67 protein-coding genes, 1 tRNA gene and 1 pseudogene (2 of these 69 cut by a window edge) are annotated in these 57,031 nt (G+C 27.2%); 33 read left to right on the forward strand and 36 right to left on the reverse strand.

What is annotated here, in order from left to right:
* The 4 genes in view from D9T19_RS01980 to D9T19_RS01995 are tightly spaced (at most 46 nt apart) and all read right to left on the reverse strand, a layout consistent with a single transcriptional unit that may run on beyond the window.
* Positions 1-832, reverse strand: the 5' portion of a protein-coding gene (locus D9T19_RS01980; protein ID WP_121626515.1) for an L-lactate MFS transporter. The gene continues 410 nt to the left of window position 1, outside the view; only the first 832 of its 1,242 coding nucleotides appear in the window; its start codon is at positions 830-832; its stop codon lies off the left edge, out of view.
* 46 nt (positions 833-878) lie between these two features.
* Entirely contained in the window at positions 879-1,109 is a 231-nt protein-coding gene (locus tag D9T19_RS14780; protein ID WP_121626516.1) for a cysteine-rich CWC family protein, read from the reverse strand.
* Positions 1,110-1,111: 2 nt separating this feature from the next.
* Positions 1,112-2,026 (reverse strand): class I SAM-dependent methyltransferase, encoded by a 915-nt coding sequence (locus tag D9T19_RS01990; protein ID WP_121626517.1) that lies wholly within the window; start codon positions 2,024-2,026, stop codon positions 1,112-1,114.
* Complete coding sequence (locus D9T19_RS01995; RefSeq protein ID WP_121626518.1) at positions 2,023-2,511, reverse strand: GreA/GreB family elongation factor; 489 nt, start codon at positions 2,509-2,511, stop codon at positions 2,023-2,025. The genes D9T19_RS01990 and D9T19_RS01995 overlap by 4 nt, the downstream gene beginning before the upstream one ends.
* Before the next feature lie 93 nt (positions 2,512-2,604).
* Between D9T19_RS01995 and D9T19_RS02000 the strand changes: the two genes are divergently transcribed.
* Positions 2,605-3,486, forward strand: coding sequence for an RluA family pseudouridine synthase (locus D9T19_RS02000; protein WP_121626519.1), 882 nt, complete (start codon positions 2,605-2,607; stop codon positions 3,484-3,486).
* Here the strand turns inward: D9T19_RS02000 and D9T19_RS02005 are convergent.
* The gene (locus tag D9T19_RS02005; RefSeq protein ID WP_121626520.1) at positions 3,476-5,035 is read right to left on the reverse strand and encodes an FMN-binding glutamate synthase family protein; all 1,560 of its coding nucleotides are present in this window, start codon (positions 5,033-5,035) and stop codon (positions 3,476-3,478) included. The two genes, D9T19_RS02000 and D9T19_RS02005, sit on opposite strands and share 11 nt — an antisense overlap.
* Before the next feature lie 158 nt (positions 5,036-5,193).
* On the opposite strand from D9T19_RS02005, the gene D9T19_RS02010 reads away from it, so the two are divergent.
* Positions 5,194-6,561 carry a dihydrolipoyl dehydrogenase family protein gene (locus D9T19_RS02010; RefSeq protein WP_121626521.1) on the forward strand — a complete coding sequence of 456 codons (1,368 nt, stop codon included), beginning with the start codon at positions 5,194-5,196 and terminating at the stop codon, positions 6,559-6,561.
* 60 nt (positions 6,562-6,621) lie between these two features.
* Here D9T19_RS02010 and D9T19_RS02015 read toward each other — a convergent pair.
* Positions 6,622-6,698, reverse strand: a tRNA-Met gene (locus D9T19_RS02015).
* A gap of 67 nt (positions 6,699-6,765) precedes the next feature.
* Positions 6,766-7,053, reverse strand: coding sequence for a hypothetical protein (locus tag D9T19_RS02020; RefSeq protein ID WP_121626522.1), 288 nt, complete (start codon positions 7,051-7,053; stop codon positions 6,766-6,768).
* Positions 7,054-7,143: 90 nt separating this feature from the next.
* Between D9T19_RS02020 and D9T19_RS02025 the strand changes: the two genes are divergently transcribed.
* A complete protein-coding gene (locus tag D9T19_RS02025) occupies positions 7,144-7,428 on the forward strand; it encodes a peptidylprolyl isomerase (protein WP_121626523.1) in 285 nt (94 codons plus the stop codon).
* Between the two features lie 13 nt (positions 7,429-7,441).
* On the opposite strand, the gene D9T19_RS02030 is transcribed toward D9T19_RS02025, so the two are convergent.
* From D9T19_RS02030 to D9T19_RS02045, 4 genes are read right to left on the reverse strand one after another with little or no spacing between them, the layout of a single operon-like run.
* Positions 7,442-8,671 carry a DEAD/DEAH box helicase gene (locus tag D9T19_RS02030; RefSeq protein WP_121626524.1) on the reverse strand — a complete coding sequence of 410 codons (1,230 nt, stop codon included), beginning with the start codon at positions 8,669-8,671 and terminating at the stop codon, positions 7,442-7,444.
* Complete coding sequence (locus D9T19_RS02035; protein WP_121626525.1) at positions 8,668-8,856, reverse strand: hypothetical protein; 189 nt, start codon at positions 8,854-8,856, stop codon at positions 8,668-8,670. Before D9T19_RS02035 ends, D9T19_RS02030 begins: the two co-directional genes overlap by 4 nt.
* An 18-nt stretch (positions 8,857-8,874) precedes the next feature.
* Positions 8,875-10,146 (reverse strand): glycosyltransferase, encoded by a 1,272-nt coding sequence (locus D9T19_RS02040; protein WP_121626526.1) that lies wholly within the window; start codon positions 10,144-10,146, stop codon positions 8,875-8,877.
* Positions 10,131-10,826, reverse strand: coding sequence for an alpha/beta fold hydrolase (locus tag D9T19_RS02045; RefSeq protein ID WP_121626527.1), 696 nt, complete (start codon positions 10,824-10,826; stop codon positions 10,131-10,133). The genes D9T19_RS02040 and D9T19_RS02045 overlap by 16 nt, the downstream gene beginning before the upstream one ends.
* A gap of 94 nt (positions 10,827-10,920) precedes the next feature.
* On the opposite strand from D9T19_RS02045, the gene D9T19_RS02050 reads away from it, so the two are divergent.
* Both D9T19_RS02050 and D9T19_RS02055 read left to right on the forward strand, forming a co-directional pair.
* A complete protein-coding gene (locus D9T19_RS02050) occupies positions 10,921-12,498 on the forward strand; it encodes a SagB family peptide dehydrogenase (RefSeq protein ID WP_121626528.1) in 1,578 nt (525 codons plus the stop codon).
* Positions 12,498-12,896: a hypothetical protein gene (locus D9T19_RS02055; protein ID WP_121626529.1), complete on the forward strand. Its 399-nt coding sequence runs from the start codon at positions 12,498-12,500 to the stop codon at positions 12,894-12,896. The genes D9T19_RS02050 and D9T19_RS02055 overlap by 1 nt, the downstream gene beginning before the upstream one ends.
* Positions 12,897-12,932: 36 nt before the next feature.
* On the opposite strand, the gene D9T19_RS02060 is transcribed toward D9T19_RS02055, so the two are convergent.
* On the reverse strand, positions 12,933-13,991 hold the full coding sequence (locus D9T19_RS02060; RefSeq protein WP_121626530.1) for a PQQ-dependent sugar dehydrogenase: 1,059 nt from the start codon (positions 13,989-13,991) through the stop codon (positions 12,933-12,935).
* A gap of 70 nt (positions 13,992-14,061) precedes the next feature.
* On the opposite strand from D9T19_RS02060, the gene D9T19_RS02065 reads away from it, so the two are divergent.
* Positions 14,062-14,340, forward strand: a complete 279-nt coding sequence (locus D9T19_RS02065) for a DUF3144 domain-containing protein (RefSeq protein WP_121626531.1) — start codon at positions 14,062-14,064, stop codon at positions 14,338-14,340.
* 227 nt (positions 14,341-14,567) lie between these two features.
* Here the strand turns inward: D9T19_RS02065 and D9T19_RS14480 are convergent, their stop codons facing one another.
* The gene (locus D9T19_RS14480; RefSeq protein ID WP_162984524.1) at positions 14,568-14,714 is read right to left on the reverse strand and encodes a hypothetical protein; all 147 of its coding nucleotides are present in this window, start codon (positions 14,712-14,714) and stop codon (positions 14,568-14,570) included.
* 87 nt (positions 14,715-14,801) lie between these two features.
* A complete protein-coding gene (locus tag D9T19_RS02070) occupies positions 14,802-15,368 on the reverse strand; it encodes a pentapeptide repeat-containing protein (RefSeq protein ID WP_121626532.1) in 567 nt (188 codons plus the stop codon).
* Positions 15,369-15,625: 257 nt separating this feature from the next.
* On the opposite strand from D9T19_RS02070, the gene D9T19_RS02075 reads away from it, so the two are divergent.
* Positions 15,626-15,841, forward strand: coding sequence for a cold-shock protein (locus D9T19_RS02075; protein WP_121626533.1), 216 nt, complete (start codon positions 15,626-15,628; stop codon positions 15,839-15,841).
* A 168-nt stretch (positions 15,842-16,009) separates the two neighbouring features.
* Entirely contained in the window at positions 16,010-16,648 is a 639-nt protein-coding gene (locus tag D9T19_RS02080) for a CatB-related O-acetyltransferase (RefSeq protein WP_121626534.1), read from the forward strand.
* A gap of 21 nt (positions 16,649-16,669) precedes the next feature.
* Here the strand turns inward: D9T19_RS02080 and D9T19_RS02085 are convergent, their stop codons facing one another.
* The 4 genes from D9T19_RS02085 to D9T19_RS02100 form a co-directional block, all read right to left on the reverse strand.
* A complete protein-coding gene (locus tag D9T19_RS02085; protein ID WP_228197946.1) occupies positions 16,670-17,548 on the reverse strand; it encodes a DMT family transporter in 879 nt (292 codons plus the stop codon).
* Between the two features lie 57 nt (positions 17,549-17,605).
* Entirely contained in the window at positions 17,606-17,770 is a 165-nt protein-coding gene (locus D9T19_RS02090; protein WP_121626535.1) for a rubredoxin, read from the reverse strand.
* Positions 17,771-17,781: 11 nt separating this feature from the next.
* Positions 17,782-18,360, reverse strand: coding sequence for a pseudouridine synthase (locus D9T19_RS02095; RefSeq protein WP_121626536.1), 579 nt, complete (start codon positions 18,358-18,360; stop codon positions 17,782-17,784).
* A gap of 82 nt (positions 18,361-18,442) precedes the next feature.
* Positions 18,443-19,042 carry a DUF2238 domain-containing protein gene (locus D9T19_RS02100; RefSeq protein ID WP_121626537.1) on the reverse strand — a complete coding sequence of 200 codons (600 nt, stop codon included), beginning with the start codon at positions 19,040-19,042 and terminating at the stop codon, positions 18,443-18,445.
* A 210-nt stretch (positions 19,043-19,252) separates the two neighbouring features.
* On the opposite strand from D9T19_RS02100, the gene D9T19_RS02105 reads away from it, so the two are divergent.
* Entirely contained in the window at positions 19,253-20,134 is an 882-nt protein-coding gene (locus tag D9T19_RS02105) for a hypothetical protein (protein WP_121626538.1), read from the forward strand.
* 33 nt (positions 20,135-20,167) lie between these two features.
* Entirely contained in the window at positions 20,168-20,773 is a 606-nt protein-coding gene (locus tag D9T19_RS02110; protein ID WP_121626539.1) for a Crp/Fnr family transcriptional regulator, read from the forward strand.
* A 15-nt stretch (positions 20,774-20,788) separates the two neighbouring features.
* On the opposite strand, the gene D9T19_RS02115 is transcribed toward D9T19_RS02110, so the two are convergent.
* From D9T19_RS02115 to D9T19_RS02130, 4 genes are all read right to left on the reverse strand, one after another.
* On the reverse strand, positions 20,789-21,196 hold the full coding sequence (locus D9T19_RS02115; protein ID WP_121626540.1) for a DoxX family protein: 408 nt from the start codon (positions 21,194-21,196) through the stop codon (positions 20,789-20,791).
* 15 nt (positions 21,197-21,211) lie between these two features.
* Positions 21,212-21,883 carry a cytochrome c biogenesis CcdA family protein gene (locus D9T19_RS02120; protein WP_121626541.1) on the reverse strand — a complete coding sequence of 224 codons (672 nt, stop codon included), beginning with the start codon at positions 21,881-21,883 and terminating at the stop codon, positions 21,212-21,214.
* Positions 21,876-22,352, reverse strand: a complete 477-nt coding sequence (locus tag D9T19_RS02125; protein ID WP_121626542.1) for a TlpA family protein disulfide reductase — start codon at positions 22,350-22,352, stop codon at positions 21,876-21,878. Before D9T19_RS02125 ends, D9T19_RS02120 begins: the two co-directional genes overlap by 8 nt.
* Positions 22,353-22,458: 106 nt before the next feature.
* Complete coding sequence (locus tag D9T19_RS02130) at positions 22,459-23,637, reverse strand: TsoY family (seleno)protein (protein ID WP_121626543.1); 1,179 nt, start codon at positions 23,635-23,637, stop codon at positions 22,459-22,461.
* A 96-nt stretch (positions 23,638-23,733) separates the two neighbouring features.
* On the opposite strand from D9T19_RS02130, the gene D9T19_RS02135 reads away from it, so the two are divergent.
* The gene (locus D9T19_RS02135) at positions 23,734-24,159 is read left to right on the forward strand and encodes a MarR family winged helix-turn-helix transcriptional regulator (RefSeq protein ID WP_121626544.1); all 426 of its coding nucleotides are present in this window, start codon (positions 23,734-23,736) and stop codon (positions 24,157-24,159) included.
* Between the two features lie 60 nt (positions 24,160-24,219).
* Here D9T19_RS02135 and D9T19_RS02140 read toward each other — a convergent pair whose 3' ends face one another.
* The 7 genes and pseudogenes from D9T19_RS02140 to nadB form a co-directional block, all read right to left on the reverse strand.
* Positions 24,220-24,579, reverse strand: coding sequence for a SpoIIAA family protein (locus D9T19_RS02140; RefSeq protein WP_121626545.1), 360 nt, complete (start codon positions 24,577-24,579; stop codon positions 24,220-24,222).
* Positions 24,580-24,581: 2 nt separating this feature from the next.
* A pseudogene (locus D9T19_RS14785) lies at positions 24,582-24,668 on the reverse strand (YbgC/FadM family acyl-CoA thioesterase); the annotation flags it as partial.
* Between the two features lie 121 nt (positions 24,669-24,789).
* Entirely contained in the window at positions 24,790-26,373 is a 1,584-nt protein-coding gene (locus D9T19_RS02150) for an oleate hydratase (RefSeq protein WP_121626546.1), read from the reverse strand.
* A 129-nt stretch (positions 26,374-26,502) separates the two neighbouring features.
* The gene (locus D9T19_RS14840; RefSeq protein ID WP_121626547.1) at positions 26,503-26,811 is read right to left on the reverse strand and encodes a DUF4282 domain-containing protein; all 309 of its coding nucleotides are present in this window, start codon (positions 26,809-26,811) and stop codon (positions 26,503-26,505) included.
* A 556-nt stretch (positions 26,812-27,367) separates the two neighbouring features.
* On the reverse strand, positions 27,368-28,903 hold the full coding sequence (gene guaA / locus D9T19_RS02160; protein ID WP_121626548.1) for a glutamine-hydrolyzing GMP synthase: 1,536 nt from the start codon (positions 28,901-28,903) through the stop codon (positions 27,368-27,370).
* A gap of 166 nt (positions 28,904-29,069) precedes the next feature.
* Entirely contained in the window at positions 29,070-30,449 is a 1,380-nt protein-coding gene (gene nhaD / locus D9T19_RS02165; protein WP_121626549.1) for a sodium:proton antiporter NhaD, read from the reverse strand.
* Positions 30,449-31,900, reverse strand: coding sequence for an L-aspartate oxidase (gene nadB, locus D9T19_RS02170; RefSeq protein WP_121626550.1), 1,452 nt, complete (start codon positions 31,898-31,900; stop codon positions 30,449-30,451). The genes nhaD and nadB overlap by 1 nt, the downstream gene beginning before the upstream one ends.
* A 121-nt stretch (positions 31,901-32,021) precedes the next feature.
* On the opposite strand from nadB, the gene D9T19_RS02175 reads away from it, so the two are divergent.
* Complete coding sequence (locus tag D9T19_RS02175; protein WP_121626551.1) at positions 32,022-32,438, forward strand: DciA family protein; 417 nt, start codon at positions 32,022-32,024, stop codon at positions 32,436-32,438.
* On the opposite strand, the gene D9T19_RS02180 is transcribed toward D9T19_RS02175, so the two are convergent.
* Positions 32,422-33,015: a M48 family metallopeptidase gene (locus D9T19_RS02180; RefSeq protein WP_121626552.1), complete on the reverse strand. Its 594-nt coding sequence runs from the start codon at positions 33,013-33,015 to the stop codon at positions 32,422-32,424. The two genes, D9T19_RS02175 and D9T19_RS02180, sit on opposite strands and share 17 nt — an antisense overlap.
* Positions 33,016-33,097: 82 nt before the next feature.
* On the opposite strand from D9T19_RS02180, the gene D9T19_RS02185 reads away from it, so the two are divergent.
* From D9T19_RS02185 to D9T19_RS02265, 17 genes are all read left to right on the forward strand, one after another.
* Positions 33,098-34,267 carry a pyridoxal phosphate-dependent aminotransferase gene (locus D9T19_RS02185; RefSeq protein WP_121626553.1) on the forward strand — a complete coding sequence of 390 codons (1,170 nt, stop codon included), beginning with the start codon at positions 33,098-33,100 and terminating at the stop codon, positions 34,265-34,267.
* Between the two features lie 2 nt (positions 34,268-34,269).
* On the forward strand, positions 34,270-35,154 hold the full coding sequence (locus D9T19_RS02190) for a cation diffusion facilitator family transporter (protein ID WP_205588666.1): 885 nt from the start codon (positions 34,270-34,272) through the stop codon (positions 35,152-35,154).
* Between the two features lie 12 nt (positions 35,155-35,166).
* Positions 35,167-35,604 carry a rhodanese-like domain-containing protein gene (locus tag D9T19_RS02195; protein WP_121626555.1) on the forward strand — a complete coding sequence of 146 codons (438 nt, stop codon included), beginning with the start codon at positions 35,167-35,169 and terminating at the stop codon, positions 35,602-35,604.
* A gap of 259 nt (positions 35,605-35,863) precedes the next feature.
* A complete protein-coding gene (abc-f, locus tag D9T19_RS02200; RefSeq protein ID WP_121626556.1) occupies positions 35,864-37,819 on the forward strand; it encodes a ribosomal protection-like ABC-F family protein in 1,956 nt (651 codons plus the stop codon).
* Between the two features lie 42 nt (positions 37,820-37,861).
* Positions 37,862-38,305, forward strand: a complete 444-nt coding sequence (locus D9T19_RS02205) for a GatB/YqeY domain-containing protein (RefSeq protein ID WP_121626557.1) — start codon at positions 37,862-37,864, stop codon at positions 38,303-38,305.
* Between the two features lie 18 nt (positions 38,306-38,323).
* Positions 38,324-39,451: a GGDEF domain-containing protein gene (locus tag D9T19_RS02210; RefSeq protein WP_121626558.1), complete on the forward strand. Its 1,128-nt coding sequence runs from the start codon at positions 38,324-38,326 to the stop codon at positions 39,449-39,451.
* A 184-nt stretch (positions 39,452-39,635) separates the two neighbouring features.
* On the forward strand, positions 39,636-40,394 hold the full coding sequence (locus D9T19_RS02215; protein ID WP_121626559.1) for an SDR family NAD(P)-dependent oxidoreductase: 759 nt from the start codon (positions 39,636-39,638) through the stop codon (positions 40,392-40,394).
* Positions 40,394-40,813, forward strand: coding sequence for a nuclear transport factor 2 family protein (locus D9T19_RS02220; RefSeq protein ID WP_121626560.1), 420 nt, complete (start codon positions 40,394-40,396; stop codon positions 40,811-40,813). Before D9T19_RS02215 ends, D9T19_RS02220 begins: the two co-directional genes overlap by 1 nt.
* A 4-nt stretch (positions 40,814-40,817) precedes the next feature.
* The gene (locus D9T19_RS02225; protein ID WP_121626561.1) at positions 40,818-42,083 is read left to right on the forward strand and encodes an MFS transporter; all 1,266 of its coding nucleotides are present in this window, start codon (positions 40,818-40,820) and stop codon (positions 42,081-42,083) included.
* 76 nt (positions 42,084-42,159) lie between these two features.
* Positions 42,160-42,693 carry a lipocalin family protein gene (locus D9T19_RS02230; RefSeq protein ID WP_121626562.1) on the forward strand — a complete coding sequence of 178 codons (534 nt, stop codon included), beginning with the start codon at positions 42,160-42,162 and terminating at the stop codon, positions 42,691-42,693.
* Positions 42,690-43,955: an NAD(P)/FAD-dependent oxidoreductase gene (locus tag D9T19_RS02235; protein WP_121626563.1), complete on the forward strand. Its 1,266-nt coding sequence runs from the start codon at positions 42,690-42,692 to the stop codon at positions 43,953-43,955. Before D9T19_RS02230 ends, D9T19_RS02235 begins: the two co-directional genes overlap by 4 nt.
* Positions 43,952-44,692 (forward strand): DUF1365 domain-containing protein, encoded by a 741-nt coding sequence (locus tag D9T19_RS02240; protein ID WP_121626564.1) that lies wholly within the window; start codon positions 43,952-43,954, stop codon positions 44,690-44,692. The genes D9T19_RS02235 and D9T19_RS02240 overlap by 4 nt, the downstream gene beginning before the upstream one ends.
* Positions 44,693-44,694: 2 nt before the next feature.
* A complete protein-coding gene (locus D9T19_RS02245; RefSeq protein WP_121626565.1) occupies positions 44,695-45,921 on the forward strand; it encodes an SAM-dependent methyltransferase in 1,227 nt (408 codons plus the stop codon).
* The gene (locus D9T19_RS02250) at positions 45,918-46,448 is read left to right on the forward strand and encodes a DUF3833 domain-containing protein (protein ID WP_121626566.1); all 531 of its coding nucleotides are present in this window, start codon (positions 45,918-45,920) and stop codon (positions 46,446-46,448) included. The genes D9T19_RS02245 and D9T19_RS02250 overlap by 4 nt, the downstream gene beginning before the upstream one ends.
* 88 nt (positions 46,449-46,536) lie before the next feature.
* Entirely contained in the window at positions 46,537-46,809 is a 273-nt protein-coding gene (locus D9T19_RS02255) for a hypothetical protein (RefSeq protein WP_121626567.1), read from the forward strand.
* A 10-nt stretch (positions 46,810-46,819) separates the two neighbouring features.
* Positions 46,820-48,358: an ABC1 kinase family protein gene (locus tag D9T19_RS02260; protein ID WP_121626568.1), complete on the forward strand. Its 1,539-nt coding sequence runs from the start codon at positions 46,820-46,822 to the stop codon at positions 48,356-48,358.
* A 155-nt stretch (positions 48,359-48,513) separates the two neighbouring features.
* Positions 48,514-49,116 carry a sensor histidine kinase gene (locus D9T19_RS02265; RefSeq protein ID WP_121626569.1) on the forward strand — a complete coding sequence of 201 codons (603 nt, stop codon included), beginning with the start codon at positions 48,514-48,516 and terminating at the stop codon, positions 49,114-49,116.
* On the opposite strand, the gene D9T19_RS02270 is transcribed toward D9T19_RS02265, so the two are convergent.
* Complete coding sequence (locus D9T19_RS02270; protein WP_121626570.1) at positions 49,113-49,886, reverse strand: TIGR02757 family protein; 774 nt, start codon at positions 49,884-49,886, stop codon at positions 49,113-49,115. The genes D9T19_RS02265 and D9T19_RS02270 overlap by 4 nt on opposite strands.
* 58 nt (positions 49,887-49,944) lie before the next feature.
* Here D9T19_RS02270 and D9T19_RS02275 point away from each other — a divergent pair, with 58 nt between their 5' ends.
* Positions 49,945-50,766 (forward strand): SDR family NAD(P)-dependent oxidoreductase, encoded by an 822-nt coding sequence (locus D9T19_RS02275; protein WP_121626571.1) that lies wholly within the window; start codon positions 49,945-49,947, stop codon positions 50,764-50,766.
* A 12-nt stretch (positions 50,767-50,778) separates the two neighbouring features.
* On the opposite strand, the gene D9T19_RS02280 is transcribed toward D9T19_RS02275, so the two are convergent.
* Genes D9T19_RS02280 through D9T19_RS02300 form a run of 5 tightly spaced genes read right to left on the reverse strand, consistent with a single transcriptional unit; the run spans position 50,779 to position 54,953 of the window.
* Positions 50,779-51,414 carry a hypothetical protein gene (locus D9T19_RS02280; protein ID WP_121626572.1) on the reverse strand — a complete coding sequence of 212 codons (636 nt, stop codon included), beginning with the start codon at positions 51,412-51,414 and terminating at the stop codon, positions 50,779-50,781.
* A 19-nt stretch (positions 51,415-51,433) separates the two neighbouring features.
* Positions 51,434-52,234, reverse strand: coding sequence for an ABC transporter permease (locus D9T19_RS02285; RefSeq protein ID WP_121626573.1), 801 nt, complete (start codon positions 52,232-52,234; stop codon positions 51,434-51,436).
* A 9-nt stretch (positions 52,235-52,243) separates the two neighbouring features.
* The gene (gene rsmD, locus D9T19_RS02290) at positions 52,244-52,834 is read right to left on the reverse strand and encodes a 16S rRNA (guanine(966)-N(2))-methyltransferase RsmD (protein ID WP_121626574.1); all 591 of its coding nucleotides are present in this window, start codon (positions 52,832-52,834) and stop codon (positions 52,244-52,246) included.
* Between the two features lie 24 nt (positions 52,835-52,858).
* Positions 52,859-54,403 (reverse strand): ribonuclease Y, encoded by a 1,545-nt coding sequence (gene rny, locus D9T19_RS02295; protein WP_121626575.1) that lies wholly within the window; start codon positions 54,401-54,403, stop codon positions 52,859-52,861.
* A gap of 10 nt (positions 54,404-54,413) precedes the next feature.
* Complete coding sequence (locus D9T19_RS02300; RefSeq protein WP_121626576.1) at positions 54,414-54,953, reverse strand: 5-formyltetrahydrofolate cyclo-ligase; 540 nt, start codon at positions 54,951-54,953, stop codon at positions 54,414-54,416.
* A 61-nt stretch (positions 54,954-55,014) separates the two neighbouring features.
* Here D9T19_RS02300 and D9T19_RS02305 point away from each other — a divergent pair, with 61 nt between their 5' ends.
* The 3 genes in view from D9T19_RS02305 to D9T19_RS02315 are tightly spaced (at most 20 nt apart) and all read left to right on the forward strand, a layout consistent with a single transcriptional unit that may run on beyond the window.
* Positions 55,015-55,575: a TlpA family protein disulfide reductase gene (locus D9T19_RS02305; RefSeq protein WP_121626577.1), complete on the forward strand. Its 561-nt coding sequence runs from the start codon at positions 55,015-55,017 to the stop codon at positions 55,573-55,575.
* A 9-nt stretch (positions 55,576-55,584) separates the two neighbouring features.
* Entirely contained in the window at positions 55,585-56,658 is a 1,074-nt protein-coding gene (gene ftsY / locus D9T19_RS02310; RefSeq protein WP_121626578.1) for a signal recognition particle-docking protein FtsY, read from the forward strand.
* Between the two features lie 20 nt (positions 56,659-56,678).
* A protein-coding gene (locus tag D9T19_RS02315; protein ID WP_121626579.1) for a cache domain-containing protein crosses the window boundary here: on the forward strand, positions 56,679-57,031 show its 5' end (the start). 538 nt of this gene lie beyond the right edge of the window; only the first 353 of its 891 coding nucleotides appear in the window; the start codon lies at positions 56,679-56,681; its stop codon lies off the right edge, out of view.

Raw genomic sequence — 57,031 nt, forward strand, 5'->3', positions numbered from 1 at the left:
GTCTTCCTGCACCATTAAATATTCCCATAAGTCCAACAGCTGCTGCTGCTGCAATTGCTGAAATTCCTAAAACTTCTTGAAGTAAAGGTGATGCAACACCAATAATTGCAATACCACATGTAATATTTATAAACAACATAATCCAAAGACCGTAAAATCTTGGTGTTTTTACAGCTTCATTTAGAGTTAAATTCTCTAAATCTTCTTTGATTTTCTTTTTACCTTCTTTGATTTTTTGTTTAAATTTCTTTGGTAAATAACCCTCTTCTGGTTTTTCAAGATATAGTGCAGATGCAAACATAATTACAAAATAAAAAGCACCTAAAATAAAGAATGTCCCAGAAATTCCAACTGCTTCAATTAAAATTTTAATAGTTGGACCCCAAATAGCGGAAGCAAAACCAAATCCCATAATTGCTAAACCTGTAGCCATTCCTCTTTTATCTGGAAACCATTTAACTAAAGTTGAAACAGGTGAAATATAACCAATCCCTAATCCACAACCACCTAATACACCATAAAAAAAGTATAAAAGAAGCTTGGATTCCATCATAATTGCTAAACCTGCACCCATAGTACCTAAACCAAATAATGAAGCTGCAATAATTGCAGAAACTCTAGGACCATTTTTCTCAACAAATTTACCCATTAAAGCTGCTGATAATCCTAAAAAGAATATTGCAATACTAAAAGCAATTGTAACATCAGTTAAAGTCCATGCCATTTGTTCTTGAATTGGTTTTACATACACACTCCATGCATATACAGAACCAATACAAATATGAACACCAACAGCACTTAAAGCCATTAGCCATCTATTTTTTTCTATCAAAATAATTTTCCCCTCTTTTATTATATAAAAAGAATTGTATCAAAAACTATTTAGAATCTATCAAAAAAGAGTACTTATTTTTAAACGATTGGGAATCTTTTTTGAACTCTTCTATACAATTTTCGCAAATGCAAGATTTCATCTTACTTTTTTTGGGAATCATAGATTTTAATTCATCAGGAATTTTTATCTTCATACACCAACATAAATTTGCCTTTAATACTTGACAATTATTATCTTTTTTACAAAAAGGACATAGTTTAGCTTCAAAATCCAAAATTAAATACCTTTCTTAAATATTAGATTTTTTAAAGATTTTTCTTCATTATTTGAAGGAAATGTATCTAAGTTGCCTAATCTTTTTACAAATTTAAAAGATGGAGCAAACTCTTCAAATATATTTTTTATAAAACCACTATCAAGTTCAGGAGCATTAAGTGCTGACAATACAATACAATTTTCACTAGCAAGTGCATCTAATCTTTTTATAATTTTTACATAATCTTTACTAGCTGCAAAACTTCCTTTTTGAAATGAAGGTGGATCAATGATAATAATGTCATAAGGACCTTGTTTTTTAATTCTATTCCATGATTTTAAAATATTATAAGGCATAAAATGAACATTTGAAGTATTAAACTCATTAATATGATGATTTTCTCGTCCAATAGTTAAAGCACCTTTTGCCATATCAACATTTACAATATTTTTAGCTCCTGCTTTACTAGCATTTAATGAAAAAGCACAAGTATATGAAAAAAGATTTAATACATTTTTATTCTTTGCATTTTGTGAAATATACTTATGCCCTATTTTCATATCTGGAAAAAATCCAATATTTTTGTTTGTAAAACTTATTTTATATTTGATATTATTTTCAATTGCTATATTGTTTTCTTTTAAACTTCCTTCTAAAACTTCACAAGGTGATTTATCCAAATATCTTCTTTGTAAAACCAAAGTATCGTGTTTTACATCATCGAAAACTTTTCTTATCATTTCAAATAGTTCTTTTTCTTTTATTTGCTCTAATTGTTCAAATAAAACAATAAATAAAATTTTATCAATTGAATCAATTGTTAAATAATTAAAATCTTCATAAAAGTTTCCTCGTCCATGAAAAACTCTTTTAAACTCTTGGTCTGTATTTTTAATATTTTGTCTTACAATTTTTTCTAAATCATTTATATTCATAAATCTTCTACTTTACACTGCTGTATTTTTAATATTTCATACTCAAAAATATTATCATTTATTCTAAATTCAAACTCTTCATTTAATTCTTTTCCAATCAATGCTCTACCTAAAGGAGATTTATTAGATATTTTATTTTCATTTGGATTTGTTTCATAAGTTCCTACAATTTTAAAAACTTTTTGTTCATTTGTATCCAAATCTAAAAGCGTTACTTCTGATCCAAAATTTATCTTTTTATGTGGAATTTTACTAATATCAATAACTTCACTATTATTTATAATTTTATCTAAAAATCTCAATCTTTTATCTAGGTTTCTAATTTCAGCTTTTGCAGATATATACTCTGCATTTTCACTTCTATCACCGTGTTGTGCTGCTATTTGTTTTTCTTTTACCCAATAAGGTTTTTCTTTTTCATATAGATATTTAAACTCTTTTAGAATTTTGTCATATCCAAAATTTGTGATTAATTCTTTTGCCATTTGATATTAAAGCACAAAAGTCCTATTACTTCTATTATATTTGTGTACAAAAATATATTGTATAATCTTTTAAACTAATTAATAGGATTAAAATTGCCATATATACTAAAAAAATTTGAAGTTAAAGAAAAAAAGTTAATTGATGATTTTTTAATTGAAGATGTAAAACTATCTTCAAAATTATCTCAAAGTTTATTAGCAAAAGGAAAAATATTAAACCAAGATAATAAAAGATTACAAAAAAATCAAATGATTAAATCAGGATTTATTCAAATTAATATATTTCAAGCAATTACAAAAGGTCTTAAACCACTATTTCAAAACGAACACTTTGCAATCTTTGATAAACCATCAGGATTATTAGTTCACCCTACTTCAATAAATAATGAATATACTCTTTTAGATGAAATTAAATACCATTTAAAAGATGAAGCATCCCTAGTTCATCGAATAGATAAAGAAACTTCAGGATTAGTACTAGTATCAAAAAATAGATATTCAGATATGATTTTAAAAGAAATGTTTGAAGAGAAAAAATATAAAAAAACGTATAAAGCAATTGTTGAAGGCGAGATTAAAGAAGAAATACAAATAAATACTCCAATTACAAATGATACAGGAATAATAAAACTAAAAATGAAAACCGATGAAAAAGGCAAAGTATCATCTACAAAAATAAAACCGATTTTTTATGATAAAAGTCAAAATAAAACTTTAGTTTACGCATATCCTCAAACAGGAAGGCAACATCAAATAAGAGTGCATTTAAACTCAATTAATCACAGAATTATAGGTGATCCAATTTATGGAATAAATGAACTTCATGCAGATAAAATTCTAAAAAAAGAAGTTACACAAGAAGAAAGAATCATTTTATCAGGTGATAAAAGACTTCTTCTTCATGCTTACTCTTTAGAATTTGAATATTTGAATATCAAATATAGTTTTTGTTCAAAACAAAAATTTAAACTATAAATCTTTTGAAATCTTTAGGATAAGGAGCTTTTAAAAGATCTCCTGTTCTCATAGGAGTAAATAATTCATCATATCTTTTATATTTCGTTTCATCTAATCTATAAAAAACATGTTTTCGTGATAATTTTTTAAAATTATTAAGACCTGAAGATGCTAATAATTCTATAAAACTTTCAATAGTTCCTTGATGATAATTTGCAACTCTTTGTTTTTTATCTTCAACTACTAAGGCGCTTGATAATCTTTTATTTTGAGTTGCAATTCCTGTTGGACAAGTGTTTTTATGACAATCTAAAGCTTGAATACAACCAAGAGAGAACATCATCCCTCTAGCACTTGCACATAAATCAGCACCAATAGCTAATTTTTTTAAAATGTCCATTCCATTTAATATTTTTCCTGAAGCAATAATCTTAATATCTTTTTTTAAATCAAAACCTATTAAAGCATCAACAACAAAAACTAAAGCATCGCGCAGAGGCATTCCTACTGAATTTGTATATTCAAGTGGAGCAGCACCTGTTCCACCTTCTCCTCCATCAATAGTAATGAAATCAGGTTTTAAACCAGTTTCGTGCATTACTCTGCAAAGAGTAATAAACTCTTCTTTTCTACCAATACAAAGTTTTATACCAATTGGTTTACCACCTGATAATTTTCTTAAATTAGTAATAAATTCCATCATTTCTTTAGCTGTAGTAAAAGCAGAATGAATAGGAGGAGAATCAACTCTAGTATATGGTTTAACACCTCTACCTTCAGCGATTTCAGGAGTATTTTTATTTGCAGGTAAAATTCCACCATGACCTGGTTTTGCACCTTGTGATAATTTTATCTCAATCATTTTAACATTTTCATTTTTTGACTTTTGTTCAAATAAATCAGCATTAAAAGTACCATCTTCATTTCTACAACCAAAATATCCAGTTCCAACTTGCCAAATTAAATCACAGTTTGACTCAAGATGATATTTACTTAAACCACCCTCACCTGTATTTAATGCAAAACCACCAATTTTAGCACCATAACCCAAAGAACGAACAGCTGCTGAACTTAATGCTCCAAAACTCATAGCCGAAACATTGAAAATACTTGCACTATAGGGTTTAGAACAAAAATTACTCCCTATTTCAACTCTTGGATCAGAATCTAATTCTTTAGCTTTTGTTGCATTTAAAGAATGACCCATCCATTCATATCCAGCTTTATATACATCAACTTTTGTCCCAAAAGGAATAGTACTAACTAGATTTTTAGAACGTTTATAAACTAAACTTCTTTCTTGTCTGTTAAAAGGAACACCATCAATATCGGATTCCATAAAATATTGTCTTAATGGAGGTCTTAACTCTTCAAATACCCATCTAAGTCTTCCTACTATAGGAAAGTTTCTCCATAATGAGTGCTTCGTTTGTTTCATATCATAAATTGCTAAGGCAATAAGCCCTGTAATAATTATAATTAACCATAAAAACGAAATTTCAATAACTAGCCATATCCCAAGTATTATAGCTATAAGTATTAAAATATTTTTTGTATTTTTCTTCATAGTCTCCCTTTATCTTTTAATTATTATAATAAGAATGTGATTAAAAGAATATCTATTCTAATAAATTAATACCTCATTTTATTAGAATAAGTAAAGAGTACACAAATAGTAAATAAATTTTATTTATAATACAATAATTAAAAGAAAAAGGGTGAGTTATGAAAGAATTTGATTTAATAATCATTGGAGCAGGACGAGCTAGTAATCTAGCAGTAACTGCATCAAAAATGGGGAAAAAAGTTGCAATAATTGAGAAATCAAAATTTGGTGGAACTTGTCCCAATAGAGGTTGTGTTCCATCAAAACTTTTAATTGGTTATGCTCATGTTGCACGTGCTATTAAAGAATCAAATAGACATTTTATAGATGCGAGTATAAATAGTATTGATATAGAAAAGATATTTGATGAAACAAATAAGTACATCGCAAAAATTGATTCTGCATATAAAAGTAGATTTAATGAAAATGTTGAAATAATTTATGGCACTGGGAAATTTGTATCAAATAATATTGTTAGTGTAAATGGTGAACAATTAACAGCTCCTAAAATAGTAATAGCAACAGGAACTAAACCAAATCCTGCACCTCATCCTAAAGCTTGGACTAGTGATGATATTTTTCCTCTAATTGGTGATATTCCAAAATCAATTGTCATTGTAGGTTCTGGTTTTATTGCTTGTGAATTAGCAAACTTTTTTGCTGCAGTTGGAATACAAACAAAATTATTAGTAAGAAGTCAAAGAATATTAGGAAATGAAGATAGCGATATTTCTGCTATTTTCAAAGAAGAGTTTTCAAAAAGTGTTGATATTTTATTTGATACAAGTATTGATGAAATAGATTATAAAGACAATCAATTTAATTTAACTTTAATAAACAAAGAAAATCAAAAATCAAAACATAGCTCACAAGCATTACTTTATGCAACAGGAAGACAGTCAAATACTGATTCTTTAGATTTACAAAATACTGATATTGAAGTAAATGAAAGAGGATATATCAAAAGAGATGAATTTTTCCAAACAAAAGCAAAAGGCGTTTATGTGGTAGGTGATGCAAGTGGTGAGAATATGCTACAACACGCAGCTGCTCAAGAAGTTAATTATCTAGGTAAAATCTTATTAGAAAATGAAAGAAAACCTTTAAAATTTAAATATATGCCTCATGCAGTTTTTACAGAACCTGAAATTGCAAGTGTGGGAATAACAGAGCAAAAAGCAAAAGAGCAAAATATAGAGTATGTTACAAGTACAACACCGTGGTTAGCTAGTGCAAAAGCAATGTCAACAAGACTTAAATACCCTAGAACAAAGTTTATAGTAGATCCAAATACTTATGAAATTTTAGGATGCCATTTAATAGGACCCGAAAGTTCAACTATGATGCATCAAGTACTTGCCGTTATGCACTTAGACAATGACATACGACATTTAAAAGAAATGCTATATATTCATCCAGCACTTAGTGAAGCTATACTTCCAGCAGCTGTTAATACAATAAAAGAAGTTGAAAAACTTAAAAATTAAGCAAAAAAAAAGCTTCTAGCTAAAAGAACTAAGAGTTCAAATAGCTAAAAGCTTGTATTTTGGTTGCGGAAGCTGGATTTGAACCAGCGACCTACGGGTTATGAGCCCGTCGAGCTACCGTGCTGCTCTATTCCGCGTTCTTTAAGTTGTGTGGAATGATAGCCGATTAAACTTAAAACAATATTGAAAAGGAGAAGAATTGAATTATGATAATTCAACTCCGCAAGAATCACACTTTTTTCTAAACCATCCACGACCAGGAAATTTTCCGCATTTTGGACATTTCCAAAAGAAGATAGTATATCCTATATAAATTATAAAGCCTGCTATTGCTGCATTAAACCATATTTGTTCGCTAAATCCAAAGATTTCATTCATACCTTTTACTTTCAAGACAATACTTGGCGTTAATAGTACAAAGAATACAAGTGCAACCATTTTTGCATTAAATATAACTTTAGCAAATTTCTTTTTTATTTCATCATTTTTCATATCAAATCCCTAATTTTAGTATTCTATTATATGTAAAATTTATAAAAAGATGATAAAATTCAAAAATACTCATTCTTAAAAAGGATTTCAATGGCTTCAAAAGCAACAGCTAGACATATATTAGTAAATACTGAAAAATTAGCAAAGAAAATAAAAAAAGAGATAATTCAAAATGATATAACTTTTGAAAAAGCAGCAAAAAAGTTTTCAAAATGCTCTTCAGGAAAAAGAGGTGGTCATTTAGGTACTTTTTCAAAAGGCGAAATGGTTAAAGAATTTGATGAAGTAGTATTTTCAAAAGATTTATTAAAAATTCATGGACCTGTAAAAACACAATTTGGTTTTCACTTAATCGAAACTACTTCAAGGTATTAAAGACTTAAGAGAACTAATCTTTTTTTTGTTCTCTTAATTTATCTTTCTTACTTCTTCTTTTCCCTTTAACAGGCTCTTTTCCCTTTTCTTTTTCAATAGGTGTTCCAATTAATTCAAAACCTTTTATTTGCTCTCTTTCAAGCTTGATATTGGCACGTTTCTCAATTAATTTAAAATGCTCACTATTTTCTAAAGTAATAAATGAAATAGCTAAACCCTCTCGCCCTGCTCTTCCACTTCTTCCAATTCTATGAATATAATCAGCAGGTGAACGAGGTAAATCAAAATTTATAATACAAGAAATATCATCAATATCCAAGCCACGTGCTGCAATATCAGAAGAAAATAAAACCTTAATCTTTTTATCTTTGAACTCTTTTAGAGTATATTCTCTATCTTCTTGCGTTAAATCTCCATGGAATGATTGAGCATTTATATTATATTTCCTAAATTTAGCTGCAATATTATTTGCTGCTCTATTGTTTGCCATAAAAACCAAAACTCTTTCCCATGAATTTGAAGAGATTAATTCTCTTAACAATGGATTTCTATTTTCCATATTTACTTCAATTGCTCTTTGTTTAATAAGTTCAACCGTTGGCTGTTCATCTTGAATTGAAACCTCAATAGCATTTGTTGTAATCATTGAAGCTATTTGCTTCATTTTTGGAGGATACGTTGCTGAAAAAAGTAAGTTTTGTCTTTTTTGGGGTAATTGTTTTAAAATTAACTCTAATTCTTCTGCAAAACCTAAATCAAGCATTTTATCAGCTTCATCAAGAACAAAAAACTCTAAATTATCTAAATTAATCTGTTTTTTATCTATAATATCAAGTAATCGTCCAGCAGTAGCAACAACAATATCACAACCTTTTTGTATATCTAAAAGTTGATCGCCAATACTTTTTCCACCAATTACACTAACTATTTTTAAATTTAGTATTAGGTTTGAACCTAAAGTTTTAAAAATATCCGCAATTTGTAAAGTAAGCTCACGCGTTGGTGCTAAAACAAGCGTTCTAATTTTTGCTTTTCCTTCTTTGATATTTAAAGAATAATGATTTAAAATAGGCAATACAAAAGCCGCAGTTTTTCCACTACCTGTTTGAGCCTTCGCAATAATATCATTTGATTCAAGAACCAAAGGAATCACCTTTTCTTGAATAGCTGTTGGAGTTATATATAAATTTTCTTCTAGTGATTTTTCTATTATCTTGTTTAAATTAAACTCTTTAAATGTCATATATTACTGTCCTTATTTTTATTATCTACATCTTTATCATAAATCTCTTCATCATTTACATTCTCTAGTTCATCATATACTTTATCTACTGATTTTTTATACTCTTCATAAGTTTTATGAGGCATTTCACCTTTTTCTAATTCTTCATCAAATCGCTGTTTTGTCATATATACTCTATTAATCATTTTTATTCCTATTTTCTATTATTTAACTTTATTTTTTTCAGCTATCCACTGAGACATATATTTTGTGCTTGACATACTATGATGTCTTAGCATTGAACCTGTAAAATTGTTTAATCTATGCTCTTGTAGGTTTTCATAAACTTTATTTACTTTTTTTAATAAATTTTCACCTAATACTTTTCCATTATATTTAGATTTTAGCAAAATATGTGCATTTTGTTTTGCTTTATTCCATTTATCTTCATTTTTATATAATTCAACTGTTTTTTCAACAAAATCATCTATATCATCACTAATAATTCCAGGCCATTGTTCATCTTCAAACATACCTTCACTTCCAATACTACTTGTTGCACTTGGTGTTTGCATTATCATAGCATCTAAGAGCTTTCCTTTTATTCCTGCACCAAATCTAATTGGTGCTATACAAACCTTTGCACTTTGCATTACTTCAAAAACATCATCTGCCCAGCCTTTTATTAAAAAACCAGTTTTGGGGTTATTTAAAGCTGTTGCTTTTGCAGGTGGGTAAGAACCATATATATGAAGCTGTGCATTTGGAAGTTCTTTTCTTATCATTGGCCATATTTTTTGAAGATATAAAACTACATCCCAATTTGGAGCGTGTCTAAAATTCCCAATTGTCATAAAATGCTCACGCTCTTGGTAAGTTTTCGTAACTTTTGGAATTGAATCTAAATCAACCATAAAGGGTAAATGATAAAAAAGTACCTCATCAATTTTAAAAATATTTTTTAATAGTTGCATTTCATAAGAAGAGATTATCAAAGATATATCACATCTTAATATTGCAGATATTTCTCTTTTTGCTAAGTCTGATGAGTATAAATCAGCTTTATTCATCGCCCTATTTTCTTTTAAGGCTTTATGTCTAGCATTTCGTAAACATTGTAAATCTTCTGTATCTAATATTTTTAAAGCATTTGGACAATTTTTTTCAACTCTCCAAGCAAATTGTTCTTCCATCATAAATCTATCAAAAAGTACAATATTTGGATTATATTCTTTTACATATTCATCAAAACTATCATTGTTTAACTCTATACTTGAAGAACTAATACCCTCTTTTTCTAAATCAATCATATGTGAAGATATTGCACAAGGAGTACAAAACTCTACTTTATATCCATTATTTTTAAACAATCTCATAATAGACATTATATGAGTTCCTGCTGCTGATGATTTTGGTTCTGGCCAAACGTAACCTATTACTAAAAGTTTTTGTTCAGTTTTATTATCTATATTATTTATGATTAACTCTTCATCCATTCTTTTATTTTTAAACTTAAATCTTTTGGTACTTCAAGTGGTATATTATGACTTGTTCCTTCTCTTGGAATTATTGTCATATTATGCTCTACTTCTTTAAATTTTCTAATAGCTTCACTATTTAATATTCTATCATCACTACTATAATAAAACCAAATTGGTAATTTAAGTCCTATTAAATCTTCGAATAAATCAATTCTTTTAAAAGTACTTGTTAGCTGAGAAATAAAAGTTTCTTTTCCTAAATCCATAAACATATCTTGAATAGTTTTAATCAATTCTATATCATTTTGATTTTGTTTCTCTACTAAAGATTTTGCTTTTTCAAAAGAAAGACCTTTAAACCCCTCTTTTTCAATTACTGCAAACTTTTGTTTTCTTCTTTCAGTTTCTGCTTCTTGAGATTCACCTGGAGTTGCAGCTACCATAAATAATCTATTTACTCTATTTGGATAAGTAACTGCAAAATATGATGCAATATATCCTCCCAGAGAAAAACCTAAAATATTTATTTTTTCTTCTTTAAAAATATCAACTAGAATATCTAATACTTCATCAAAATCTGTACTGTGAGGAATAGGAATATGAACTAGTTCATATTCTTCTAAAAAAGGCTTTATTCTACTCCAAAGTCTCTCATCTGTCATAAGTCCTGGAATTAAATATATTTTTTCTTTCATCTTCTTCCTTCGTATACATTGTTTTATTTTTTGTATAATATCTAAAATATTTTTATTTAATGATTTATTAGCTCTGATTAGCTACTATACTTCTATGAATAATAACTTACAAATGGTTTATACCTATCATAATGAAACAAAACATTCGCAGCAAAGATACGCAAGGTCTTTAGGTTATATGGATTGGGCTACACAACCTGATCCATATAGAATATATTTTAATACTAAAAAAACAAAATTAGCATTATCTTTTGAAAATAATACATTAGAATACTCTCAAATTTTTGAAAAATCAAAAGATAAATCTCTTTGTGCTCCTTTATGTATTGAATCAATATCACAATTTTTTCAATTCTCACTAGGACTTGCAGCAATCAAGGAATACGGTGATCAATCATGGGCTTTAAGATGTAATGCTTCAAGTGGAAATTTACAACCTAGTGAAGCATATATTTTATCAAGCCAAATCCAAGGAATAGAAAATGGCTTACATCACTATAGTGTAAAAGAACACGAATTAGAACAATTATCAACAGCTCCTAAACTTGAACTCCCAGAAAATAGTTTTGCTATTTGCTTATCTTCAATTGTTTGGAGAGAAGCTTGGAAATATGGTGAGCGGTCTTGGAGATATACACAACTAGATTGTGGTCATGCTTTAAAAGCTTTAGAAGTTTCTGCTTCAATTCTTGGTTGGAAAATACAAATAGTTAATGTAAAAGATTCACAACTTAAAAAACTTTTAGGACTTGATCAAGCAAATAGATATATAAAAGAAGAGCGAGAGTTAGCTGATATGTTAATACTTGTATCTTTTGATGATTCAAATATTAATACAAAAGATATTAATCTTGAAGAAATACAATCAAAACTTCAAGAAGAGTATGAAGGAAAAGCAAATCAACTTAGTCTTTCTTGGCATAAATGGGATATTTTAGAAAAAATTGAAGATTCAACGCTAAGTGATGATTTAGAAAAGAAGAAATTTATCAATACACAATATGAAGAAAATTTATATAGAAAAACATCATTCTTAGCAAAAGATGTGGTTTTAAAAAGACGTTCTGCTCAAATGATGAATGAAAATGATTGCACAATTTCTAAAAAAGAGTTTGAAACAATAATTGGCTCTGTAAAATCTTCTGCTTCTTCTGTTCATTTAGTAATATTTGTACATAGTGTAGAAGAGTTAGATTCAGGTCTTTATATACTAGTTAGAAATAAAGAACATAAAGAACAACTACAAACACTTTTAAAAGAAGATTTTCTTTGGGATAAAGTAGATACAAATGCAGGAGAGTTATATAAACTTCAAGATGGAGATTTTAAATTTTTAGCAAAAGCAATTTCTTGTAATCAAGATATAGCAAAAGATGGAGCTTTTTCTCTTGGGATGTTATGTGAGTTTATGAATCAATTAGAAACGTATGGTCCTTCTAAATATAAACAATTATATTGGGAATGTGGAGCTATTGGTCAACAATTGTATTTAGAAACAACATCTTTACAATTATCAGCTACAGGAATTGGATGCTTCTTAGATGATATATTACACGATACTATTGGTTTAAAAACAAATCATTTCCAATCGCTTTATCATTTTACAATTGGACGTGGTTTAGTTGATTCTAGATTAACAACAAAAGAACCATATAAAAAAGGTGAAAATTAATGTCTATAATGTCAAATAGGAATTTATTTACTCTTTCATTTGTAGTAATTATTACTGTTTATCTTTATGTATTTGGTCAAGATAAAACAATTGAATTAATAAAAGAACAATATCTATTTGCATTAGCTTTAATTCCAATTAGCATTACCTTAATATATTTTAAAGTAAAACTAAAAGGTAAAGATTTAATAGATTTTAATAAAAATAATACATTATCTTTTAAAAGTACACTAGCTTTTTTTCTTATATTTCAAATAGTTGATTACATTTCAGAAGATGGATTCTTAGGAATGATAAGTATGTGGTTTTTATATTGGATTATGGGAATAATTGCAGTGTTAGTAATGCAGCTTATTAATTATTATAAGAACTATAAATTACTACTAAGTAATTCATAATTCTTTGTTTTTACATTTGTTTTAAAATTAAAAATTTTATTCAAAATTAACAAGATATATATTTCCATTGTCAGTGGAAATATATATTTCTCCCTTTGGAGACTCTACTACATTCCTAATTCTTTCGTGTAAATCTTCTAACAATCTATTTTCTTGAAGCACTTTATCATTTTCATCTAAGATAATTTGATTTAAATGCTGAAGTTTTAAAGCACCTGAAAATAAATTTCCTTTTAAATTATTGTATTTTTTTCCACTATAAGAAATAAGAGAACTAGGAGCGATAGAAGGAACATAAACTTTTATGCCATCAACAAAATTTTCTTTACTACGAAAATCTCCTACAAAAGAAGAATTCCAATACTCTTTACCTTGAGAAACAACAGGCCAACCATAGTTTGAGCCTTTTTTAATAATATTTATTTCATCTCCACCTCTTGGACCATGTTCATTTGAATAAAGTGTTTTATTGTTTTTATCAAAGAAAAGACCTTGGGGATTTCTATGTCCATAAGAGTATATTTCACCTAAAGCATTAGCATTATTTACAAATGGATTATCAAGAGGAATTGAACCATCCAAATTAAGTCTTAAAATCGAGCCTTTATGACTACTTAAATCTTGAGCACTATGCCTATATCCTCTATCACCAACTGAAAAGAAAATATGTCCTTTATCATCAAAAGCAATTCTACCTCCAAAATGATGAGAAGCACTAGAAAAAGATTTTGTTACTAATAAGTCTTTAAATTCTACTAACTTATTATCTAGTATTTTTGCACGAGCTAAAGTTGTAACTCCTTGACCATTTACATTTTTTACATAAGTTAAATAAATCCATTCATCTTTTTTTTGAATATCTAATAATCCACCTTGACCCTGATATAAAACTTTTGGAATATTTTGTATGTTTTGAGTTTCTTTAGACTGTAAATCTAAAAGAATTATTTGCCCATTTTTTTGTGAGATAAGTAAACTATTTTCATTCAAAAAAGTCATTCCCCATCCCACTCCTAAATTTGAGGAAACTTTTGAAACTGTATTTTGTGCAAACATTGAAATTATCGTTAAAAATATAAGAAATACTACTCGCATAAACTCTCCTGAAATTGATTTATCATATTATAACACTAAATTTAATATATATTTAAAAAGGACAGTATAAATGAGTGAAGATAAACAAGGTTTTTTAAAAAGAGCAGATGCTCATATATTTTTAGCTAATGAACAAATGAATGAAGATATAAGTTCAGGAGAAGTAAGTGCTTCATTTATGTTTGCACTTGCTAGATTTAACGCATGGATAGCAGCATCTTCTTATAAATCAAGTGAAGATATGGCAGTAGAAAAACAAAAAGCAATGGATTATTTTATGAATGAATATAAAATAATGTTAGAACAACATCTAGATGAACACATAAAAGGTTTCAATTTTGACAGTTAAGATAGTGTTTTTTATTTTATTTTAGATATATTATGAGGTAAATTTAAATAAAGGAAATATTATGGCAAAAGGTAAAGACGTACAAAAGTCTGTAAAAACAGCATCAACAAAAACATTAAAAGAGAAAAGAGCTGAGAAAAAAGCAAAAAAAGCTTCTAAATAATACAATATTGGTGGCAGAAGACTTAACTAATTAATTTAGTTAAGTCTTCTGCCATCAAATTTATTTATTCAGCTTCTTTTTCACTTGGTGTTTCTTCTTCTACATTTCCAGCATTTTTTAAAGCCTCTTTCTTCTTACGTTTTTCTTCTTTTTTCTTTTGTTTTTCTAATTCACGTGCCCGTTTTTCATAATTATAATTTACTTTAGCCATTATTACTCCTATTGTTTTATATTTAGTATAACGAAGCATTAATACATTTATTCTTAATTATACGATTTTAAAATCTATCTTATATTTTTATTTTAATTTAATAGGAAGTAAGCTCAAAAAACTCAAGGCTTCAGGAAGTGAAAACTGTGCTTTTGATATATCATTGTATTTAGGGTCTATTAAATAGTTCTTTGCTGTTTCAAAATTCGCTTTTTTCATATTGTTACTTACAAAAACTGTTTGCTCCAAATTACAGTTATCAAAAAGTGCATTTTCTAGATTACACTCTTCAAATCCTGTATCACTTATTAAAGAGTTAATAAATTTCATTCTTCGTAAATCTAAAAGATGAAAAGAGTTTTGAGAGATATTACAAGAATCAAACTTTACATCAAAAGGTTCAACACAATTACTCCATGAAATACCCAAAAGTTTTGAATCTTCAAAAATAACATCATTAAAAGTACAACTCTTTAATATACTTAAAGATAAATCACAATTTATAAATATACATTCTGTAAATTTACAATTATCAAAAGTTGTTTTTTTAAAATCACATTTAATAAACGTACAGTTATCAAAATATATAGAATCCAAGTATTTATCACTATAAGCTGTAAACTCTTCTTCCCAATAATCATTTGTTTTAAACATAAGGCTCTTTTTAATCTAATTTTATCATATTAAAATAAAGAAAAATTTTACAAATATAAAAGAATTTGTAAAAAAACAAGAAAATATACCCTTAGCCCTTGCTAATTAATTTTATTTGTGTTAAAATACTTCAATTGAAAGATGATTTAGAACTTCATTTATGGCATGCTTTATATTGATAACCTCTCGTTGCAGTAAAATCACACCACAAGATAGATTCATAAGTTAGATTTTATACAACAAATTAAGGAAATAATATGGCATTAGTAAACGGAACAGTAAAATGGTTCAACAGTGAAAAAGGTTTTGGATTTATAGAACAAGAAGATGGTGGAAAAGATGTATTCGTACACTTCAGAAACATTAACAGTTCAGGATATGGAAGAGTATCTTTAGAAGACGGTCAAAAAGTTACTTTCGAAGTAACAGAAGGTGAAAAAGGTCTTCAAGCAGAAAACGTTACTCCTCAATAGTAACTTCTCTAAATTATAAGCGGTTTATCCGCTTATAACTTTTCAAATACACTTTTAACAATTTCTCCCCTCTTTATTCTCAATATTTTTATTATTTACACATAACAACATATACTCTATACTTTAACATAATTTTTAGATAAACTGCAATATATAACAGGAGTCTAAATGAAACCATACCACTTTGAAAACCAATTTTCTTCACAATTATTAGATGCAACAGTTAATCATCCCAATATACAAATAGGAAAATTCTCTTATTATTCAGGTTATCACCATAAACATGATTTTGTAGAGTGTGCTAGATACTTACACAATAAAAGAAAAGATGTGGATAAACTTATTATTGGTTCATATTGCTCAATTGGTTCAGGTGCTATTTTTATGATGGCAGGGAATCAAGGTCATAATACACAATGGCTTAGTACTTTTCCTTTTTATTTTCAAGCAAATATTTTTAAAGATTCAAAAAATGGCTTTGAAAAAGCAGGAAATACAATAATAGGAAATGACGTTTGGATAGGTTCTGAAGCTATGATAAATTCAGGTATTACCATAGGCGATGGTGCAATAATTGCTGCACGTGCAGTTGTTGTAAAAGATGTAGGTGCATATGAAGTTGTAGGTGGGAATCCTGCTGTATTTATAAAATCACGTTTTGAGAATAAAGAAGTAGAACAATTACTCACTATGAAATGGTGGAATTGGAAAGAAGAGAAAATAAAAAAATGTATGCCTCTTATTTGTAGTACATCTATTGATAAACTATTCAAATATTGGAATGAAAACAAGAAAGATTTATTTTAAATAAACCTTTTTTATTTTTTATTACTTTTTACTTACTATTATTCCACCTAATATAATAAGTGCAATACCAGCAAATGTTAACATATCAGGTAAAGAATCCCCTAACATTACTCCAAAACCAACAGCAAATGGAATACTTGAATATCCTACAACTCCAATAATACTAGCAGGACTTAAACTGTATGCTCTAGTTAAAAGCCATTGCGAAACAGTTGAAAGAATAGCCATAAATGCTATAAGTGACCAAAGAAAAGGGTCTGTATGTATTTTGAACTCAGCGTAAGGTGTAAATAGAAAAATTAATAATGGAAGAATAGTTCCAATTCCCATAAATGAAAGCATAATAACTCTTGCATCATAAATATCTTTTATCTTCTTTATTGTTGCATAAGCAGCAGCTGCAAAGAAACCACCTAAAACTCCAAAAATATGATCAATTGATATTTCAATACCAAATGGTTTTATAATTAATATAACTCCCATAAATCCAATAATTAAGGCAAAAATAGTATTTTTACTAATAGATTCCTTCATCAAGTAAAAAGCAAGAATTGTCACAAAAAATGGCGATGTCTTATTTAATATAATAGCCTCACCTAATGGAATAGTTGCAATTGTATAAAAAAAGAATAACATTGCAAGTGTTCCAAAGAAACCTCTTAAAAAGAGTAAATGTAATTTTGAAGTATTTATATTTACTGGAATTTTTTTCAAAGTATATAATATGATAAGAACGCCTAAAAAGTTTCTATAAAAAACTATTTCAATAGGATCCATACTTTGTGATAATACTTTAGCTACTGCTCCACTTAGTGCCGCTATTAAAGCACTCAAAAGCATAAATAGAATACCTTTGTCCATTAGTTTTAATTTTGATAATGTTTTGTCTTTATTTGACATTTAAATCCTTTGCCCGCATTGTAGTTAAAACTTATGAAAAAAGGATTTAAAATATCATTATTCTAGTAATTCTTCAAAATCTTCTTTTTGTGAACCACAATCAGGGCATTCCCAATCATCTGGTATATCTTCAAATGCTGTTCCTGCTTTGATACCAGCATCAGGATCTCCTAATTTTACTTGATATATATAACCTCTTACTGTACAAACATAATCATTCATCATAATTTCCTTTATTTAAGATTTTTAAGTAATCTTTTTTCTTCTTCAATTGTAAGATAACGCCATTGTCCACTTTTTATATCAAGATTTAAAGTACCTATACTTACTCTTGTTAAATTAACAACTTTTAGGGGTGTTCCAAATTTTGGGTCTTTCATTGCTCCAAAAAGACGACGTATATGTCTATTTTTACCCTCATTTATTTGTATTCTTAATTTTGTTTTTGCTCCGCCCATTCCTATTTTTTCAACCATCAAAGCTTTTAGTAAACCATATTTACTATCCACTCCTTTTAAAGCTTGTGCAATATGTTCTTGCGTTACATACCCTCTTACCCAAATTTCATATATTTTATTACAATTCCCTGGTTTAGTTAAGACATTATTTATTTCACCTTTTTGTGTGAATAATAAAAGTCCCTTCGATTCTAAATCAAGACGACCTATTGGCATCCATTGTTCATCAAAAACCCACTGTGGTAAAATATCATAAACCGTTTTTCGTCCAAGATCATCTGATCTTGTAACCAAATAACCCTTTGGTTTATTTAGTGCAAACAATTTTTTTGAATCATTTAATTTACTATTCATCTAATATTTTCCTTGGATATCTTTAATCTATTTTAAAATGTTACCAAATTTAACTTAATAAGAATGTAGATATACCATAATATTATATTTTTCTTGACATCCATAGATATTTATAACTTTTATAAAAAATTAGATTAGCTAAAGCTCCTATTGTTGCAGCAATTATATCTTTATGTGCATCCCATATATCTCCTTGTATTCCCAAAAAAGCAACCCCTAGTTGTGGATATAATACAACTACTACCAACCACTCAAATAATTCATAAACTGTAGATATTGAAATAATTATTGTTAAAGTAAAAAATAAAGCATTTTTTGTACTTGTTACGGCTGACATAATCATCTCAAATAATATTCTAAAAACAAGTAGTCCAAAAAGAAAATGTACCAATCTATCAAAATTATTTCTTTCAAAACCAAAGAATTGCGTAATCATATTAAAATATTCCATCTTTGAATAGGTATAATGAGCACCTAATGAATGTAAACTTGTAAATATAAGTAAAAAGATAATACTTAAAAGAGTGTAATTATGCTTTCTATCCATAAGAAAGACAAAAGGGAAAAAAATAAATACCAATATATTTTCAAGCAACCAATCTTCTGGATATTTTGGATTAATAGCTAGTATAATCCAAATTAATATATAAATACCATAAACAATTTTATGTGACTTTTCCATTTATATTTCCTATTATTACTTTTAATGTCAAAGTATAGTATTTTGGTACTTTAGGAGGAATAAACTAAAAATAATAAATTATTAAATGCTACAAGAAGATACTTTAGATACAAAAAATATAATATATATGCAAAGAAATAACTTATTTTAAAGTTTAATTAAATATAATATTTTCTAATATAAAACAATTTTACATATGAGGGAATTATCTTGAAAAAAGTCTATTTATTAGTTTTTGTAGGAGCATTACTTTTAGCAAATAGTTCAGAAGAGACATTATCTGAAACTCTTACTTCAAATAAGTATCTACAAAATATTAGACTTTATGGTGCAGGCGAAAAAGTAAGTGATATAAGCTATTCAGGTATTGGAATTAAGTATGATTCTGATTATTCAGAATTTGCTGTAGAAAAAAGTGATGATTATAAAAGAGCTTCAATTATACAAAGAATTGATATAAATAAAAAATATTATACAAAACTTGGTTTTGCTTGTTTAGAAAAAGATGAAGTAATAAGTACTGTAATAAAAGGCATAACTCAAACTACTATAGGTGGAGCTTTAGGTTATGGTGATGATAGAAATTATAATCTTGAATTTGGATATATCACAAATAAATTAACACATAGAGATTTAGAAGACACGACAACAAAAGTTTTATATACAGAAGGTGTATTAAAATATGATATAGGTAATTATGGTTCAATTGATGGAACCCTATCTTATCAAAATGCAAATGCTTATGATAAAACAATTTCTGATTATACTGCTTCTTTAGGTTATTACCCACTTGAGAACAATAAACTCTGGGCTAAATATAATAGCATAGAACATGATGAAGATGATTATAAAATCATGTCTGGGTTAAATTATAAATTTGATGGATTTACTAATCTGATTGCTGGTACTTTTTCTCCTTATTTGTCTTTTAGTTCTAATATCTCTAAAAATACGGAAGTATCATTTGATTATAAAAAAGGAATTTCTAATAGAAGTTTAAAAATTAGAGACACTTTTGAAAAACAAATTAATACATCAAGTATCCTTGCTAAAAATATTAATTCAGAAGAGTTTGAAAAAATAAACCATTAACTTTTTTTTAATATACTAAAAAAAAGGATAACAATGAAATCTTTCAATTTTTTTGACACATTACTGCCTTCAAGTAAAAAACAACTTCTTGATGCATCTACTTTTATTAATGTTCCAGTAGGAACCAAACTTTATGCTCAAGGAGATCTTTGTACAAATATTATTTTTCTGACAAAAGGAAGAGTAAGAGTAGTTCGACAAAATGAAAATGGTCAAAGTGTATTATTGTATTATTTCTCAAAAGGTGAACAGTGCAATGTAAACTTCACTAGTTCATACAACTCAGCACCAGCTGTTGGAACAGCAATAGCAGAAACTGATTTAGAAGGGTATGATGTTCCTGCTAAATTAGTTGCAAAACTTTTTATTGAAGATAAACAGTTCCAAGGATATGTTTTTGATCAATATGTCAAGCGTTTAGAATCTATGGCATCATTAGTTGAAGAGATACGATTTTTAAGTTTAGATACTAGGTTACTTCATTGGTTGCAATCTCAAAATCAAAGAGAAATACATATTTCACATGAACAACTAGGTGAAATAGTTGGAACATCAAGAGAAGTAATTAGCCGAATTTTAAAAAGTTTTGAAAAAAATAATATAGTAAAACTCTCACGAAAAAAAATAGAACTTTTATAAATAAAAGTTCTATTTCTATCTTAGTTTATCTACTGAAAACCTATTTAATTCAAGAAAATATGAAAGAACAAAAAAGAATATCGCATATATCATTTGAGAAGACATAACATTCCAATTTTCTTGTAAACCTGAACCAAATACTAAAAGTACTATTAATAATGCACCTAATAATAAAGCCCTACTCGTAAACAATCCTACAATTAATAAAGTACCAATAATTAATTCAGCAAAAGGAATCATATAAGATGAAATACTCACCATAAATTCAGGTAAAATAGTATTACTAAATTGTCCTATCATCCAAGAATTAAATCCTTCAATATTTAAAAGTCTTGCAACTCCATGAGTAAACATATTTACACCCATTGTAAGTCTTAATATCAAATAAGCTAATTCTATGGTCTTTTGTTTTGATTCATTCATTAGTTTTTCCTTTTCTTAAAATAATGATGACTGATAATAAATAACATAAACTCCAGCAATAATAAGAAAAATAGCACTTATTCTTTGCATATAAGGTAAAATTGCTCTAATCTTTTTATTTATAAAATCTTGTGCAAAAATTGAAGTCATAATAGTAATTATCATTAATAAACTTATTCCTATAAAGTAAGCTACAATATAACTTAAACCTAAAACTGTATCAGGTTCGCTTAATGCTTGAGTAGCAACTACTAAGAAAAGTGGAAATAAGCAACCTAAAGCACCAATTGCATAAGCAATTCCAAAGAAAAATGCTTCTTTTATTTCATTTGTATACTCTTTTTGTTTCATATGAATATTAATACTAAACTCTTTTCCAAAAAGCATTAATAGTGCAATAATAATAAGTACAACTCCTAAAGTAATAGCTACATACTTCATATAACTTTTTATTAATTCAGCTGCTATTACGATAAAACCACTTGCAATTGCATATATAAGTAAAATACCTAAAATAGAAAAAAATGCTAATTTTAATCCTCTAATTAAAAGATGTATCTTACTTTGTTCTGGTATATTATCTCTAGAAATAAAAGAGATAATATACGCAGGAAGAAGTGCCACTGCACAAGGGGCAAAGAATGCAAATACCCCTTGAAGAAATGAAAAATATATAAAACTATTCATTACTTAATGAATCTTCTATGATTTTAGTATATTCTTCTAATGTTAAGTGACCTCTATCTTTAAAAGTGATTTCACCTTTTGAGTTAAGCATAATTGTTGTAGCTTGTCCTGTTACACCAAAATCAACCATAATTTTTGGGTTACCAGCAACTGATGGATAAACTAAATCGTGTGTTTTTGCTAATTTAGTAAGAACTTCATTTGTATCTGTTGGGTCTATACTAATTGATACAAAATTTACTCTATCTTTATAAGTTTTATAAACACTGTTAATTGATGGCCAGTTTTTAGCACAAGTTGGACACCATGAAGCTGTAAAATAAACTAATGTTGGTTTTTTAGTTTCTAGAAAACCATTTAAACTAACTTTTTCACCTGTAATTGTAGTTGCTTCAAATTGTGGAGCCATTGTTGGTGCTGCAAATAATGTTCCTATAAATACCGCTAAACCTAATATAATTTTTTTCATAATATTCCTTTAAATTTGATAAGATAAAAGAATTATAGGTAATAAAAATATTTTTGTATGTGATAAATGTTACATAAGGCTTATAAATTCTATAATAAAGTATAATTTATTTCTTAATCAATTTTGATTCCAATTTAAAAAATGTAGTTATAGTTTTATATTGAATAAATATTAAAAATACTAGAAATATAAAAAATTGTGGTGAAAATATACCAATAATACCATTTTTAACCAATCCTGCCATGATAAAGAAAAAACCTAATACAAAAAATGCAACACCTGGACAAATAATTGCGAAACTTAAACTACTTTTTTCTTTTCCATTAATATAATCTCTAAAATAGTTTAATTTTTTCATTACAAAATATCCAACCAAACCAAATATAATTTCTAATGAGTAAGTTGATGATGTAATTAAAAATAACCATGCTGTTGGAACTTCATCATGAATAATATGGTGATAAAAACCAAAAGTCAATCTTATAAAAGCAATACTAAGTAGAGTTAAAATTGGAAGCATAATCCAAATACTAACACTTGTTTCTTTATTTATACCATGTTCTAATATCGCTCTCAAGGCAAATATAATTTTTATAAATGTTAAACTTACAGCAATTACAGCAAAAAATAGTGCCATAATAATCCCAATACTTGATACCGCAGAGTTTGAGCTCATAGCTCCAGGAGATGAGAATCCTACAGAAATCATTGCAAAGGCGAAAATTGCAATTAATTGACTAAAGTTATTATTTTCATCTAATTTAAAATCTCCACTAATTAGCATATGTGTAAAATATTCTAAATATATTTTAAGTGCATAAAAAGCAATAATAAAAAAACATACTAAGGCAAAAGGAAAGATATATTCAATAATTCCATAAATACCTGGTATGGTTAATGCAGCAAGTATAAATGATGTATTCATACTCATTCCAAAAGTAAGTGGTATGGCCATCAATGATACTTCACTATTTGTCTTTTTTAATCTTTTAAAAGCTTCACTTTTTTTAAATTTTCTATATTCTTTTATATTCCAAATTAAAAGTTCAAAATGCTTATAAATAAAAAAGAAAGTTGCAAGCATTGCCCCTACAACTAAAACTGATATATAATCTCCTTTTTGTATAAATGGAAGTATATAATCAATACTTACCATTTCAACACCTTTATGAGGGATTAAGAAGTTTAAATATAAGAAAAATGATACTGATAAGCCTCCTGCACCCAATGAAGCTAAAAAATACATCGGTGAATACTTTTCACCCAAATTGTTAACCTTTGCCATATATAATTATCCTTTTTTTAAGATTTAATAATAGTTATTGTAAACTAAGTTGACATTTTAATCTAAAAAATATTTTTTGTCAAGGAGGTTGACAATATGAAAGAGAATTATTTTGATATAAAATTCTTGTTATTGGAAAAATTAAATTTAATTGAAGAGTTAAGTTTCGAAGAAGCTAAAAGTGAAGATTATGAAATAAATGATATAGTAACTTCTACAAGGATACTAACACTAATACAAAATGGTACCTTTACATCTTCAGAACTAGCTAGGAAGCTCAATATTAGTAGACAGGCTATACATAAAAGTATTAGTAATCTGTGTCAAAAAGATTACCTATCTTTACATAATGATGAAACTAGTAAAAAAAATAAACATATATTTGTAACAAAAAAAGGTGAAGAGTTATTAAAATGCCGAAATAATGTAATGAAAAAAGTTGAAAAAAAAGTTGAAAATCATCTAGGTAAAGAGAATTTTATAAAACTAAAAGAGTTATTACAAAAAAATTGGAGCGATTAAAAGGGTAAAATACCCTTTTATAAACTATCAAGTAGAATATGATAGTTCGAGATTAAAAATTTATTTAAGAAATTCTATTGCATTTTTTTCTTCTGTAAAATGAAAATATTTTATTTGAATATTAGTAAAAATTTTCTTTTCAATATTAACTATATACTCAATCCATTTTTTATCTGTTACAATTGCAAATTTTATTATATTTGACATTCCAATTTCATAGAGGTACTTAAACTCTTCAATTATAGCTGCTATTTCAACACCTTCAAAAGAATCAATTTTTTCAAAAATTACAATATTACCATTATTTTTAATTTTTTCCTTCGCTTTATCAAGAAGTATTTTCATATCAATTTCAGTAATTTTTCCTGATATTTGAAAAGCAAGTGCATTTTTAATTCCAATATCAACTATTTTAATCATTTTCTTGCCCTATCACAAAAACTTAAATAATTTGCGTGATAAACAATCCCTCCTGCATCTGTATCTTCATAATAAATTTGTATTTTCATTCCGAAAACCTTCTTTCTTTTCTTTGAATATGATATTTTTCATTTAGTATTAAATAACTATCTATCAAATTTTTGTATAAAATTAATAAACTTTTAAAAGTAATATCTTTAAATAATACTATTATCTACTAATTGCAATAAGTGCTTCAAGTAAATATTTTGGATTATGTGTTGACTCATACATTGGATGAACTTCCTTATTTGTATTAAATAAACCATAAACAGCCATTTGAGCTGTTCTTACTGAATATTCAACTGTAAATACACAATCTTTTGGTGCCTGAGCAAATTGTCCTAAAAAAGCAAAATTAGTTGATCCTTCAGGAATAACATTTGGTCTATCACCAATATTATATGGCATAAAAAGACTATCTACAAAAGGCATTGAAACAGGAATACAATTCACTTTCCCTGCTTGAGTGATTGGTTTCATTATATCTTGGATTTTTAAATGATAATAAAGTTCTTCCAATATCTCTTCTCCTGTACACTCTGCCATACTCTTATCAATATAATTCCCTTTTCTATCAGGGTATAATCCATAGCCCCAGAAAATCTTTACATCACTTGGTTGTGTTGGAAAATGAGGCTGTCTTGCAATTACAATTGACATAAGCCAATTAGAATCAGTTATCGTTACAAGTCCTCCTGTCCCATCAACATTTCCTGAAAAATTTTCCATATAATCTAAAAATGTATTATCTTTCATAGTTGCTGTAAATGAGTACCATTTTTGTAAATCAATATTTTGACAAAATGGATTTGGGTTACCAAAACTGTGATCTTTTTTTGCAATTTTTTGCCATAGTTTCCATGATCCAGATTCTTCTACACCCTTTAATTTTGCTGGAGTATTCCAAGATCCATTATCGGTACTTTCAGTTATTGAACCATTTGTAAAAAATAAAAAATCATTTTTACTAAGTAAAATTTCTGTTTTATCTTTAAGATAAATAAGTGTTGCAGTTTTTTTATCAGAAGATAAATTGAAATCAATATCAACAACTTCTTTCCCCATTTCAAACTTTACACCTTTTTCTTCAAGATATTTTTTCATAGGCTTAATAACTGAATCATATTGATTATATTTAGTTCTCATAACGCCACCTAATTTAGGTAAACCATCAACAAGATGCATAAAACGTTTCATATACCTTCTCATAACAACAAGAGAACTCCATTTTTGAAAAGCAAACATTGTACTCCATATATACCAAAATTTAGTGTCAAAAAAAGCTTGGTCAAACCAATCTTCTATTCGCTTATCACCTAATGATTTTTCTGTTACATATGTTAATTTAATAAAATCCATTTGTTGCTCAAAAGATAATCCATATGAAGATACATCTAATTTCTTCCCATCTTTTAATAATCGTGCTTGAGCATTTGAAACAAAACGTTCATTAAATTCATAAGACTCATCTCTAACTGATATATTTGGATTTTCTAGTGAAGGAATATGTGAAAGTAATTCCCAATAACACTCATAATGCATTTCATGCATTCTTCCTCCACGAACAACATATCCTTGTTCAGGATTACCAGAGCCATCTGTAGCACCTCCTGCAATTAAATCTTTTTCTAAAATATGAATATTTCTTCCTGAAATATTAGCATCTTTTATTAAATATACAGCACTTGCAAGTCCTGCAATTCCACTACCAATAATATATACTTTTGATTCTTTTAAATTGTCCGTTCTCATTTAATCATCCTTTGAAATATCACGATATATAATAATTTAATAACGTATATATTGTACAGAATATTACATAAAAAGAGTATTGTATTAAACTATTTTATCTATTATTTTATAGTCTTTAAATTCATATTTCTAAACGTTCAATAAAGCGTCCCGTATCTGTAAATAAGCAATTAGAAACTCAAACAACATTCTCCAAAATAACTCCATAAAAATAAATAATACAATAAAAAAAGCTATAAACTTAAGCTTTTGTTTATGAGAAAGTACTTTCCATAATAATTCTTTTCCTTTTGTATATGGGATATTAAATAATTTATTTTTTTTAATAACCCATGTAAGTAAAATCCATGTAAAAAGAGGTAAAATAATTGCCCCCAAATAATAAAATATTATTAAAGCTTCTGTACTAATAAAAGTTTTGAATGTAAGAAAATCCATTTTTATAAATTCCTAAATTTTTTATCTTAATTTTAAGATAATCATATATTAATCTCTATTTTAAGAAATCACCTTATTTTGACCATTATCTTTTGCCACATAAAATGTAGAATCTGTTCGTAAAAGAATAGATGATTATGAATCATCTTTAGAAGAAAAACAACTCTTGACATTAAGTATACTTTTTGCGAATTACTAAATAAGATACACGATAAAGAGGAAACTTATTTGATATTTCTTCTAAAGATATTTCAATAATTTTATATGAGGATATACCCGCATTGATACTTTTTACAATTTTTCTGATTATTTCATATCTATGATCATTTGGTCTTAAAATATAACTTCGCTTAAATATTTTATATATTTACAACCAATAAAGATTATTATAAAAAATAGTAATCATCATATTTCTAAGTATTTAATTCTAGTTGCACGTTTAGTGTAGGGAGAGTATATCTAAAATAATAATGTACTAAGAGTTGAGTAGAGAATATTCATTATAAATTAATTCTCTACCCTGAAGCAGTATTAAATAAAAAAATACTGCTTTATTTTATTCCCACTCTATTGTTGCAGGTGGTTTAGATGAAATATCATATACAACTCTGTTGATTCCATCAACTTCGTTGATAATTCTTCTTGAAATTGTTTCTAAAATATCATGAGGAATATATGCAAAAGTTGCTGTCATTCCATCTGTTGCTTCTACGATTCTTACACAAACTGTGTTGTCATAAGTTCTATTATCACCCATTACACCTACTGATTTTACGTTTAGTAAAACTGTAAATGCTTGCCAAGTTTTATCATAGTAACCTGTTGATCTTAAAACATCTAACATAATAACATCAGCTTCTCTTAAAATTTCTAAATCAGGTTTATTAACATCACCCATAATTCTAATAGCAAGTCCTGGTCCAGGGAAAGGATGTCTTCCTATCATATCTTTTGGAAGTCCAAGCTCTAATCCTAAAAGTCTTACTTCATCTTTGAAGATTTCTCTTAATGGTTCGATTAATTCAAATGTCATCCAATCAGGAAGTCCACCAACATTATGATGTGATTTGATAGTTTTTGAAGGTCCTTTAACAGATACAGATTCAATAACATCAGTATATAAAGTTCCTTGTGCTAAAAATTCGATTCCATCGTGTTTTTTTGCTTCTTTATCAAATACTTCAATAAATGTTTCACCAATGATTTTTCTTTTTCTTTCAGGATCTGTAATACCTTCTAATTTACTTAAGAACTCTTCACTAGCATCTACGGTAATAAGAGGAACACCACGAGCAGCAAACATTGCTTCAACTTGAGGTCTTTCATTTGCTCTTAAAAGTCCATTATCAACAAATACAGGGATTAGTTGATCACCAATAGCTTCTGCTAAAAGAGTTGCTACAACTGATGAATCAACACCACCTGAAACACCACATAATACTTTTTTATCACCAACTTGTTCTTTAATTTTTGCGATTTGTTCTTTTGCAAAAGAACCCATATTCCATGTAGATTCACAATCACAAATATGTTTAGCAAAATTTTTAAGAAGTTTTGCACCTTCATCTGAATGATAAACTTCTGGGTGAAATTGGAAAGCATAGATATTTCTATGAATATCTGCAATTGCTGCAAATGGAGAATTTTCACTAGTTGCAATTTTTTCAAAACCTGCTGGAATTTTTTCAACTCTATCTCCATGAGACATCCAAACAGTTTGACCATCTGTTGTATCTTTAAAAATTGCAGTTTCTTTTTCAAAATTTAATTTTGCTTTACCATATTCGTGATGATCAGCAGGAATTACAGAACCACCAAAGTGTTGTGAAATAAGTTGCATTCCATAACAAATTCCTAAAATTGGAAGACCAAGTTCAAAAATTGTAGTATCAGGATGATAAGAATCTTCAGCATAAACAGAAGCTGGACCACCTGAAAGAATAATTCCTTTAGGAGTTCTAGCCATAATATCTTCTATACTCTCAGAATAAGGTACTATTTCAGAATAAACACCTGATTCTCTAAGTTTTCTTGCAATAATTTGCGTGTATTGACTACCAAAATCTAATACTATGATTGGTACATGTTTCATATGTTAATATCCTCGTTTTATTAAATAAATCTATTATTATACTGCGATTATATCTAAAAAGTTGTAAAAATTTTGTTAAATGAATTTATAAGAAAAAAGTAGACATAAAAAAAGCTATCAAGAATAAACTTGATAGCTTTTAAAAAATCCAATATAAGACTTTTTATTAGTGTCCAATTCCTAATACTTGATATTGAACATACCAAACTGTAATAGAAACAACATACCCAATTAAAATAACCCAAGCATATTTCATATGTGAACCAAATGTATATATACCATGAAGTTTACCCATAACACCAACACCTGCTGCTGAACCAAATGAGATTAAAGATCCACCAACACCTGCTGTTAAAGTAACAAGCATCCATTGCTCAAGTCCCATACTTGGATTTGCTTTTAAAACAGCTGACATAACAGGAACATTATCAACTATAGCAGAAAGGAAACCAACACCAATATTTGACATTGTAGGTCCTAATACTGAAGGATCATAAACTATTGCCGCTAATCCTAACCAACCAATAAAGTACAATGCACCTACTGCTGCTAAAATACCAAAGAAAAACATTAAAGTGTTATTTTCAATTTTTGACATTGACTCAAATATATTAAAGTGATCTACACCATGTTTTCTTTTTAAACCGTAAGAATACATTTTTAATAATGATAAACCAAACATCATTCCCCACATAGCAGGTAAATGTAATAATTGATGAGACATAACTGCACAGAAGATTGTAAATACACCTAAGAACATTACAACTTTAGCACCTTCTGACATTTTTGGTTTTATTTCTTTTGTAACATCAAATTCTGGAACTTCATTTGGCACAAATCTTGAAAGAATAAATGCTGTTACTAAATATCCAAGGATAGATGCTGGTAATAAAAATAAGAAGTCAGTAAAGGCTCCTTTTCCTGCTGTCCATGCCATAAGAGTAGTAATATCACCAAATGGTGACCAAGCACCACCAGCATTTGCTGCAACAACAATATTAATAGCACCTGGTACTAAGAAATCTTTTCTAGTTTTTTCAATAGTAATTAATACAGTTGATAAAATAAGTGCCGTTGTTAAGTTATCTGCAATAGGAGAAATAAAGAATGCTAAAATTCCAGTTACCCAGAATAATTTTCTATATGTATATCCCTTTGAAACTAGGCTATATTTTAATGCATCAAATACACTCATATGAATTAATGATTCAATATATGTCATAGCAACAAACAAGAAAAAGAATATCTCAGCAATTTCTAAAATAAGATGCTCAGCTTGTGTATGAACCAATCCCATATCTAAGCTATTTAAAGCATAATATGCTGCAACTAACATAAACATAAAAGTACCTATAAATAAAGCAGGTTTTGCCTTATCTATTTCATATTTTTCTTCTGCTGCTACAAAATAGTACCCAATTACAAAAATAAATAAACATGCAAATCCAGCCCATGTCATTGTAATATCAGGGATTTCCCCTGTACTAGCTGTACTTGCGAATAACGAAACTGTTGTTAACAGTAAAGTCATTAATAATTTTAACATTAATTCTCCTTAATATAATGTGCTCCAAGCGATTCTTTACGCTTTAAAGCTGCTTGTAATATTGACCTTGCCGTAAGTAGTCTTAAGAATAATAGTCTTCCAACATCTTGTTTTAAATATTCATTAATTTGAGATAATGCTTTTTCTAATTCTTTTGGATCTCTTACTATAGCAACTGATTTCCACATAATCTGTCTTAGATTATTTTTGATATCTTTGTCAATTTTTTGATTTCTCACATATGATTTTATACTTTTCGTATAATTTTCTTGTGATATTTTGAAATTATTTTTAAGAGAATCTTCAACTGCTATTTGAGAGAAAACTAATCCTTCCAATAAAGAGTTTGAAGCTAATCTATTTGCACCGTGAACTCCAGTACAAGCTGCTTCACCTACAGCATATAAGTTTTTCATACCCTTAACTTTTGCATCAAGTGTAGTTTCAATTCCTCCCATTGCATAATGGAATGCAGGTGAAATAGGAACTTGTTCAAAAGGTAAGTCATAACCTAAATCTTTTAAATTAGCATAAATATTTGGGAATCTTTTTTTGAAAGCTTCTTTTTCAAACTCTTCAAATGATAAGAAAATACCTAATCCTGTTTTTTGATTATAATCAAAAATAGAACGAGAAACTACATCTCTTGGTGCTAATTCTCCATCTTCATGATAATCTTTTAAAAATCTATAACCATTTTCATCTACGATATGAGCACCCTCACCTCTTAATGCTTCTGATAATAAAGGTTTTCTTGCAAAATGCGTTCCTTTTACAACTGTAGGATGAAATTGCATCATTTCCATATCTTTAAGGCTTAAACCTTTATGCGAAATAATACCTTGAATCTCACCTGCAATTGCAGTTGAGTTTGTATGATATTTATACAATGAACCAATTCCACCACTAGCAATAATAGTATTATTGGCATAAACAACTCTTTGTTCTGTTTCACTTGTAAAAAATTGAACACCGTAACAAATATCGTCTTGAATTAATAAATCATTCACAACTACATTAGTTACAATCTCATGTTTACATTGTTGTATTAAAAACAAATGTGTCATTCGTCCTGTTGCATCTCCATCAGCATGAAGAATTCTACTTCTACTATGTGCAGCTTCTTTTGTAAAAGCTAATTTACCTTTAGCATTTAAGTCAAATTTTAAACCTGAACTTATTAAATTCTTTACAGCAAGTAAAGATTTTCTACTTAATAATTCAACTGCTTTTTTATCATTATAATCTACACCAGCAGTTAGAGTATCTTGAATGTGTGAAGGAATATCTTCATCATCAACTGCTGTAGCTATTCCGCCTTGCGCCCAAAAAGTATTACAGTCCCAAGGAGACTTTTTACATAATACTAAAACTTTTTTGTCTTTAGGAATCAGTCTTGCAGCATTTAAACCAGCAACACCTGTTCCTATAATTATATAATCGTATACCATGTTATTTACTTGCTTCTTTATTTTTTGTTATTGGAAGGGTTGGTTTGTCAGCTACATAAACAGGATCGCCTTTGTAACCACAACCACTAAAAGATAATATAAAACCTGCTATAATTAGCGTATGAAAAAATTGAATGAAATACTTAGTCATCTTAAAAAAAATCCTGAATTCAGAAAAATTAATACATCAACTTCAATTAAAAAATTTATTGAAGTGCTACCTCTAAAATTAAAAAAAGGAGTTAAATTTGCTTATATAAGAACGCAAACTTTGTATTTTGTATTAACCCATCCTGTTTATAAAATGGAATTTGAGTATAACAAAGCAGATATAAAATCATTATTAAAAATGGGAAATTTTGATAATGTTACAGAAATTGCTTTTTTTGTTTCTAATAAAATTGAGAAAAAAGAAAAGATAAAAAAGGAAGAACCTTTATTTAAAGAACGAGCAAAAGGTAGTTTTTATAATCAAGCAAAAGATGGTAAAATCTATGAAAAGTTTGAAAATATTCGAGAAATTATAAGAGGGTCTTAAATAATTTCTCTCTTTCTTTATAATCTGGGCAATAACATTCAACTAAATTCCAAAACTTTTTGGAGTGATTTTTATGTTTGATATGTGCTAATTCGTGAACTACAACATATTGAGCAATTTCTATTGGAAATTTACAAAGCTGTGTATTAAAATTTAATCCATTTTTATAATTACACGAACCCCACGTTCTTTTGTTTTTTCTATATTTAATTGAGGTTGGATAAAGATTCATTAGTTTTGAGTACTTTTCTACAAGACTTGGAATTACTTTTTCTATACTTTCTCTATAAAATTTATCAATATTTTTAATTTTGTAATCATATAATTTTTTTATCTCACCAAAATATAAAAATTCATCATCATTCAATTGTGTCTGATTTATATGACTTAAAGCCTTTATTAGCCAATTCTTTTTTCTTTCTAATAATTCTAAAGCATCAAGATATGTAAAATTTATGTTAGCTTTTATATGTATTAAATTATTATTAATAACCCTTAAATAACAATGTTTTATATGCCTTTTATTCTCAAACTTAACAGTAAGTACCAAAGAATCAATATTATGTTCAAATTCCAAGCTTTTCCTTAAGATTATTTTTGTTATAATCCAACATTATATCATAGAAAATATGATCAATATTACATACGAGGAAACATTAATGAAAATTGCAAACAGAATGGAAAACTTATCTCCATCGGTAACTATGGCAATTACAGCTCTTGCAAGAGAACTGAAAGCTCAAGGTAAAGATATATTAAGTTTTAGTGCAGGTGAACCAGATTTTGATACACCAGAAGTTATTAAACAAGCAGCTATAAAAGCTATAACTGAAGGTTACACAAAATACACTGCAGTAGAAGGTATAACGCAAACCAAACAGGCAATCATTAATAAGTTAAAAAGAGATCACAATTTAGATTATAGTTTAGATAATATCATAGTTAGTAATGGTGCGAAACATTCATTATTTAATCTTTTTCAAGTATTAATTGAAAAAGGTGATGAAGTAATTATTCCTGCTCCATATTGGGTTACTTATCCTGAACAAGTAAAATATTCTGATGGTGTTCCAGTGATTATTGAAACAGAAGATACAAATAATTTTAAAATTACAGCAGAGCAATTAAAAAATGCAATAACTGAAAAAACTAGAATTCTTTTAATAAATACTCCATCTAATCCAACAGGTGCTGTTTATACAAAAGAAGAATTAGAAGCAATAGCTGAAGTTTTAAAAGGTACTGATATTTTAGTATTATCAGATGAAATGTATGAAAAAATCATATATGATGGTAAAAAATTTACTGCACTTGCACAAATATCTGAAGATATGTATCAAAGAACAGTTACTATTAACGGTTTAAGTAAAGCAGCAGCTATGACAGGTTGGAGATTTGGTTATTTAGCAAGTCCTAAAACTGAACTTATAAAAGCTATGATTAAATTACAAGGTCAAGTAACTTCAAATGTAAACTCAATCACTCAATACGCAGCAATCCCTGCACTTGAAGGTGAAGCTGATGATACAATGGAAATTATGAGAAAAGAGTTTGAAAAAAGAAGAAATATTGCAGTTAAATCTTTTAATGAAATCAAAGGTTTAAGAACTCTTAATCCAGATGGTGCATTTTATTTATTTGTAAATATTAAAGATGTTTCAAATGATTCTATAAAATTTTGTGCAGATCTACTAGAACAAAAAGGTGTCGCTTTAGTACCAGGTCTTGCATTTGGAACTGAAGGATATATTAGATTTTCTTTTGCTACAGACTTAAAAACAATCGAAGAAGGAATCAAAAGAATCAAAGAGTTTGTAGAAAACAAATAATTATGACTCTTCAAAAAAAAGCTACGGTCGTATCAACATCAGTTGCGGCCCTTCTTACAGTTATCAAACTTATAATTGGAATAGCTAGTGGATCTGTTGCTGTTTTAGCTTCAGCAATAGATTCTATTCTAGATATGTTTGTCTCAATTTTTAATTATTTTGCAATATCAAACTCTGAAAAACCAGCAGACAATGAATTTAACTATGGTAGAGGAAAAATAGAAGCCCTAGCTTCTGTTGTAGAAGGTACAATAATTACTGTATCTGGACTATTTTTACTTTATCAAGCCATACAAAAAGCAATAAATGGTGAAGTTTCACAATATATGGGAACATCAATTATTGTTATGATTATATCTCTTGTAATCACTGTTTTCTTGGTAATTTACTTAAATAAAGTTGCAAAAAAAACAAACTCAATGGTTATAAAAGCAGATGCACTTCACTATAAAACAGATGTTTATTCAAATGTTGCCGTATTAGTATCACTACTTCTAGTTAACTTCACAGGATATGAAATAATCGATGTTCTAGTAGGTAGTGGTATTGCATTGTTTATTATTTATTCTTCTTATGAGTTAATTCATGATGGAATATTGGTACTATTAGATAGAGCTGTTGATCATGATGTTGTTAATAAAATCGAAGCTATTATCAAAAATAATGATAATGTTAATACATATCACCTTCTAAAAACAAGAGAAGCAGGTCATCAGACTTTTGTAGAAGTGCACTTGGTTTTTAACTGTATTATTACTCTAATGGATGCACATAGAGCTAGTGATAAAATTGAACAAGAAATAGAAGACTTAGATAAAAATAGAGATTGGATTATCAATATCCATATGGATCCTTATGATGATTTTACAATCAATGGTGAAAAGTAATAAAGAATTAATATGATGAAAATTTTATTTATCTTTATGATTTTTGTATCCGTAATCTTTGCAGATACACAAATAAACTACAACACTGCAAAGCTTTATAAAGAAGATATTTCCTCAAGCACAGCTTATAAAATGCAACAAAAAGGTGCTTTATTAATTGATGTAAGAACAAAAGTAGAATTTGAAGAATCAAGAGCAAAAAACTCTATAAATATTCCAATCTTTAAAGACCAAAATGGAAAAAGAGTCTTTAATAAAGCATTCTTAAATGAAGTCTATCAAGCATCAAATAGAAACCTAAACAAAAAAATTCTACTAATCTGTAGAAGTGGTTCAAGAACAAAAGTTGCAAGTAATATCCTAGCACAACAAGGTTTTAAAGACATTTACAATATACAATATGGATTTCAATATGATTGGTTGAAAGTTGGTTTACCTACACAAAGGTAAAAGAATACATCTTTCTTCTTCAATATTTTAAATTTTATATATAAAGTATAATCTATTCTAATATAGTTCATTCAATAAACTCACATCATTAATTAGATACAATAGCCACTTAAATTTAAATAAATGAAAACAATTTATTATTATATAGACTTACAAGGTATAATACAAAATTTTTGATACTAAAAGTAGAATACTATATATTAACAAGTCTATAATTAACTATCTATAAAATACTATTTTAAGGGATTCATAAACAAATATGGCACTAATAGACTTACAAAACATTTCAAAACAATATGATACAAAAGTTATTTTAAAAAATGTAAACTTTACTTTAAACACAGGTCAAAGAATAGCCGTAATTGGTCAAAATGGTCAAGGGAAATCTACACTTCTTAAGATAATTACAGGTGAGATTGAAGAGGATGATGGTGTTAAAGCTATTGATAAATCAATAAAAGTTGAGATGCTAGCACAGCATCCAAAGTTTGATGATAATCTAATAGTTCGTGATGCTATTGAAAATCAATTAAAAGAGTTAAAAGATGCAAGAGTTGAGTATGAAGAGGTTTCTTTAAAAATTATTGATGATTATGAAAACAATGATTTAATCAATAGACAAAGTGAGCTTTCGACTTTTCTTGAATTCCATAATGCTTGGGATTTGGACAATATGATTGAGCGTGTTTTAAAAGAGTTTCAACTAAAAGAGTATGAATTTAAAGATGTAAATCTTCTAAGTGGTGGTGAGCAAAGAAGAGTTTCTTTAGCTGCTTTACTTTTGAAAAAACCTGATGTTTTACTTTTAGATGAGCCAACCAATCACCTTGATGTTTATATGGTTGAATTTTTAGAACAACTTTTAATGAAGAATAATTTTACACTTATCTTTATTTCTCATGATAGATATTTTATTGATAATATTGCGACTTCAGTTATTGAGGTTGAAGGTGGTTCTTTACGAAAATTCCAAGGTGGATATTCTTCATATTTAGAACAAAAGCAACAATTACTTGAAAATATGCAAAAAGACCATCAAAATATGCTTGGTTTATTTAAAAGAGAAGCACATTGGATGCAAAGAGGTGTTACAGCAAGACGGAAGAGAAATGTAAGAAGAAAAGCTGAATACTTAGAATTAAAAGAAAAGGTAAAATCAACACCTTCTGCTATTAGAAAAATGAGTGTTGAATTACAAAGAGAACAAAAGTCTTTTAATTCAGGAGAAGCAAGAACTCAAAACAAAAGAAAAATGCTTTTTGAACTTGATGATATTGGTATCACTCTTGGAGATAAACTTCTTATAAAAGATTTTACTACAAGAATTTTACAAAAAGATACTATTGCAATAGTAGGACCAAATGGTACTGGAAAATCTACAATGCTTAAAATATTTATGGAAAAACTTAAAGTAGATTATGGAAGATTTAAAAAAGGTGAATTCAAAGTAGGATATTTTGATCAACATAGAGAAATGCTAAATGACAATCAAAGTATTATGCACACTTTTTGTCCAAATGGTGGTGATTTAGTTGAGCTAAATGATGGTAGAACTATGCACGTTTATGGTTACTTGAAAAACTTTTTATTTCCAAAAGAGTACTTAGAAAAGAAAATTGGTGTTTTAAGTGGTGGAGAAAAAAATAGAGTTGCTTTAGCTTTATTATTTACTAAAAGTATTGATTGTCTCGTTCTTGATGAGCCTACAAATGATCTAGATTTACCTACTATTAATATTTTAGAAGAGTATTTAGAAAACTTCCAAGGTGCTGTTATTTTTGTATCTCATGATAGATATTTTGTAGATAAACTTGCAAAAAAATTATTTGTATTTACAGGTGTAAATGGAAAAGTTGAAGAGAGTTTCCAACCATATAGTGAATATTTAGAAATTGAAAAAGAGCTAAAAGATTTAAGTTCTTTAGAAAATAGTTTAAATAAAGAGCAAAATGAAAAACCAAAAGAACAAGTAAAAAAGAAACAAGTAAAATTATCTTTTAATGACCAAAGAGACCATGACAATTTACCAAAAGAAATTGAAGAATTAGAAGAAAGAATAGAAGAAATAAACAATTGTTTAATGGATCCAAAGTGCTATGAAGAAAAAGGAATAGTTGCAGTATCCCAAGAACTCGAAAAAGTTGAAGCAATTTATGAGACTAAAGTAGAAAGATTTTTACAACTAGAAGAGCTAATAGAAAGCTTTAACTCATAAAAGGATATAATCCCGCATAAATAATAAAAGACAAGGACTAAAATGAGTTTAAAACAACAACTTAAAGACGATGTTAAAACAGCTATGAGAGCAAAAGACATAGTAAAAAGAGATTCAATTAGAACTATTAATACTATGATTAAACAAATCGAAGTAGATGAAAGAATAGAATTAGATGATGCAGCAATAATCAAACTTATTCAAAAAGGTATCAAACAAAGAGATGAAGCAATTTCTCAGTTTAAAGAAGCTGGTCGTGATGATTTAATAGCTAAAGAACAAGAACAAATTGATGTATTCAAATTATATTTACCAGAGCAAGTATCAGATGAAAACTTAGAAATCGGAATGAAAGAAGTTATTGCACAAGTTGGTGCTAGTTCGATGAAAGATATGGGAAAAGTAATGGGTGCAGCTAGTAAAAAATTTGCAGGTGTTGCTGATGGAAAAAGAATAAATGAAATGGTTAAGAAACTTTTAGGATAAAAAATTTTAGGATTAACTATGAATAAAGAATTTGAAGAAATCTTTTCAAAATTAACAATAACTGAAAAAAATGTAGTAAGAGATAATAATATTGCTACTCCTATAGCATTACTCCCACTACTCTTAAATAGAGTTTCAACAGAAAATGTTGAAGAGTTAGCTTCCTTACTTAAACAGTCTGTTTTACCATCAATTTGTTCAGAAATTGATGATGAAATAGAAGAACTTTTTGAAAAGATTGATAAAAATGCAAATTTATTATTTGAAAAAGAAATACAAGAAAAAATTCAAGAATTTATAGAAAAAAGATTTGAAAGAGATAAACAAGTTGTTATTCAAAGAACTTCTGATATCTCAAAATTCGTTACACTAATGGGTGAATTTTTAAATGATGCAATAACAAGCAATGGATTCAGTTCTAAAAATGTATTAGATATTAAAGAAAAAATTCAATCTATTGATTTATCAAAAGATGGAATAAAAGAATTATCAATCTTACAAACTGAATTAATTGATGCAGCAGCTTTAATTGAAGTAGAGATGAATACAGTTACAAATAAATTACAATCAGGTAAAACAAAAGTTCAAGAACTTGAAGAAAAAGTCAGTACATTAGAAAATGAACTTACAAAAAGTAAGAATGAAAGTAGGAAAGACCACCTTACTGGTCTTCTTACAAGAAGAGCTTATAATGATGAAATAAAAAAAATAGAAAGCTCTTATAAACGACATAATACTCAATATGCAGTTGTATTTTTTGATCTTGATTATTTCAAAAAAGTAAATGATACTTATGGTCATGAATGTGGAGATGTTGTACTTTCAACCTTTGCAAAGATTCTAGAAAAAAACACAAGAGATCATGATATTGTTGGAAGATATGGAGGAGAAGAATTTGTTGCAATTGTTCATTATAATCTAAATAGAGAACTTTTACAATACTTGAAAAGAATAAAAACAATTGTTACTACAAATAAATTCTTATATAAAGAACATGCTATAGGAGTAACCTTTTCAGCGGGGGTAGCAACTAGAGCAGATCATAAATCTTATGATAGCACGATACAAAAAGCGGATATGTTATTATATGAAGCAAAAGAAAATGGACGAAATCAAATCAAACTTGAAGATGGAAAAATTATATAGTTTTTCCAATTCAAACAAGATAATCAAGACCATTTAACACTCCTTCTTTTTAAATTACTAATTATATATCAAAAATTTAATCTTCTAATAACTCTTATTTTTACGTAAGTTAAATTTATTAACTGACAATAAATGACTATTAAAAATATATAAATCAACTATACTTAAATAAAAAGGCTTCAATATGGAACCTAACAAAACAATTTGGATAGTTGGTGGAAGTAGTGGTATTGGTTTAGAGTTGGTAAAACTTTGTCTTAAAAATAATTATAACATTGTAGTAAGCTCAAGAAATTCTCTAAAAACTAAAGAGCTTTTGGATTTAAAGAATACTTTGCCTGAACAGATTCATATACTCGATTTAGATGTAACAAATAAAAAAGATATAAAAGAAAAAGTTAAAGAAGCATGGAGTTGTTTTGATGGAATTGATATATGGTTTTATAATGCAGGTTCATATGATGTAATGAATATTGATTCTTGGGATAGTGAAAAATTTGAACAGATGAATGAAGTTAATTATCTTGGAGTAACAAGATTAATGACTGAACTCATTCCATATTTCAAGAATTCAAATAAAGGTCATTGGGTTTGGAATTCAAGTTTATCTTCATATTTTGGCTTACCTCATGCAGGAGCATATTCTGCTCCAAAAGCAGCACTTGTTAATTTAGCCCAATCAATACAACCAGAATTAAATTCATTAAATATCAAACTTCAAATAATAAATCATGGTTTTGTCAAAACAAAATTAACTGATAAAAATAAGTTTAAGATGCCTCAATTAATGGAAGCTAGTTTTACAGCAGCTAAGATACTTAAAGGTATTGAAAATTCAACTTCTTTTGAAATTAGATTTCCATTTATACTATCTTTAGTTCTAAGAATAATTAATTTATTACCATATAGTTTATCTTTAGCCCTAACAAAAAGGAGTATGTAATGAAATCAAAAAATTACATACTATTTTTTGAAAATTTAAATATAAATACTTCAATTGAAGAATATAAAAAAGTATTTGATCTAAATGCAAAATTTAAAGATCCTTTTCATAAAGTAACTGGATTAGAAAAGATTTATAAAATATTTCAAGATATGTATACAAAACTTGATAACCCAAAATTTAAGATTATTGAAGTTATTGCAGAAGATAAAATCATATATATAAAATGGGATTTTGAATTTAAATTTAAAAATAAATCAAAACAAGAATCTTTTGAAGGTATTAGTAGAGTAGAATTTAATAATGAAGGAAAAGCAATATCACACATTGATTATTGGGATTCTGTTGAAAATTTATATGAAAAAATTCCTATACTTTCATTTTTTATTAAACTGATTAAAAATAAAATAAAAAGTTAATACCATGAATTCAAAACTTAAAAAAAAAGAGGTTCTTTATTATAGTTTGATTGCATTACCTTTAGCAATAATTGGATTACCTTTATATATTTATATTCCAACATTTTATGCAACTGATGTTGGTTTAGACATTGCAATAGTTGGTTTATTAATTTTTATAGCAAGAGTAAGTGACGTATTTACTGATCCTTTTTTCGGTTACTTAAGTGATAAATGTGTTCAATGGTTCAATAGTAGAAAACCTTTAATGATAGTGGGTAGTCTTATCTTAATTTACAGTTTCTATAGTCTCATTAATCCAAATAAAGAGTTTCCTCAAATTTGGCTCTTACTATACTCAATATTAATATATATTGGTTGGAGTATGATTAATATTCCATACTTAACATGGAGTTCAGAAATAAGCTTTAATAAAATTGATACAACAACTTTAAATACTTCTAGAGAAATGTTTACAATTATTGGTGTTATTATTGCTTTACTTATTCCTTATATTTATGGTGTATCTCAAAACCCAAAAGAAACATTAGAACTACTTTTATATTCTTTTCTAATACTTTTTATTCCTTTATTTTTTATAAGTATAAAAAATATTAATATTAAATCAAATAGCACTAATAATGAATTTAATCTAACAAAAATAAAAAAAATTTATACAGATATTTCAGATTTAAAATATTTACAAATAGGATACTTTTTTAATAACCTAGCAAATGCGTTACCAGCAACTCTTTTTCTACTTTTCATTGAGTTTGTTATCCAAGAAAAAGACTCAAGTGGAATGATATTAGTTTTATATTTTTGTTCAGCAGTTATTGCACTTCCATTTTGGAATTTACTAGCCAATAAAATAGGTAAAAAAAAGACTTGGTTACTTTCTATATTTTTAGCTTTAATTGCATTTATTTATGTTCCTTTTTTAGAAGCTAAAGATTTAAACTTATTTATTATTATTAGTATTGTTACAGGTTTATCTCTTGGTGCAGATATGGCCCTACCTACTTCGATTCAAAGTGATGTAGTACAAACAATCAATACAAAGAATGAAAATATTTCTGGATTGCTTTTTGGTATTTGGACAATGATTACAAAACTATCATTAGCGCTTTCAGTTGCTTTTAGTTTTTTAATATTAGGTTTATTTAATTTTGAAGCAGACTCTCCTTCTGAACTATCTCTTTTTGTCTTAACTACTTTATACGGTTTAGTACCTATTTTCTTTAAATTACTAGCCATTTATTTTATTAGAAAATATTTTCATGATAGATAATCTTTTTATGAACGAACATTTTATAGCTACAAAGATACTTTAAATAAATATATAATAACAGCACAAGGAGATTAAGATGAAACAATCTTTCACATATATATTTACAATTTTTATTATCACTCAAGCTTCTATTGTATATGCCAATACACCAAAAGCTATTGAAAATATAAACCCATCTTTGTTTAGTGGCTTATGGTATGAAATGGCAAGAACATACAACAGTTTTGAGAAAGACTGCGTTGCAGCTACTGTTGAATATAAATTAGTAGAACCTCTTAAATATGAAATAAAAAATAGATGTTTTGAAAAAAACATAGGTGAAAAACTTATCGAATATAATGGAACAGCAGTACCTTCAAAGGGAAATAATATGTCAGAAATAGACATGACATATTTTTGGTTATTTACAAAAAGATATAAAATCATTTATTTAGATGATTATGAATCTGCAGTACTTGTAGATAATGATTTAGAATATGTATGGATAATGAATAGAAAGCCTTTTATGCAAAAAGAAAAGCTTTATAAAATTGTTGGTTTTTTAGAAAAATATATGGATACATCAAAATTGATTTACACACCACAAGATAAGCAAGGAAGATACAAATGAAAAATTATAAAAAACTAAAAATTGCTGTTTTAGGTGCAGGAATAAGTGGATTAGGTTCTGCTTACTTATTAAGTAAAAAATACGATGTTGATTTATATGAAAAAGAAAACAGACTAGGAGGACACGCTAGGACTACACAAGTTACAGAAGATAATAATACATTTGGAGTAGATACAGGTTTCCTAGTTTTTAATCATGAAACTTATCCCTTATTGACAAAGCTTTTTAAAGAACTTGATGTAAAAATAGAAAATAGTGATATGAGTTTTGCATTTTGGAACCAAAAAACAAATCTTGCTTATAATGGGGAATCGTTAAAAGGAATGTTTTTTCAAAAGAAAAATCTATTTTCTTATTCTCATTTAAAAATGATTAAAGATATATTGAAATTTAATAAAAAAGCTAATAGTGATTTGAAATCTAATTCTTATGATTTAGATTTATCATTAGGCGATTATTTAGAAGAGTATTCATCTTATTTTAAAGAAAGATATATTATCCCTATGGGTGCATCAATTTGGTCTACACCTAGTGATAAAATGAATGATTTTCCAGCAAGAACATTTCTACATTTTTTTGAAAATCATGGATTATTAGGAATTGATACACAACACCAGTGGTTAACAGTAAGTGGTGGTTCTATTAATTATGTAAATAAGATATCAGAAAGAATCTCTGGAAATATCATAAAAAATAGTGATGTAATAAGTGTCAAAAGAGAAAACGACAAAGTAATCTTAGTACACGATGATAATAGGGAAACTACTTATGACAAAATAATATTTGCTATGCATGCACCTGATGCTTTACAACTACTTGATGAACCAACAGTTGATGAGTTAAATATTTTATCATCTTTTGAATATAAAGAAAACAAAGCACTTTTACATACAGATAAAAACGCTTTGTATCCAAATAAAGGAATTTACGCAGCATGGAATTATAAAACTAATACTAAAGATGGTAAAAATGACGAAAATGTAACTTTATCTTATTGGATTAATAGACTACAAAACTTAAAGTCTAAAAAAGACTATTTTGTATCTTTAAATGAAACACAAGAAGTAAATGAAGTAATAGAAAAAATTTCATACGAACATCCACAGTTTGATAAAAAAGCAATTGAAGCACAAAGTAAGAGATCTGTAATAAATGGGAAAAACAACACATATTTTGCAGGTGCTTATTGGAGATATGGATTTCATGAAGATGGACTATATTCTGCAAATACAATAGCACAAGAATTTGGATGTGAGTTATGAGTCACAAGTTTCAAGAAGGAATAATTTACCATAAAAGAGTAAGCCCTAAAAAGCATGATTTTAAATATAAATTTTTTATGCTCGATATTGATATAAATTCTTTTTCGGAACTTGAGAATAAGTACTTTTCTAAAAATAGCTTTAACTTATTTTCTTTTAATACAAAAGACCATTTTGGAGAAAGTGACGATTTTAAGAAAAATGTAAAAGGGTTATTAGAAAAATATCAAATAAAAGAAACAAATAAAATGAGATTTATTACACTTCCAAGTATTTTGGGTTATGTATTTAATCCTATTAGTATGTTGATTCTTTTTAAAGAAGAAAAGCCTACTTATATGCTAGCTGAAGTACATAACTATAATGGAGGAAGAATTATCTATTGTGTAAAACTAGAATCAAAAGATAATATCCATTACAAAGGAATAGGAAATAAAGATATGTATGTTTCACCTTTCTTCAAATCAGTTGGAAGATATGCTTTTTCATTAAGGTATGAAGAGAATAACTTTTCATTAGGAATTAACCTTTTTGAGAAAGATACAAAAATGCTAACAACAACACTTGTTGCAAAATCACTTGAATTCAATGAATCAAATGTAGTCAAACTTTTTTTTAGGCATTTTCTATTAACAGTATTAGTAGTTACTAGAACAATATGGCAAAGTTTAAAACTTAAATTAAAAGGCTTAACATGGAATAAGCCAAATAAAAAAGACCAAGTAAGGAGGGCATAATTATGAAAACTTTTTGGAATAAATTAGGTGATCAATATTTATCAAAAATCACACAAGGAACTTTAGATGTAATTTTTAGTGATGGTACAAAAAAAATATATGGAAATAATCAAGAACCAAAAGCTAAGCTTGTATTGAATAATGCAGATTTATTTAAAAGGTTAACTCTTTTTGGAGATATAGGTTTTGCAGAGAGTTTTATGGATAAAGACTTTGAATGTGATGATTTAACAGCTTTAATAAAAATTGGAATCATTAATTCACAAGAATTAGAAACAAAAAGTGAAGATGCAAAAAAATTTTCTCTTCATAATTTATTCCCAATAGTTAATAAATTAAAGCACTCTTTACGAAAAAATTCGAAAACACGTTCACAAAAAAATATTCAAGAACATTATGATTTATCAAATGAATTTTTTGAATTATTCTTAGATGATACAATGATGTACTCATCAGCTGTATTTGAAAAACCAGATGAACCTTTATTTGAAGCTCAAAAAAGAAAAATAGATATATTAGCAAAAAAACTAAATCTAAAAAAAGGTTCAAAAGTACTTGAAATTGGATCTGGATGGGGTGCTATGGCTATGCACTTGGTAAAAGAATATGATTGTGAAGTTACCACATTAACACTATCTAAAGAGCAAAAAAAACTTTGTGAAGGTAGATTCAAAGAACATAATATAGAAGAGTCAGTAAATGTAATGTTAAAAGATTATAGAGATATGCAAGGGCAATTTGATGCAGTAATTGCAGTTGAAATGTTTGAAGCAGTTGGACGTGAATATTTTGATGTATTCTTTAAAAAATGTGAAGAGTTACTAAATCCTAGTGGAATATTAGTAATGCAAATAATCACAATGCCAGATCAAAGATATAACGCATATTGTAAAGGTACTGATTTTATTCAAAAGTATATTTTCCCAGGAGGTCATCTTCCTAGTGTTGGAAAGATACTTGATGTTACTAGTAAAAATACAAAATTAAACCTTCTTCATATGGAAGAATATACAGAGCATTATGCAAAAACACTTAATATTTGGCATAAAAATTTCAATGCAAAAATTGAACACATTAAAAAATTAGGGTTTGATGAATATTTTGTTAGAATGTGGAAAATGTACCTTTGTTATTGTGAAGCAGCCTTTTTAACAAGAAATATTAATCTTGTTCAAGTTTCGTTTACTAGATATCAAAATACAGCTTTAAATTCAGGATTAGTAGAATGAAACTAAAACTGATACTTTTAATAGCTATATTTTTAATTTTTACAGGATGTTCAAAAATGCAAATAGAAGATTTTACAAATAAAAAACCAGAGTTTATTCCTCAAGAATATTTTAATGGTACGTTAAGAGCTTATGGATTAGTAAAAGATAGAAGTGGAAAAATTATTAGAACTTTTAAAGGTGAATTAATTGGTTCTTGGGATGAAAAGGGAATTGGAACATTAGATGAAAAATTTATATATGATGATGGAGAAAAACTATCAAGAATATGGAAATTAAAACCTACTGGAAAAAAAACTTTTGATGCAACAGCAGGAGATATTGTAGGTACTGCAAAAATGATTGCAAATGGAAATACAGTTATGATTGATTATATAATGGAAGTACCTTATAATGATTCGACTATTAATATTTCTGTAAAAGATTGGCTTCATTTACAAGAAGATGGTGTAATAATAAATCACTCTAAAATGAAAAAATTTGGATTCACAGTAGGTGAACTTATTATCACAATAATAAAAGATTAAAATAAGAAGATATCGTAAATTTTATAAGCTAATGAATACTTTGATTTGTTATAGAAAAAATAATTTCAATTTATAAAAAGGATAAAAAATGTTAAAAGAATTAGCAAATACAATACTTGGTGCTTCAGTAATAGCAAGACAAAAAATGGAAGAAGAATTAAAAGTATTAGAAGGTAAAGGAAAAATTAAAAAATCTGATGCAAAAGATTTAATGAAATCTTTTGAAAAAAAAGGCAAAGCAGAAAACAAACGAATTAAAAAACAAATGAAATCTATGATGAAAGAGATTATAAATGAGCTTGGCCTTGCTACAAAAAAAGATTTGATGAAACTAGAAGAAGAGTTGAAAAAAACCAAGTAAAGGATAAGTTATAAAATATTATTCACTATTAAGAGTTTATAGAGTTTTTACTTTTTTACTAACGGTTTATTTAGTTATTAAGAAAAAAAAGAGTTTTCTATTAATTACACCTCTTAAACCAAAAAAATTAAAATATACAATTGTTAGTCTTGGTGCTAGTTTTATAAAACTAGCTCAAGTTTTAGCAACTAGATCAGATTTTTTTTTAGAAGATTATTTAGAAGAATTAAAAGGTCTTCATGACCAAATTCCTGCAATGAAAGAAAAAGATTTTAAAGAAATTTATAATATATCTTTTAAAGATAAAGATATTTTTACAAGTTTTGAAGATATTCCAATTGCATCAGCATCTATTGGTCAAGTTCACAAAGCATATTTAAAAAATGGTAAAAAAGTTGCAGTTAAAATAAGAAGAAAAGGAATTAAAGAGCAAGTTTTAGCAGACATTAAAATCATAAGCTTTTTCAATACACTTTTTAAACCACTATTTTCTTCATATACAAAAAATTCAATTGAATCAGTAATTTCAGAATTCTCAAAAATGATTGTTGAAGAAGTAAGTCTTAATAAAGAAATGACAAATCTAAAAACATTCAAAAAAGTATACAAAAAGCAAAATATAAGATTTCCAAAAGCTTATGCAAAATATTCTTGTGATGATGCTCTAGTTATGAGTTTTGAAGAAGGTTTTAGATTTGATGACAAAGAAAATATATTAGGTCATAATATTGATTTCAAAGCTATTATTGCAAATCTTGTAGACTTTTATACAACACAAATGTTAATAAATGGATATTTTCATGCAGATCCACATCCAGGAAATTTATTAGTAAACAAAAAAGGTGAATTAATTTTACTTGATTTTGGAATGGTAAAGACAATTCCAAATGATAAAAGAATAGCTATTATTGAGCTTATTAAAGCTGCTAACGAACAAGATTATGAAACATATATAAGTGCCAGCAAAAGATTAGGAACGATTGCTTATGAAGCTCCTACAAGTGAATTAGCAGAATTTACAGCAAAAATGTTTGATATTTTCTCAAATAATAATCTAGATAGTGAATCAATGCAAAAACTTGCATTTGAAGTTTTAGAAAGTACAAGAGATTTACCTTTTAAACTTCCAAGTGATGCTATTTATATTTTAAGAGTAAGTGCTATTATTGAAGGATTAGGTACTACATATATTGAGAATTTCAATGGTGTAAAAGATATTCTTCCAATATTAACAAAAAATCTTCCAAAAGCATTAGGTGCTAAAGAGTCAATATCTGAAACAATTGTTGAAGAGGTAAAAGATCTACCATTTATGATAAAAAATTTAAAGACAGTTATTAGAAAAGCTAGTGAAGGTACTCTTGAAGTTGAGTTATCAAATAATCAGTTAGAGTTTATTGCAAATAGTACTAAAAAACTTTTAAAATCATATGCTATATCTCTTGGGCTTATTTTTGCATCAATTTTCTATGTATTGTATGGCTTTGAACCCAAAGAGGTTTCAATAGGACTTTTTTTATTAGGATTTGTAAGATTGATATATAAATAAGATATATTAGGATGGAAAGATTACTAGAATTAAGAAAAGACAAAGAAAATGCTTTGATTTTATTAAATGAATATACAAAACTCTCAAATATTGGTCAAAGTATGATTAATATGTCCCATCAATAGAAAGAACCAATTAATCATATATATTATGCAATGAATAATATATCTGCTGCAAAAGAGTTTAAAGACCCTAATTTATCACAAATAATTGATAATTCACTAGAACAAATAAAAACTACTACTACTTATATGTCAAAGACAGGAGAAAAATTTCTTGATTTATATGCAGATAAAAAAGGTATAGAGAATATTGATTTAAGTAATTCCATATCATCTTCTATAAAGATTTTTAAAAGTCAAATTGATTCATTAAATATAAAAATAATTACTGAAACAAAAAATAAATATACTTTATATTCAGATAAATATTTAATCTCCAATATATTTTTAATAATACTTGAAAATGCCATTAAAGTATTTAAAAGTAAAAATATAAAAAATCCATTTATAAAAATTGTAAGCACAAAAATAAACAAACAAATAATCATAACTATTAGTGACAATGCAGGAGGAATAAAAACAACTCCAATAAACAGTATTTTTGAGAAAGATTTAACTAGTTTAAAATCTAGTGGACTAGGACTATTCTTAGCAAAAAATATTCTAACTATGAAATTAGATGGTGAAATTTCTGTAGAAAATACTATAGATGGTGCTTGCTTTAAGATTATTTTTAATATTGGAAAAAATATTTAAAATATAAATAATTTTTCTTGTCCAATACGATACAGTGAAAAATCATACTTAATAGGGTCATTTATATCAAAACTTTTTAATTTTTCTGTGATTAACAATGCAGATTTTAAATCATAGGTTTTTCGTGTTAAAAGTCCTAGCTTTCTTGATACATTAAAGGTGTGTGTATCCAAAGGCAGTATCAAATCTTTTTTATCTATACCTTTCCATAATCCTAAATCAAGTTCATCATCTCTTACCATCCAACGTAAAAACATATTCCATCTTTTATATGGTGCATTTCCTATTTCTTTTATTTGTCCATTTTTATCTCTTTTTAAAGGACTTGAAACTAAAAATGTAAAACCTTGGGATTTATGATTTGCTATTTCATGTATTTGTTTTATTAGATAGTCTAAGCCTTCTAAAATAGAACTATTTTCTTTATATCCTTTTAGAAAAATCTCATTTAGACTACTTGTTTTTTTCATTTTTTTAAATGTTTTAAATATTATCTTTATATCTTCACTATTTTGAAATCTATAATAAAATGAGTCTAATTCTTTATCAATTTTTTCATCACTTGCATCTAAAAGTGAAAAATCTAAGCTATCTAGAAATTTTACAATCATACTGGCTTTTCCATAAGCAAATAAAGCACATAAAAGAATTATATATTCATCATCATATCTACTTGCTACCAAAAGTGGGTCTGGTTTGTCGTACGAGAGTTCATACTCTTTATTTCTTTGTTCAAATTCATTATCCAAAAGCTTTTTTATATTATTCATTATCTATCCATATTTTTGATTGGATATAATACCTTTAATTAAAGAAAAAGAGTGTTAAATGAAAAACATATTAATAACAGGATGTTCAACAGGTATAGGTTTAGAAACTGCATTGGTTTTAAAACATAATGGTTTTAAAGTATATGCAAGTGCTAGAGAAGATAAAGATGTAATCAAGCTTAAAAACTTAGGCTTTAATGCATTTAAAATTGATGTAAGAAACAAAGAGCAAATAGCTTCTGCACTTAGTACAATTTTAGAAAATGATAAAAGATTAGATGCAGTATTTAACAATGCAGGATTTGGGCAACCAGGTGCAGTTGAAGATCTAAGTACTGAAGTTTTAAAAGAACAGTTTGAAACAAACATATTTGGATTACACGAAGTTACAATTCAAGTAATGAAAATATTTAGAAAACAAGGTTATGGAAAAATAATACAACATAGTTCTGTTTTAGGGATTATTTCTTTAAAATTTAGAGGTGCTTATAATGCAAGTAAATATGCAATAGAAGGATTAACAGACACTTTAAGACAAGAAGTAATAGGCTCAAATATCTCTGTAAGTGTTATTAATACAGGTCCTGTAACTTCAAGTTTTAGAGAAAATTCTTTGAAGAATTTTAATGCAAATATTGATATTGAAAATAGTTATTTTAGCAAGCTTTATAAAAAAGAGTTAAAAAAGAGATTAGAATCGACAAAAGACAATACACCTTTCAATCTTCCAGCATCTTCTGTTGCAAATGTGGTATTTAAAATTATGAATACAAAAAAACCAAAACCTAGATATTATGTTACAAAAGCAACATATATTCTAGGATTTTGTAAGAGAATTTTTTCAACTTCAATTATGGATAAAATATTAAATAAAATGTAAGAAGATAAGCTTTTAGCTTTTCTTCATATTTGAAATCAATTCTTTAATAGATTTCTCAATTGAGTCTATTAATGCTTTTTCTAAAACCATTTTATTATTTAATAAACTATTTTCTTTATATGAAAAAGATTCATTTACTACACTATCTGAATATATAACATCACTATTTTTGTTTAATATTTCTAAATCAATATAAACTTTTAAGTTCGCATTAGAACTAAACATTGATTTATCAATTAAAAACTTTGGAATAAATAAATGAACTGTATAATTAGCTCCAAATGGAACAAATTTGTTTTGATAGTACTCATCATTTTTCATTTGTTGAGAAAATTCATTTTTTATAATATTTGATAATGAAATATTATGTAATGCAATACTTCTTTCTAAATCCAAAGCTTCATCATTTGAAATTTCTGGACGGATTGTTGTGCCCATACTAACTCCGACATGCCTAGATATACTACTTCCAACACCTAATCCAATAGAAAAAGGACTTGGAACTGTTTGAGGTGTCGATAAAATTACAACATTTTTGTATAAAGAAAAAGAATTCATTTGCTCATTTATTTTAAGTTCATTTTTTGAAGAACATGCAGTGAAAACTAATAACGGTAATAAAAAAAGTATTTTAAAAAAGTAAGTCATGATAAATATCCTTATTATTTTAAGAGTTTTGAATTTCTTTTGTATTAAATTTACTTTGTAAAAAATCTGAAATCTGAATAAGCGAAAATGTAATTAAAAATATCATTAAACCAGGGAAAAAACTAACCCACCAAGCTATATCAATTACACTTTTTCCATCACTTAATAATGAACCCCAAGACATTTGAGGTGGATTTATACCAAGTCCTAAAAAAGAAAGACCAGATTCAGCTAAAATCGAACCCCCTACTCCAAAAGTAAAAGATATAAGAAATATTGGAGCTAATAAAGGTGAAAAATATTTAAATATGATTTTAAAAGTAGAAACATTTGATAGTTTTAATATTTTAATATAAGGTTTATTTCCTATTGCAAAACTTTCACTTCTTATAAGCCTAGCCATTCCCATCCATCCTGTAATTGAAATTACAATGATTAAAATAACAGATGAAGCTTGAATATATGAAACCAAAGCTAAAAGTAAAAAAAATGTAGGAAATGTTAAAAATAAATCTATTACTATAGTTATAGTTTTATCAATATTTCCTTTGAAATATCCTGCATTTATTCCAATAAACAAACCAACTAGCGAAGATATACTAGCTGCTAAAAAGCCAATTATAAGTGAAGTTTGTCCACCTTCAAGGATTCTAGCTAATACATCCCTACCTAATCTATCTGTTCCAAATAGATGTTCTAAAGATGGACTAGTTAGAATTTTCAAGGGATTTAATTCATAAGGAGATACTGTATAAAAAAATGGCAATATAAAAACTAATCCAATTAAAGAAACTATTAAATATGTCGCAAATTTATACATTTTTTCTACCTATGAATAAGTATAATATGAAAGTGTACTTTTACCAAACTTCTTAGTTTTACTTAAAGTAAATTTACCAAGTGTATTTGGAATTTCTAAAGTTGTAACATGCTCTATAATAATCATAAAAATATTTTCATTTTCTATTTCTTCAATCATTTTAAAAGATTTTGCATAAATATCATCCATACCATCTCTAAAATCAAAAGGAGGATCTACATAAAGTATAATTTCATCATTTGAACTTTTCAAAGATTCTAAAATAGAAGGTGTTTGAACAAAAGTATCTCCAATAATTGTTTGACATTTATTCATATCAATTGCTTTACAATTTTTTACAAGAATATTATATGAACCTTTATCTAATTCTACAAAATATGCTTTTTTAGCATCCCTTGAAACTGCTTCAAGACCAATAGATCCAGAACCTGCAAAAGCTTCTATGAATATTTTATCAATAATATCAAACTGTAAAACATTAAATAAAGACTCTTTAAGTCTTGATTTAGACGATCTTGTAACATCTAATGAAGGTAAAGCTATTGTTTTACCTTTATATTTTCCTGCAATAATTTTTGTTGTTGGCGTATTTATTTTCATTTTCTCTTTTTCTCTTTTTCTCTTTTATCTAGCGTAAGATTGAGCTCTTAATTCTCTAATTACATTTACTTTTATTTCACCTGGATATTGAACTTTTTCTTCAATTTCTTTTGCTATTTCACTAGCTAAAATAACAGCTTCATCATCGTTTACTAATTGTGCTTTTACAATAACTCGAACTTCACGTCCTGCATTAATTGCAAAGGCATTTAAAACTCCTGTTTTTGAAGTTGAAATATTTTCTACTTCTTCCACTCTTTTTAAGAAACTTTCCAATACTTCTCTTCTTGCTCCTGGTCTTGCAGCACTTAAAGCATCCGCAGCACAAACAGCTGCACTTTCTACATTTATAGGTTCTTCATGACCGTGATGTGCATAAATAGCATTTATTACAGTATCAGGTTCATCATATCTTCTACAAATTTCAGCACCTAGGTCTACGTGAGAACCTGGCATTTCATGAGTTAAAGCTTTTCCAATATCATGTAATAATCCAGCACGTCTTGCTAAAATTGCATCTCCACCCATTTGAGCAGCTAATAATCCAGCTAAATGTGATACTTCTAAAGTATGAGCTAAGGCATTTTGTCCATAAGATGCTCTATATCTAAGTCTTCCAACTAATTTGATAAGTTCAGGATGCATTGTTTTAATACCAAGTTCTAGTATTACATCTTCACCCTCTTTTAAAATATTAGCATCAAACTCTTTTTTCACTTTATTAAAAATCTCTTCAATTCTTGCTGGTTGAATTCTACCATCTTCTAATAAATCTTTAATAGTTCGTGTAGCAATAGCCCGTCTATAAAGGTTAAATGAAGAAATAGTAATAGTATTTGGAGTATCATCAATAATAATATCTACACCTAATAACATTTCAAGAGCTTTAATATTTCGTCCCTCTTTACCAATAATCTTACCCTTTGTTTCATCATCTTTAATTGGTAAATTATTGATTAATCGCTCAGCTGCAAACTCTCCTGCATATCTTGTAACTGCATGAGATAGCATATTATTAATTTCATTTTTTGTATTTGCCTCTGCAATTTTATATTTTTTTCTAAAAATTGAAGCTATTTGTGCTCTTGAATCTTCTTTAACTTTTTTAATCATTAATTCTTTAGCCTCATCAACTGTAAGACCACATGCATTTTCAAGAATTTTTATCGCTTCCAAAGTTTTTACTTCATAAGTTTTTCTTTGTTTTTCTAAACCCTCTTTAATTGTTGTTATTTTCTTGTTTTTTTCAATAATCTCTTCTTTTTCAGATTTAATTATTCCTAGTTCTTTTTCAAGATGTTCGTTTAATTCTTTTTCTTTTCTCTCAATTTTTGCAAGCATAGATTCATAATCACGTCTTGCATTTCTAAACTCTTTATCACACTCAACTTTTGCTTTTAACTGCGAATCTTTTAAAGAAACTTCAGCCTCATGCTCAATCACTTTTGCTTTTGCTTTTGCTTGTTCAATAAACACTTGAAACTTAGCTCTATCAATTTTTCTAACAATTATTATGCTTGATACTGCACTAATAAATGCTATTACAATACATCCAATAATATATTCCATATTCAAAACCTTAATTAGTTATTATATAATCTGCTTGAATATCGTAACTTTCAGATAAAATTTTGTCACTTTGACAAAGTATTAATTGTGTAAAAACTAGTGTTGGTTTATAAGATAATCTACCAAAAAATCTATCATACATTCCTTTTCCAAAGCCAATTCTCTTAGCAATAGCATCTACTCCCACAATAGGTACTATGGCTAAATCAATTTGCGCTGCTTTAAAAAAAGAGTTATTCGTTTCTTCTATTCCAAATTTCTTTTTTTGTAGAGGTAATCTATATTTAACTATCTTAAAACTATCACCTTCCATATAAGGAACATAAACATTTTTATTTTTTATTTTTCTTAATTTATTTATTAATGGTTTAACATCAACTTCTATACCTAAAGGTATATATAATAAAATATTTTTTGCTTTGCTTCTATTTATAAAATTTTCTAATTTTTTAAGGACAATTTTGTCTTTATAATACTTTGAAGTTACACTTGTAAACTTTAATCTTTTTATACACGATTTTCTAAAATCACTTTTGTGATTTAATTCCATTTTTAAGCCTCACTTAGGTAAAATTCCTACCCAACAAATAATTTTACCCAAAGGAATTAAAATGCAGTTTAAAACATTAGCATCTTTATCAATTTTATCAATTTTATTTTTTACAGGATGTGATTCAAAAACAGATGGTGAACAATCAAATAAAACAGATACTAAAAAAGAAGTAACAGTAAAAAAAGACTTTGTATTAAAAACAACAGATAATTTAGATTTAAATGTAAAAATTCAAGGAGATAAAATAATTTTCAAAGATTATCCTGAAAAAATTATATTATTAAACTTTTTTGCAACATGGTGTCCACCTTGTAAAGCAGAGATTCCTAATTTAGTTAATCTACAAAATAAATATGCAAATGATTTAAAAATAGTTTCAGTTTTATTAGAACAAGATAAATCAAATGAAATTATAAATGAATTTATAAATAAATATAAAATTAATTATCAAGTGACAAATAGTGATGAGAATTTTGCATTATCAACAGGATTAGGAGAAATAAAATCAATTCCAACTATGATTTTAATTGATAAAGATTCAACAATATTTCAAAAATATGTAGGAATTGTTCCTTCTGAAATGATGGAAATTGATATCAAAAAAATTCTTGAGAAATAAAGGTAAGTAATGTTTAGTTTTTTTAAAAAGAAAAAGAAAGAAGAACCAAAAGAAGAACTTCCCAAAGAAGTTATAGAAGAAAAGATTGAAGAAAAAGTTCAAGAAATTGTAGAAGAAGTAAAAGAACTTGAAAAAGAAGTGGTTGAAGAAGTAAAAGAAAAAATAATTGAACCTATTAAAGAAGAAATAAAAGAAGTAGAAGAGAAAAAAGGTTTCTTTTCAAGAGCTTTAGAAAAAACATTTTCAAGTATTAAAACAGTTATTCCAACAAAAAAAGAAAAAATTGATTTTGATGATATTGAAGAAATGCTAATTGAAGCAGATATGGAATATGAAATTATTGAAAAAGCAATGGATGGATTACCTGCTGAAATTACAAGAAAACAGTTAAGACACAGACTTGTAATGCTTTTTGAACATGCACCTGATGTTGATTTAAGTAATTTACCAAAACCATTTGTAAGACTTATTATTGGAGTAAATGGAGCTGGTAAAACTACAACAATCGCTAAATTAGCCTATAAAGCTAAACAAGATGGGAAAAGTGTGATTTTAGGAGCTGGAGATACATTTAGAGCAGCTGCAATTGAACAACTTTCAACATGGGCCGATAGATTAGATGTTCCAATTATCAAAACAAAACAAGGTCATGACTCTTCAGCTGTAGCTTATGATACTATTTCATCAGCAATTGCAAAAGACATTGATAATGTAATTATTGATACAGCAGGACGATTACAAACACAAAAAAATCTTAATAATGAACTTATTAAAATTGTAAAAGTTTGTTCAAAAGCAAAAGAAAATGCTCCACATCAAAAACTAATGATTTTAGATGGAACACAAGGAAATACAGCAATCGCACAAGCAAAAGCTTTTAATGAAATGGTTGGTATTGATGGAATTATTGTTACAAAACTTGATGGAACTGCAAAAGGTGGAGCATTATTTTCTATTTCAAATCAACTTGAACTTCCAATATTCTTTGTAGGAGTTGGTGAACAAAAAGAGGATTTAATCGAATTTAGTCCTGATGCATTTGTAGATTCACTATTAGATGAGATTTATACAGAAGAAAAATAGTTAAAAAAAAGAGGTAAAGTTTGGGATTTTTAAACTCAAAAACAAATAGATATTTATTTGCCATAATAGTAATTGCCTCTTTTACTATTTTTTTAGTTTTCTATTTCCTAAATAACTTAAACAATAGCAATAGACTTATAAATAAATTAGAAAATGCCCTAACAACTACAAAAAATCTTTTTGAAGAACAAAAGAGATATGCTTTATCTTTATCTATTTTACTCTCTGAGGATAAAACAATTATTGACAGTTTTATAAAAAAAGATAGAAAAAAAAGCTTTCAAATCGTTAATACGAAAATCAAGACCTTAAAACAATTACAAAATAGTACTCTTGAAATCCAAATACATAATAAAAATTTAACAACATATAT

This window comes from Poseidonibacter antarcticus (assembly GCF_003667345.1).
Classification (GTDB): domain Bacteria; phylum Campylobacterota; class Campylobacteria; order Campylobacterales; family Arcobacteraceae; genus Poseidonibacter; species Poseidonibacter antarcticus.

Bases quoted from the DNA above. Each gene is read 5' to 3' on its own strand.
- D9T19_RS01990 (WP_121626517.1), bottom strand. From the start codon at position 2,026: ATGAATATAAATGATTTAGAAAAAATTGTAAGACAAAATATTAAAAAT.
- D9T19_RS01995 (WP_121626518.1), bottom strand. From the start codon at position 2,511: ATGGCAAAAGAATTAATCACAAATTTTGGATATGACAAAATTCTAAAA.
- D9T19_RS02005 (WP_121626520.1), bottom strand. From the start codon at position 5,035: ATGAAGAAAAATACAAAAAATATTTTAATACTTATAGCTATAATACTT.
- D9T19_RS02010 (WP_121626521.1), top strand. From the start codon at position 5,194: ATGAAAGAATTTGATTTAATAATCATTGGAGCAGGACGAGCTAGTAAT.
- D9T19_RS02020 (WP_121626522.1), bottom strand. From the start codon at position 7,053: ATGAAAAATGATGAAATAAAAAAGAAATTTGCTAAAGTTATATTTAAT.
- D9T19_RS02025 (WP_121626523.1), top strand. From the start codon at position 7,144: ATGGCTTCAAAAGCAACAGCTAGACATATATTAGTAAATACTGAAAAA.
- D9T19_RS02030 (WP_121626524.1), bottom strand. From the start codon at position 8,671: ATGACATTTAAAGAGTTTAATTTAAACAAGATAATAGAAAAATCACTA.
- D9T19_RS02035 (WP_121626525.1), bottom strand. From the start codon at position 8,856: ATGATTAATAGAGTATATATGACAAAACAGCGATTTGATGAAGAATTA.
- D9T19_RS02040 (WP_121626526.1), bottom strand. From the start codon at position 10,146: ATGGATGAAGAGTTAATCATAAATAATATAGATAATAAAACTGAACAA.
- D9T19_RS02045 (WP_121626527.1), bottom strand. From the start codon at position 10,826: ATGAAAGAAAAAATATATTTAATTCCAGGACTTATGACAGATGAGAGA.
- D9T19_RS02050 (WP_121626528.1), top strand. From the start codon at position 10,921: ATGAATAATAACTTACAAATGGTTTATACCTATCATAATGAAACAAAA.
- D9T19_RS02055 (WP_121626529.1), top strand. From the start codon at position 12,498: ATGTCTATAATGTCAAATAGGAATTTATTTACTCTTTCATTTGTAGTA.
- D9T19_RS02060 (WP_121626530.1), bottom strand. From the start codon at position 13,991: ATGCGAGTAGTATTTCTTATATTTTTAACGATAATTTCAATGTTTGCA.
- D9T19_RS02065 (WP_121626531.1), top strand. From the start codon at position 14,062: ATGAGTGAAGATAAACAAGGTTTTTTAAAAAGAGCAGATGCTCATATA.
- D9T19_RS14480 (WP_162984524.1), bottom strand. From the start codon at position 14,714: ATGGCTAAAGTAAATTATAATTATGAAAAACGGGCACGTGAATTAGAA.
- D9T19_RS02070 (WP_121626532.1), bottom strand. From the start codon at position 15,368: ATGTTTAAAACAAATGATTATTGGGAAGAAGAGTTTACAGCTTATAGT.
- D9T19_RS02075 (WP_121626533.1), top strand. From the start codon at position 15,626: ATGGCATTAGTAAACGGAACAGTAAAATGGTTCAACAGTGAAAAAGGT.
- D9T19_RS02080 (WP_121626534.1), top strand. From the start codon at position 16,010: ATGAAACCATACCACTTTGAAAACCAATTTTCTTCACAATTATTAGAT.
- D9T19_RS02085 (WP_228197946.1), bottom strand. From the start codon at position 17,548: ATGTCAAATAAAGACAAAACATTATCAAAATTAAAACTAATGGACAAA.
- D9T19_RS02090 (WP_121626535.1), bottom strand. From the start codon at position 17,770: ATGAATGATTATGTTTGTACAGTAAGAGGTTATATATATCAAGTAAAA.
- D9T19_RS02095 (WP_121626536.1), bottom strand. From the start codon at position 18,360: ATGAATAGTAAATTAAATGATTCAAAAAAATTGTTTGCACTAAATAAA.
- D9T19_RS02100 (WP_121626537.1), bottom strand. From the start codon at position 19,042: ATGGAAAAGTCACATAAAATTGTTTATGGTATTTATATATTAATTTGG.
- D9T19_RS02110 (WP_121626539.1), top strand. From the start codon at position 20,168: ATGAAATCTTTCAATTTTTTTGACACATTACTGCCTTCAAGTAAAAAA.
- D9T19_RS02115 (WP_121626540.1), bottom strand. From the start codon at position 21,196: ATGAATGAATCAAAACAAAAGACCATAGAATTAGCTTATTTGATATTA.
- D9T19_RS02120 (WP_121626541.1), bottom strand. From the start codon at position 21,883: ATGAATAGTTTTATATATTTTTCATTTCTTCAAGGGGTATTTGCATTC.
- D9T19_RS02125 (WP_121626542.1), bottom strand. From the start codon at position 22,352: ATGAAAAAAATTATATTAGGTTTAGCGGTATTTATAGGAACATTATTT.
- D9T19_RS02130 (WP_121626543.1), bottom strand. From the start codon at position 23,637: ATGGCAAAGGTTAACAATTTGGGTGAAAAGTATTCACCGATGTATTTT.
- D9T19_RS02135 (WP_121626544.1), top strand. From the start codon at position 23,734: ATGAAAGAGAATTATTTTGATATAAAATTCTTGTTATTGGAAAAATTA.
- D9T19_RS02140 (WP_121626545.1), bottom strand. From the start codon at position 24,579: ATGATTAAAATAGTTGATATTGGAATTAAAAATGCACTTGCTTTTCAA.
- D9T19_RS02150 (WP_121626546.1), bottom strand. From the start codon at position 26,373: ATGAGAACGGACAATTTAAAAGAATCAAAAGTATATATTATTGGTAGT.
- D9T19_RS14840 (WP_121626547.1), bottom strand. From the start codon at position 26,811: ATGGATTTTCTTACATTCAAAACTTTTATTAGTACAGAAGCTTTAATA.
- guaA (WP_121626548.1), bottom strand. From the start codon at position 28,903: ATGAAACATGTACCAATCATAGTATTAGATTTTGGTAGTCAATACACG.
- nhaD (WP_121626549.1), bottom strand. From the start codon at position 30,449: ATGTTAAAATTATTAATGACTTTACTGTTAACAACAGTTTCGTTATTC.
- nadB (WP_121626550.1), bottom strand. From the start codon at position 31,900: ATGGTATACGATTATATAATTATAGGAACAGGTGTTGCTGGTTTAAAT.
- D9T19_RS02175 (WP_121626551.1), top strand. From the start codon at position 32,022: ATGAAAAAATTGAATGAAATACTTAGTCATCTTAAAAAAAATCCTGAA.
- D9T19_RS02185 (WP_121626553.1), top strand. From the start codon at position 33,098: ATGAAAATTGCAAACAGAATGGAAAACTTATCTCCATCGGTAACTATG.
- D9T19_RS02190 (WP_205588666.1), top strand. From the start codon at position 34,270: ATGACTCTTCAAAAAAAAGCTACGGTCGTATCAACATCAGTTGCGGCC.
- D9T19_RS02195 (WP_121626555.1), top strand. From the start codon at position 35,167: ATGATGAAAATTTTATTTATCTTTATGATTTTTGTATCCGTAATCTTT.
- abc-f (WP_121626556.1), top strand. From the start codon at position 35,864: ATGGCACTAATAGACTTACAAAACATTTCAAAACAATATGATACAAAA.
- D9T19_RS02205 (WP_121626557.1), top strand. From the start codon at position 37,862: ATGAGTTTAAAACAACAACTTAAAGACGATGTTAAAACAGCTATGAGA.
- D9T19_RS02210 (WP_121626558.1), top strand. From the start codon at position 38,324: ATGAATAAAGAATTTGAAGAAATCTTTTCAAAATTAACAATAACTGAA.
- D9T19_RS02215 (WP_121626559.1), top strand. From the start codon at position 39,636: ATGGAACCTAACAAAACAATTTGGATAGTTGGTGGAAGTAGTGGTATT.
- D9T19_RS02220 (WP_121626560.1), top strand. From the start codon at position 40,394: ATGAAATCAAAAAATTACATACTATTTTTTGAAAATTTAAATATAAAT.
- D9T19_RS02225 (WP_121626561.1), top strand. From the start codon at position 40,818: ATGAATTCAAAACTTAAAAAAAAAGAGGTTCTTTATTATAGTTTGATT.
- D9T19_RS02230 (WP_121626562.1), top strand. From the start codon at position 42,160: ATGAAACAATCTTTCACATATATATTTACAATTTTTATTATCACTCAA.
- D9T19_RS02235 (WP_121626563.1), top strand. From the start codon at position 42,690: ATGAAAAATTATAAAAAACTAAAAATTGCTGTTTTAGGTGCAGGAATA.
- D9T19_RS02240 (WP_121626564.1), top strand. From the start codon at position 43,952: ATGAGTCACAAGTTTCAAGAAGGAATAATTTACCATAAAAGAGTAAGC.
- D9T19_RS02245 (WP_121626565.1), top strand. From the start codon at position 44,695: ATGAAAACTTTTTGGAATAAATTAGGTGATCAATATTTATCAAAAATC.
- D9T19_RS02250 (WP_121626566.1), top strand. From the start codon at position 45,918: ATGAAACTAAAACTGATACTTTTAATAGCTATATTTTTAATTTTTACA.
- D9T19_RS02255 (WP_121626567.1), top strand. From the start codon at position 46,537: ATGTTAAAAGAATTAGCAAATACAATACTTGGTGCTTCAGTAATAGCA.
- D9T19_RS02265 (WP_121626569.1), top strand. From the start codon at position 48,514: ATGAATAATATATCTGCTGCAAAAGAGTTTAAAGACCCTAATTTATCA.
- D9T19_RS02270 (WP_121626570.1), bottom strand. From the start codon at position 49,886: ATGAATAATATAAAAAAGCTTTTGGATAATGAATTTGAACAAAGAAAT.
- D9T19_RS02275 (WP_121626571.1), top strand. From the start codon at position 49,945: ATGAAAAACATATTAATAACAGGATGTTCAACAGGTATAGGTTTAGAA.
- D9T19_RS02280 (WP_121626572.1), bottom strand. From the start codon at position 51,414: ATGACTTACTTTTTTAAAATACTTTTTTTATTACCGTTATTAGTTTTC.
- D9T19_RS02285 (WP_121626573.1), bottom strand. From the start codon at position 52,234: ATGTATAAATTTGCGACATATTTAATAGTTTCTTTAATTGGATTAGTT.
- rsmD (WP_121626574.1), bottom strand. From the start codon at position 52,834: ATGAAAATAAATACGCCAACAACAAAAATTATTGCAGGAAAATATAAA.
- rny (WP_121626575.1), bottom strand. From the start codon at position 54,403: ATGGAATATATTATTGGATGTATTGTAATAGCATTTATTAGTGCAGTA.
- D9T19_RS02300 (WP_121626576.1), bottom strand. From the start codon at position 54,953: ATGGAATTAAATCACAAAAGTGATTTTAGAAAATCGTGTATAAAAAGA.
- D9T19_RS02305 (WP_121626577.1), top strand. From the start codon at position 55,015: ATGCAGTTTAAAACATTAGCATCTTTATCAATTTTATCAATTTTATTT.
- ftsY (WP_121626578.1), top strand. From the start codon at position 55,585: ATGTTTAGTTTTTTTAAAAAGAAAAAGAAAGAAGAACCAAAAGAAGAA.